We start from the raw sequence: 57,671 nt of genomic DNA, 5'->3' as shown, positions 1-57,671 counted from the left end.
GGTGGCGTCGCCAAAATACTCTTCTGGCGCTGGCTGCGCGCCGAACCAACGGGTCCCGCGCTGATAGCTTACTCCGGCATCTACGCTGGCCTGGCCGATAAAGTGGCGGTGCTGTAGCCCCACGCGCCAGCCAGCGGTTTGCCGACGCTGCACGCCCACTTCGGTATCATCAATATAGTTACGGGTTTCGCGCGCCAGCACGTCCCAGGTCAAGGTGGTTTTTTGCGAGCCGCTGCGATGCAGCACGCGACTGAGCTGCACGTCCAGGTTCTTACTTTTTCCGCTGTAGCGATAATCCTGATTCTGTCCCGCCACCGTCTGGTGATAGTCGTAGTCACTGCCCGTGACGCCCAGCGTCCAGTAGCCAAAGGGAACGGAGTAATGGGCGGTGTAGTTTTTACTCCCTTTATCGCTGTGGTCGTTCAGATCATGGCTGGCGGAAACATAGAGCAAGTCGCTGAGAGAGAAGGGGTTATCCAGCGACAGCGTCACGCCACCCTGATAGCGCCCGGTGGTTTCCGTTCCGGCATCATCCAGTGACAGGCCAAGACGCCACATTTTTGACTGCTTACGGGTGATCACCACATCGCTCTCGCCGGGTTGCTCGCCGGGGAGGATCTCCATGCTGGCTTCAACAGTGGGCAGGCGCTGGAGATTTTCCAGACCTTGCTCAATATCACGCAGATCCAGCAGATTGCCTTCATGCGCCGGGAAGCTGCTGTAAAGCAGAATGTCATCGTCGCTCTCATCCGTAAGCCTGACGTGGCGAACGTAGCCCGGCACAATCGCCAGTTTTAAAGTACCGCTTTTCAGATCCTGTGTGGGTGCCAGCACGCGGGTGGTGATCCAGCCATGATCGACGAGCCTGTTTTGCAGGGTACTCATCAGCAGGTTGATGCCTTTCCCGCCCAGACAACGCCCCTGTGCCTGATCGGCAATACGTTGCAGCGGCAGCCAGTGGGGCAGGGCGTCCTGACCGCTTAATTGCACCTGTTCGATAGGGAAACAGGGCATTTCTGCGGGGAAGGCGATTTTGCCAAAGCTGGATGACGGCTCGGAAAGCCGCACATCGGGCACCGGCGGAGTGAGTTGCTGTTCCAGTGCTTTCTGACGTTGCTGCTGAATAATAAATTGATTATCAGGCTCCGCTGCATGGGCAGAAAGCAGGAGTGACAGCCCTGTGGCTGTTGATATTATTACGGCTAATGGGGAGCGGGCTATCATCGGACATTCCGTGCTGTGTAAGCAAAATGTATGCAATGTGAATTTGTGTAAGATTGTTTAAATATTGCAGAGTGAATAAAAGGGGGATTAATCCTAAAGAGGCTATTATGCAGGGATGCGTTATCCCAAATATTGGTAGGTATAGAAGCGGGGGGGGGGGATTTAACAGAAGTCGTCGGGGCGATATGAGAACGATATATCTTCATCGCCCCTGACAGGTTATCAGGACATTATTTATTTCTGGATGCGATCTACCCGAACGACAGGCGGCGTCATTTTTTTATCAAGGCTGCCATTAATGCTGATCATATGATCGGGTTTAACGGTTCGGCCATCAAAAACGGAATGAGGAATGATCGTCTCAATCTGACCGGTCTTATCGCGAAAGGTATATTTATCACCTTCTGCATTATCAATTAAATTACCGCGCAGTGAGATGGTCGCGCCATCGTGCATGGTTTTTGCCTGTTCCACGGTCATGATACGCGCGTCGTCCGTGCCGCGATACCCCTCGTCAATCTTGTGCGGCGGCGGCGGGGCTTCACCTTTTTGCAGGCCACCGTTATCGTCGGCCCACGCTGTTGGAATAAGCAGACAACAAAATAATGGCGCCCATAATAATTTCATTGTGACCTCCAGAGCATAGCGACTTGACAGCTTAAGTGTGGTTGCTGTTGCTTAATCTGACAAACGAGAAGAGTCCTAAAAGAAAATCATCTGGCTGAGAAAATAAAGCGAGACGGTGAACTGCTGTTCAGGCGGACTGGCCGATCATTCTCCTTACTATTATTGTTCTGGTGTTATCTGGGGATTAATAATATCGAAATTATTTTTCGGCCTGTTGATTAATATTGCCAACGGCTAAGTCGGTCAATTTAAGATCGGTGGCTTTCTCTTCTTCAAGCGTTGCAGCCAAAAGCAGGACGGCTTTTTTATAGCCTAGCTGCTCTGCCAGCGTGGCCAGTGTGCCATAGCTGGCGATTTCATAGTGCTCAACTTTTTGCGCGGCAGCGATCAGCGCCGCATCGCGAACACTGTTTTTCTCTGTGCTTTCAATAACCTCATTCGCTTCCTCAATCAGGCCTTCCATCGCAACGCACTTAATACGCTTAATTTTGAGAGCCGGTTCCTGCTCAACGATCTGATCAATACGCTCAATCTGCCCGTGAGTTTCTTCGAGGTGACTTTTGAATGCGGTACGGAGCGGTTCACTTGAGGCTTCACGGGCCAGTTTTGCCAGTGCGCGGGTCAATTGTTTTTCTGCACTATAAGTATCGGAAAGAAGATGAATGAAGACATCTTCAAGGCTTTTCATATTCATGGGGCTTCCTCACGGAAATAAGAATACTGCGAGTCTGCTGACCCGCAGAGTGTGCTTTAATTTTCGGATAACGATAATCAAAATAGGTGAGCCTATGATTTATCTGATTTTCGGCCTCCACCATGACTATTTTCACCGCCTTTTTTTCCTGCTTCGGATGCGCGTTGCGGATCGTTTTTAAAGTTCCCACCGCTTTGTTGCCCACCTTTTTTACCGGCATCAGACGCTTTATCACGATTCTCAGCGAAATTACCCGTACTACCGCGTTTCTCAGCCATATATTAACCCTCGTGTGACGTTATGGATACGATTCAGAACGTATCCGCTGTTGTTCATGAATTAAGTCTAGCTGCTATCTGGAATTAAAATTTCAGCTGCTTTTGGTTAACAAGGAAAAATAATGGCTGGAAAGGCCAAAATATGACGCTTCGTTTGTCTACGATATACTGAAGCTTATTAGCTAGCTGCGCTTGTTTATCTCCTGTGCCTGCGGCGGGGGTTTTACCGCTAAAAAAAAGAGGGGGTGTTTACGTATCTTTACGAAAAGAGGCATGAACCGGGCTTTTTGCCCTTGATGGTGGCCCTCTTTCCCCAAACAGCACGCGAAAATGATGACCAGAACCGAGACATGTGTTACTAAGTTGTGACTATCAAAAAGAATCCAGGTACCCGTAGCGTGACAACTCAAAAACTCGCCAGCAGCGTGCAAAGCCTGCAATCCTCCGCCATTCGCGAACTATTAAAACACAGCAAAATGCCGGGCGTGATTTCACTCGGCGGCGGCATTCCCAACCCCGACCTTTTCGATCATGAAGGACTGCAAATCGCGGCAGACGCCGTGTTATCGCGCCATTTTGGCGAGGCCTTCCAATATGGTTTGAGCGAAGGATATCCGGCGCTACGCGAAGCCATCGCGCAAATTTGTGCAGACCGGAGCATTTCTTGTCAGGCCGACGAAGTGGTGATCACCTCCGGCTCGCAACAATCTCTGGATATTCTGGCGCGCGCATTAATTAATCCCGGTGATACCGTGGTCGTAGAGCGCCCGACGTATCTGGCTGCGCTGCAGGTGTTTAGCCTTGCCCAGGCCAGTCTTGAATCCGTTGGCACAGACGGCGAAGGCATGAACGTTGATGAGCTTGAAGACTTAGCCGCCAGCAAACCCATTAAAGCTGTTTATATCGTCCCGACCTTCGGCAACCCCGGCGGTGTGACGCTCTCTGAGAATCGACGCAAAAAGCTGGTCGAATTATCGAAGCGCTATGATTTCGTCATTATTGAAGACGATCCCTACAGCGAAATTAATTACACCACTGACGTTTTCCGTCCGTTAATGGCCCACGCTAAAGACATCGGCAACGAACAGAATATTGTTTATACCTCGACTTTCTCGAAAATATTATCGCCGGGCACGCGCGTTGGCTGGCTGGTGGTGCCTGAATGGCTGAAGAGGGCGGTGGTAAATCTTAAGCAGACCACCGATCTGCATACCAGCATGTTGTCGCAATTGATGACGTACGAGTATCTACAAACCGGGCGACTGGCTGGACAAATTGCCCTGATTCGGGATGCGTATCGCCAGAAATATCAGACCTTTGCCAGCGAGCTTGAAAAGGAGCTTGGCGACGTGCTGACGTTCCATAAGCCAAAGGGCGGGATGTTTTTGTGGGCCAAAATGAATAACGGTATCAACACCACGCAGTGGCTGGAGAAGACGCTTAGCAATGGCGTCGTGTTTGTGCCGGGCGAATTCTTCTATTGCAGCGATCCCGATCGCAGCACGTTGCGAATGTCGTTTGTGACGGCAACGGATGAACAGTTGAAAGAAGCGGTAAAACGCCTGAAAATCTCGCTCTGACCCGCTAACGCGCAATGGCCGACCCGTCATTGCGCGTAAAAGTGAAACAGTCCGCCCCGATATCGGGGCGGACTGTTTTCATTAATCGTGCTTACCCGATGTTTGCTATTTCACATATCGAGGAAAAATGACTATCACGAACAGGAAGAATACGGATATAAGCCAGATTGGGCTATCAGGGAATAATAAACCCTGCACCAGCGTGAATATTATGGTGAGCACGGAAGGGCCGTAATACGAAATCATTGATCTGAATATACGCCTAAAAAACATTTTAATAATATTCATCATAATTATCGAATCATCCTTATGATGATATCTGCAATCTCACGGTCCGAGGCGTATTGTGCTTTAAGTGCATTAGCACGGATGAATAACGGCTCTATCAGGAAATACATCATTTCCAGATTTTTAAAGTATGGTTCGGCATCAGGTTCAACCATTCCATGTGATCGCCTCACCATTTCACATAGCAACCAAAAATAATCAGCATAAATACCAGAAAGATGGGTACAGGCCATATAGGACCATCCGGGAAAAAGTGTACTAAAGCGATTGCAAAAAAGAATGTGAGCAATGTAGGCGCATACATTGAAAACAGTGACTTAAATATTCGCTTAAAAAATCTTTTAGTAATATTTATCATGATTATCGAATCACTTGATGATGTCTGTCATATCGCGAACTGATGCCCATTATAACTATCTTATCTGTAGTTGTTACAGATCGGTATATCGCCACATTAGAATTAGCACTACGATAAGAAATACCGGTACAGGCCATAGGGGGGCGTTCGGGAAAATTTGAAACATAACGACGGCGAAAATGAGCGTAAGCCCCCCAGGCAAGTATGAGGATAAAAACGATGTTATCAGCCGCCTTAAAATCCTTTTAAAAATATTCATCATAATTATCGAATCATCCTGGTGATGATATCTGCAATCTCGCTATCCGAGGCGTATTGTGCTTTAAGCGCATTAGCACGGATGAATAACGGCTCTATCAAGAAATACATCATTTCCAAATCTTGTGCATGTAACGCATTCCAAAAGGTTGGATAGCTTAAACGGAGGCGGCTTGAACTGTCTGCAGCATCCTGTACGACACCATAGATGCCAGGCAATGCCACCAGCACGCCAGCTTTACGTCCTAACGTTGCACTCATATTCAGAGTGAAATTCGTACCCATAGCGACCGATGAGGCTATAGCTAGAGCAAATCCGTTATTGGTAATTATGTTAGTGGCAATGTGGACGTTAACAGCCATCAGCATTTCTTTGATGCGCTGTAACTGTTGGTTCGTCTTATATTTGAATATTTCATCAAAATAAATTTTCAGCATGTCGCTGACGACGCTGCGATTCCGGATAAAGCGGCCTACACCCTTAGCGAATCGGATATCCTCAGTCTTTTGTTGCTGACAAACATCCATATACTCATCAGTGAAACAGGAGGTGTAATACAGCGCGCGCGTGGCACCCGCCTGAATCATATCAATCTGATTAGAGACTGCCTTACGTACACCTGTTACCGCTCGATCTAATTTCAGAGCGAGGATATTATTGGCCTGCAAATAACGTATCACTTCATTTCTGTAGTACATCGCTGCTCCTTGCGCGTTTGTATTTAATTCCCTACAGAAAGTGTAAGCATTTCGTGGTCAAAAAAAAGCCTTTTTGATCGCACGCAATAGTTAGTTGCGCTTATTTACATTCCCACTAAAACTGATTGCCAGTTTCTAAGAAAACGCTGATAACCCTAGTGAAGAAATAGTCAGGGCAATGGAGCTGGAAACGTTTAATTCCCGGCCAGGGTGCTTATGCTGCAAATTGCAGGGCATGAGGGAGTCCAGATATCTGCCAGTACCTACATTTTCCCCAAAAAGGGGCCTGAGAAATCAATGCGACGTTGATGACACGATAAAATCAGGGCTTACAGCGGCGTGTCAGTCCGGCGGTGATTGGGCCACCCTGACACGTTCACGGGCAGGGTATTACCAGAGAGGCAAGGAACGTAAAGTGAACGGAATCCCCCTCTGAGCCGCATGTTTCCCCTCACCCTAACCCTCTGCCAAAGGGAGAGGGACTCGCTTGTGCGGCTTGCCCCTTTTGCTGTCACAATGTCGCTATGACAGAGAACAGAGTCGCAAGTTTCCCCTCTCCCCTAATCCTCTGCCAAAGGGAGAGGGGCTCGCTTGTGCGGCTTGCCCCTTTGGCTGTCACAACGTCGCTATGACAGAGAACAGAGCCGTATGTTCCCCTCACCCTAACCCTCTGCCAAAGGGAGAGGGGCTCGACTGTGCGGCTTGCCCCTTTGGTTGTCACAAATTCATCATGACAGAGAACAGAGCCGCAAGTTTCCCCTCTCCCCTAATCCTCTGCCAAAGGGAGAGGGACTCGCTTGTGCGGCTTGCCCCTTTGGCTGTCACAACGTCACTATGAAAGAGAACGGAGCCGCATGTTTCCCCTCACTCTAACCCTCTCCCCAAAAAGGAGAGAGAACCGCCGTGTGCTGAAACCCTGAAACCCTGAAACCCTCACCGCTCCCTCAATGCTTCCTTGGCGCGGTTAAACGGCTTAATCATATAATCCATCACCGATTTCTCTCCGGTCTTGATATCCACCGTTGCAATCATGCCCGGCACAATCGAGAAACGCCTGCCGGCTTTGTTCACCAGATAGTCCTGACTGGTGCGGATAAAGACCCGGTAATAGAACACTTCCGGCTTGGCTTCATCCTGAATGGTGTCCGGCGAAATCGTCTCAACGACCCCTTGCAGCCCGCCATAAATGGCGTAATCGTAAGCGGTGATCTTCACTAGCGCTTTTTGTTCAGGATGAATAAACGCGATATCGCGCGGCGACAGGCGGGTTTCGATCAGCAGGTGATCGTCCACCGGCACGATCTCCATCAGCTCGCCGTTGGGAGGGATCACCCCGCCAATGGTGGTCACTTTGATATTTTTGACGATCCCACGCACCGGCGATCGCACGGTCAGGCGCGTCACCGAATCTTCGCGCCCCTTTAACACCGCCGACACCATATCCACTTCGGCGTTGGCTTTTGACAGCGCCTCGCGCGCCTGCACGTAATATTGAGAGCGCACATCGGTGAGTTTCAGCTCCAGATCGCTTTTTTGCCGCTGCAGACGCAGCTCTTCCACATGGCTGGCGGCTCCGGTTTTGATCAGCCGCTGCGTGATCGCCAGCTCTTTGTTCGCGAGGCTCAGGGCCGCTTTCAGTTCCCTCTGCGTGTCATCCAGCTGCGCGCGGCGGGAGTTATAGAGCCGGGTTTCGGCGGCGATCAGATCCGGCCATTTTTGCAGGGAAGGGGGGAACACCAGCGGCAGATCGTTCACTTCTGCCGTCAGACGCACGCTGGAGGCCAGCGAAGCGCGATAGCGTGCCGCGCTTTCGCCGACGTTGGATTCTGAACGCGTGGGATCGAGCCGCGCCAGGACTTGTCCGGCCTGCACCTGATTGCCTTCGCGCACGTTCAGCTCGGTGAGGATCCCGCCGTCGAGGGATTGCAATACCTGTTCGCGTGAGCTGGGGATCACTTTACCCGTGCCGGTCGAGACCTCATCGAGGATCCCAAACCAGGCCCATACGCCAACCACGATGAACAGCAGCAGGGAGAAGATAACGATGCGCCGCGCGCCGGAGTAACCGCTCTCGGAATCAAGAGCGTTATCCAGATCGTCCATGGCGGCGACTTCACGCTGATTGATTTTCATTTTTCCACTCCCGTCCGTTTGCCTGCTGCTGCATGCGGCTGTTGTTCAGCGCCTGCGCTTTTGGCGCGTCCATCACCAGCATGCCCTCTTTCAGCACCACCACGCGTTCCACCAGCTCCAGCACCGGCACACGGTGGGTGGCGACGATCAACGTTCGGTTGCCCAGCCACTGGCGCAGATGCTGGATAAATTCCCGTTCGGTATGTTCATCCAGCGAGGCGGTCGGTTCATCCAGCAGCACGATATTGGGATCGCGCAGGAACATACGCGCCAGCAGGATCGACTGGCGTTGCCCGCCGGACAGCCCCACGCCGTTCTCCATAATCGGGTAGTCGAGACCTTTCGGCAGTTTCTGCACAAAGCTTGCCGCGCCGCACATCTCCAGCACCGCGAAGATCTCTTCATCGGTGGCGCGCGGCATTCCGAGGGTGATATTTTCGCGCAGCGTGCCGTAGAACAGCCGCGCATTCTGGGTCATAAAGCCCACGTTGCGCCGCAGATCCGCCACGTCCAGATGCGGTAGACTGAGATTATCCAGCCGCAGTTCTCCCCCCGCCAGATCCATTCCGCCCGCTAATGCCTGTAGCAGCGTCGATTTGCCCGCGCCGTTGCGCCCGAGGATCGCCACCGACTCGCCGGGTTTGATCTCCAGCCGGTTAATGCGTAACGCCATGCGCGGATCTTCCGGGTGATAGCGAAACTGCGCCTGATCGAACAGATAATGCCCGCGCAGTACGTCCTGGCGAATCGGGGTATCTTCACGCTGATTTTCGGTAGGCAGCTGCATGATGCTGTCCAGCCCCTCTTTGGCCGCTTTGACCTGCTGCCAGCGGGCCAGCACGCCGCACACGGTCGCCATCGGCGCGATCATCCGCGAGGCCAGCATCGACGCGGCGACCACCGAACCGGTGGTTAACGTGCCGTCGATCACCATCGGCGCGCCGACCACAATCACTCCGGCGTAGACCAGACTTTGAATAGTCATCCCCCAGCTGATCAGGTTTTGCGTCAACTCGCGGGTCCGCAGGCCCGACTCAGCGGTGATCTGGATGTAACTATTCCACTGCTGCAAAAAGCGATTTTCTGCCTGCATCAGCTTGATATCTTCCAGCCCCTGCACGCTCTCAACCAGCACCGCATTGCGCAACGTCGATTCATGCGCCGACTGCTTCGCCAGCGCCGCCAGTTTCTTCTGCAACAGCAGGCCGGGAAGCACCATCAGCACCGCGGCGACGGGGGCGATCCAGGCTAATTGTGGCGCGATGATCGCCAGCACCACCACAAACAGAAAGAAGAACGGTAGATCGACAATGGTCGAAATGGTGGAGGAGGTGACCATCTCGCGGATCTGCTCCAGCTCGCGCAGCTGCGAAATAAAGCTGCCGGTAGAGCGGGGAATCGCGCTGTTACGCAGCCGCAGGGCGTGACCAAACACCCGATCCGATACGCGGAGATCGGCGCGTTTGCCCAGCAGATCCATAATGTGTCCGCGCGCGACGCGCAGCACAAAGCCAAACAGCGTGGCGATCAGCACCCCGATCGTCAGCACGTAGAGCGTCGGATAAGACTGCGCGGGGATCACCCGATCGTAGACCTGCATCGAAAACACAATCCCGGAAAGCGACAGCACGTTGATAAACAACGCCGCCAGCATCACCCAGGTGTAAGGGCGCATATCGCGCATCACCAGCCGGTAGAGCCAGTCCGGACGGTATTTAGAAATATACGCATCCACGCGGCTGTCTTTGAGGGCTGCCAGCGGACGCAGGGCGACGACGTGGCGGATGGCAGGCAGCAGCGCGGTCATGGAGACGCGGTTGTTCTGCGGCGTGGTGTCGATAAAACAGATATCGAGGGTATCTTCGCCGTCAAAATGTTCAATGACGCCAATTTTGCCTTCGTTCAATTCGACGACCACCGGCAGCTTCCAGCTGTTGATGGACTGCTGGGTGGCGGTGAGCAGTTGAAAGGATAAGCCCGCCTCGCGCGCCAGCTGGGTCAGCGCCGGAACCATCGGTTTGCCTTTCAGCCACGGCGCACTGGCGACCAGCGCCCCCGGGGAACAGGCCACCCGATAGCGGCTGGCGACGTAGCCAAACGCCTGCGCCCAGTGCTCCAGCGTCTCTTCGGGGATGCTCTCGCCCTGTGGAATCTCGGTTTGCTTCATGGCTGGATCTCCACGGTCTGAATGGTGCGGTTTTCAAGATCGAACGAATGACGCAACCGTCCCGTGTTGTACAGACAGGACAACTGCAGCTGGTGCAGCTGTCCTGCGGTTTGCTGCTGCGTGAACCGCGCCTGATAGACCTCCTGCTCAGCGTTCAGCACGTCGAGCAGCGGGCGTGAGCCAAGATCCAGATATTGCTGCTGATAGAGTTCGCGCGTGCGGATGCTGAGCGCCTCCTGGCGGGCCTGAATTTGCAGGGTACTCAGCAGGCTCAACACCTGGCTGCGCGACTCCATCAGCTTCTGCCGCACATCGAGGCGCGTGCGCTGAATGGTGGATTGCGCCGCTTCAACCGCGTGTCCGGCGGCGTTGCGACGCGCGGTAAGACCGCCGCCCTGATACAGCGGCATCTGGACCTTTACCCACGCGGAATACTGGGTGCGGTCCAGGCTGTCGTGTCCTGCGTAGCGGTCGTTGAGATAGTGGCGAACTTCCGGCTCCAGCGAGACGGTCGGCGTCATCTGCGCGTTGGCATAGTCGAGATTGGCCTGCGCGACGTTGGCCTGCGCCCAGGCGGAGAGAACCGCCGGCACCAGACGATCGTCCGGCTCGGCGATATCACAACTGCGCTTCAGGTTATCGGGAAAGTCGTTGCTGATGGTGTTGAGGGTGTTCCAGCCGAGAAAGCTCATCAGCGTGGCGCGGGAGCTGTCGAGGCTGGCCTGATACTGCATTAACTGCGCGCGCGCCCCTTCAATGCGGGCGTCGGTCTGGACGACATCGGAGAGTGAGCTGGCGCCTTCTTCATTACGCTGGCGGGCCAGGGACCCGATCGAGGAGAGCGCATCAAGCTGCTCTTTTGCCGTTTCTACCATTTGTTGCCAGGTCTGGACCTGCACCATCGCCAGCGCGGTATCGTGGGCAATGGTATCAATACTCACCAGCACGTTGGCCTGCTGCTGGGCGACGCCTGCGGTTTCGGCCCGCACCTGGCTTGCCACTTTGCCAAAGTCGTACAGCATTTGTGAGAGCGACAACACCAGCGACGGGGTAAAACCACTGTCGCCGCCGTCATGGGTATAGCCGTTATCCATGCCGGCATTGACCTGCGGATAGTATTTCGATTTAGCGACGTCCACCTGTTCGGACTGCTCGTAAAGCTTTCCAACGGCTTCGCTGATGGTGGGATGCCAGCTCACTGCGCGGTTCACGGCATCACCCAGCAGCAGCGTGCCGGGAGCCGCTTTGCTGGCCGTTGGCGCGATACGCCCGTTCAGAGAGGGTAACTCCTGTTCTTCGCTCAGTTGTCCGGTATTGATCACCGCGGCCGGATTGGCGGCGATAACGGGCACAGATATCAGGCAGCACGAGAGCCACCAGCAAGGCATCTTATTTCCCATGTCTTATCCCTAATAAATCAAATAGTCGTGCTTTATTGTTTATGCCCGGGCGCTGTACGCCCGGGTCATTGGTGCTTTGCTATCAGGTAATGATGTTGTGGTTCTGGTTGACCAGCTCGTCGTAGGTGGCCTGCACGTTGTCCAGCGTGACCAGCGTCGTATTAGTGTAGGTGCTCCCTGCACCGTCACGGTCGATGGAGATCACAGTGTTGTTACCGCTGGTGGTGACATGCACGTAGTTGCCAAGCGTTGCGGCCTGTCCGTTCCAGCCCACCAGCAGATCGCCGATATCAATTTTGTCTCCCTGACTGACGGAGAAGTTAGCCCAGTGATCCCCGGTGCCGTTCCCCGCCGTGGCATTGCCGACGGTGTTGTTCAGCACCTGATAAATCAGGGTGTCGCCGTAGGCAGAGCCGACGATCAGATCGTTATGCTCAGAGCTAATGAACTTCGGCGCCATATTGATGGTGAGCGACGCGCTGTCCGTTTTGCCTGCCGCATCGGTCAGGGTGTAGTTAAATACCTCTTTTGATGAGATGGAGGAGAGGGAGACGCCGGTATTGAGCGTATAGGTGTAATGCCCGTCAGCGCCGATGGAGAGCGTGCCGTAGTGACCCTGAATGGTGGCGTTGGCGGCGCTGGTGGTGTACGGATCCAGCGTGGTGGTGACGCCGTTATAACCGGTAATACTCAGGCGCGTATCTACGGAGTGCAGCTGATCCATGGCCCCCTGCGAGTCGCTACCGTCAAAAATATTGCCGTTAACGTTGTGCCCGCTGGTGGCATCGAATTGGTTTAACGAGTAAGAGGTGCCGGTGACGCTCGGGGTAATGGTAATGTTGCCCACACCAAGGCCCGGGACGCTGCCGGTGTAGCTCAGGGTGTAAGTCCCCGCTTCTAAATCGAGGCCGCTCAGATTGATATTGGCTACGCCTCCCAGCAGAATCCCGCCGTTAAACGTTCCGCTGGTAATGGTTGTTCCACCCTGCGACAGCGTCCAGTTTACCGTCAGCCCAAGAAGCGAGAGCAGTGAAGCCACGTTGAAGTGCAACACCACATTGTGCAGAGCGGTGTTCGGGTCCACGACGAACGTACCGCTCCCGCTGCCCGAGGAGGGAAGCAGCAAGGTGTTCCAGCTGGCGCTGCCCACCGTCGTATCTGAATAGCCCGCCGTGTGGTGAACGGATGTCACATCCATCACTGCACTGACGTCGTTTACCGCATCCAGTGCCCGCGGTATTGGGGTGATGTTCAGTGAGGCGGTGTCTTTATCTCCGTTTGGCGCGGTGATGGTGTAGACGAAGGTATCCGGCGTTTTAATGTGATCGGCTCCGACGCCGCTGCGCAGGGTATAGGTATAGTCGCCATCCGCGTTGATGGTCAGCGTGCCGTACTGCCCCTGGATAGTCGTCACGCCGGACGCGTTCACCGCCACACCATTCACTTCGGTGACAACCGTCCCGGCAGGGGCGACATCATCGGCCAGCACATCGCCCGTCGTGGTCGCACCGACGCTGGAGACGCTGTAGACGTGGTCTTCCAGCACGTTGAGGGTATAAGCCGTCAGCGCGGTGATCCCGGCGGCGGTGTTCAGCAGGAACAGATATTCCCCGGCAGGCAGATTCAGCGTCAGCGTGCCCGACGTGCCGCCCAGCAGCGGGGCTCGCAGCCAGCCAGGCTGAATGCGCATCTGCTCGAAGGTCTGGGTCGCCTCGTTGAACTTGTAGATATACAGGTCGAATACCGATGCCACGCTCACGCCAGCAACAGAAGCGCGAATGGTCATGGTGCGGGTCGTGCCTTCCTCCACGTTGTAGATAATCGGATTGCTCAGATCGTCCAGCAGGTTCAGCCCCAGCGTGTTGCCCAGATTGACCCCTACGACGGTAAATCCACCCTGCGATGAGGTGCCGTTATCGACGGCGTGAACGGTGGTGTCAAAGGTGAGTGACCCCGTATCGTCTACCGCGGTCACGCTGTTGGTCACCGTATTCGCGCCGAGCGAAATCACCAGGTTGGCGGAGGCGCTCGCGCCGTTGTGGCCGATGGTATAGGTGAAACTCTCGGTGCGGCCCAGCACCGCAGCGCTGGTGTTGGTGAGCGTGTAGGTGTAACTCCCGTTCAGGTTAATGGTCAGGGTGCCGTATTGTCCCTGGATAATGGTGCCGTCGGCGGTCACGTTGACCGTCTGCCCCAGCGCGTTAGTCACCGCGGTGACCGTAGTGCCCGCCGGTGCGTTGTCGCTGCCGGTGTTCGGGTCAACGTCATAAATCACGTTGCCATTCTGGGTGGTGATGCCGGTGACCGAGCCAACGCTGGTTTCTGTCACGTCAACATCGAGGCTGGTGTAAGAGCCGGTCGCCAGCAGATTGGTGTTATAGCTGAGAACGCGATACTCGCCGCTTTCCAGCCCGGTCATATTGAGCGTGACGCCGTTTGCCCCCAGGGTCAGCAGGTTGGCAAACTGCGGCTGACCGGTATCCACCACGGTGGTCCAGGTGTTGTTAATCGCATCCCAGCGCTGGACGACCAGCTCCAGGGTGTTGAGCAGCGTCAGCACCACGCCCGTGGCATCCGCGTTAATCGAAATATCCGCGCTGCCACCGTCACTGACGGTGAAGCCGACCTGCGCCGTATCGTTGCCCAGCAGCGTCAGCACATTGCCGAGTGCGCCCACCAGCAGGAATCCGTAATCGCTGTATTGCGCGTTGGTGACCGTCGCCGTGGTGCTGATATCCAGCTCCTCGACGTTAGTGCTGGCCGACAGCGGGACGACAGGGGCCAGCGCCGATCCCGGCGTTGAGGTATTCCCGGCGGCGTCCGTGGCGGTGATTTGCAGCGTCTGGCCTTCCGTCTGTTTATTGAGGAAGGTGTAGCTGTAGGTGCCGCCGCTGTTCGCCGTGGTGGTGACCGTCGTCCCGTCTGCCAGGCGGATGTTGACGGTGCTGCCCGCTTCTGCGCTGCCGGTCAATACGCTGCCGTCGGCGTTAAAGGTCCCGTTCGGGGCATTCGGTGCGACGGTATCCACGATGACCGTGATCGGCGTTGAGACGGGACCCGTCCCGCCGACCACGTTGGTGGCGGTGGCGGTAAAGGCGTGTGAGCCTTCGCCCAGCGCCGGCGTGGTGAAGGTCCAGTTGCCGTTGATATCGGTGCTGGCTGTGCCCATCGCCACGCCGTTGTTATACAGGGTGACGGTGGAGTTGGGTTGCGCCGTTCCGCTCAGGGTTGGCGTGGCGTCGTCGGTGCTCTTACCGTTGGTCAGATTGCCGGTGAGGGTTCCGACGTTGTCGTTGAGGGTGGCAATCACCGGCGCATTCGGCAGGTTAGTGAATGGCGCGGTGACGCCCGTCGCCAGGCCTGCGTTGCCGGCCTTATCGGTGGCAAAGGCCAGCAGCGTTTCGCCGTTGGTCTGAGCCGGTGAGATGGTGACGTTGAAGTTACCGTTGCCGTCCGCCGTCGCGGTCCCCAGCACGGTGTTGCCGTCGGCACTGGTGATGGTAACGGTGCTACCCGCCTCCGCGAGACCGGTGACGTGCGTACCGTTGCTGATGACCGCCAGCGTGTCCGGCTGACCCGGCGCGACCGTATCCACCACAATGGACGTGATAGAGGACGGCGCGCTGGTATTGCCCGCCGCGTCGGTGGCGGTGGCGGTAAAGTTATGCTGCCCGTTGGTGAGGACGGTAGTGGTCTGCGGCAATGTCCAGACGCCGTTGCCGTCTGCCGTCACGGTTCCGACCAGCGTTGCGCCATCGTAAATCCGCACTACCGAATTGGCTTCTGCGGTTCCGCTCAGCGCAGGCTGCGTGTCGTTGGTTGGATTGCCGTTGATGACAGGCCCGGTGACGGTACCGACATCATCCACCACCGAGGAGATGACCGGCGGCGTTGGCGCGGTTGCATCAACGTTGACCACAAATGCGGTGGTCGGCCCACTGGCGTTACCTGCGACGTCGGTGGCGGTGATGGTCAACGGATGCTGACCATCGGCCAGCGCCGGGGTCGGCGTAAAGGACCAGTTGCCGCCGGTTGCGACCACGCTGCCGATCTGCACGCCATTATCGAAGATTTTTACCGTTGAGCCCGGCTCGGCGGTACCGGTGAGCGTCGGCTGTGCATCGTTGGTGAGTTGTCCGCTGGCCAGTTGCGTGGTGGTTCCCACGTCATCGACTACGCTCACCAGCACCGGAACGGCTGGCGGGGTGAGATCGACCGTCAGCGCAAAGGTGGCGGACGGAACGCTGTTATTGCCCGCCGCATCGGTGGCCTGGGCGATAAGACTATTTGGCCCCGCGGTCAGCGCGGTGGTGAGCGTGACCGACCAGTTGCCGCTGGCGTCGGCAGTGGTGGTGCCCAGAAGCGTGACGCCTTGATAGATGTTGATCGTCGCATTCGGTTCGCTGGTCCCGACCAGACGCGGCAAAATGTCATCGGTGGTTTGTCCGCTACTGAGCGGCCCGGTAATGGCTCCCGCATCATCAAAGGCTTGCGTGATGACCGGAGCCAGAGGGGCGACGGTATCCACAATCACCGTGAAGCCAGGCGATGCGACGCTGACGTTGCCCGCCGCATCGGTGGCCGTGGCGGTCCAGGTATGGCTGCCATTGCTCAACGCGGGCGGCGTAAAGCTCCAGTCCCCGTTGCCATTGGCCTGCGTCGTACCGACCTGAACGCCGTTTTCATAGATGATGATTGACGCGTTCGCTTCAGCGGTCCCGTTCAGCGTCGGCGTGGTGTCGTCGGTTGTCTGGCCAGACGTCACCGGAGCCAGCACGCTGCCAACGTTATCGGTCGCGTTAACAATTGCAGGCGCTACCGGCGCAAGAGTGTCTACCGTCAGATTGAACGAGGTGGTTGTGGTGCTGGTATTTCCCGCCAAATCCGTGATGCCGATGGTGATGGTGTGCGGGCCATCCGTCAGCGGAGCGGTTGGCGTAAACGTCCAGTTTCCTTGCCCGTCGACCACGGCGATGCCAAACGGCTGTCCGTCGTTGAGCAGGGTAATGGTGGCACCCACTTCGCCGGTGCCGTTAAAGGTTGGCCGGTTATCGTTGGTGGTCCCGCCGCTGGTGACGGTTCCGGTCACCGGACCCACGTCATCCAGAACGACAGGAACGGCTGGCGCAGCAGGCGGGGTGGTATCCACGGTGAAGGAGAATACCGGGGAGTTTGCCGAGACGTTGCCTGCCGCATCGGTGGCGTTGACCCTGATGTTGTACACGCCATCCGTCAGCACGCCTGCCGGCGGGGTAAAGGTCCAGCTGCCATTGACCACTGCTGCGGTACCGATCTCCACGCCGTTACTGAGAATGTGTACCGTGCTGCCGGTGACGCCCGTCCCGGTCAGGGTCGGAGTGGTATCGTTAGTCACCTGACCCGGAGAGAGATTGCCGACAGCGCCGCCCGCCACGTTGTCGCTCACGGAGGTGATAGCCGGTACCGCCGGGGGCGTGAGATCGATAACGACGCTGTAGCTGTTCGAGGTGGTGCTGACGTTACCCAGCGGATCGGTCGCGACCGCGGTAAAGGTGTGCGTACCTTCACCCAGCGCGGTGGTAGGGGTGAAGGTCCAGTTGCCCAGACCATCGGCGGTGGCGGTGCCAATCTGGTTCCCGCCTTCAAAAATCGCCACGGTGCTGTTGGCTTCCGCCGTACCGGCGAGGGTTGGGGTGGTGTCATTGGTGGTACCGCCAGCGGTCACATTACCGGTGACAGTGCCCACGTTATCGTCCGCTCCGCTAATTACCGGGAGGGTGGAGACGGTATCGACGATCACCGTAAATGGCGGCGAGGCCAGACCTTCGCTGCCTGCCGGATCGGTGGCGGTGACCGTGAATACATGGCTGCCGTCCTCGAGCGCGTCAGGCGGAGTGAAGCTCCACGTCCCCGTCGCACCCACGACCACGCTGCCGATAGCAATACCGTTGTTGTAGACGGTGATGGTATCGCCCGCCGTCGCGCTGCCGCTCAGGGTTGGGCGGTTATCGTTGGTGGTTTGGCCATTGGCCAGCGGCCCGGTTCCTGGACCCACGTCGTCGGTCACCGCGCCGATGGCAGGTGCGCCCGGAGGCGTCAGATCAACGGTAACGCTGCCCGCGGCAGAAAGCCCGCTGGTGGCTGCGCCAACCGTGGCCGTGGCGGTGTAACTGTAAGTCCCGCTCGCCAGCGCTCCAGGAATGGTGTAGCTCCAGTTGGTCTCTCCCGGCGCAAGCACGATAGTCGTGATTTCAACGCCGTCCTGATACAGCGTCACGGTGCTGCCTGCCTGCGCGGTGCCGCTGATCGTTGGGTTGGTGTCATCTGAGGTTTTGCCCAGCACGTTACCGGTCACCGTACCTGTGTCATCAATGATGGCGGTGATCACCGGCACATCCGGCAGATCGGGTACATCAATCACGTTTAAGGTGGCCGGATCGCTGGCATTTCCCGCCTCATCGGTGGCCACCACGCTCAGGGTGGTGCTGTCGGTTTGCGCCGGATTCAGCGCGATCGAGAAGTTACCGCCCGCCCCGGCGATACCCGTGCCGATAACGTTGCCGTTTGCATCGCGTACCACCACCGTCGCCCCGACGTCCGTGGTCCCGGTGAGCGGAGTACCCTGGGCTGTAATGGCCAGATTGGTGGGGGCGTCCGGCGCAATCGTATCAACATCGACATTAATGGATGTGCCGGTCGTTTCGTTGCCCGCGGCGTCGGTGGCGATCACGCCGAAGCTTATCTCGCCTTCACCCAGCGGACTCTGCGGGGTCCATGTCCACGAACCGTCCGGCCCAACGGTGGCCGGTGGCGTTTGTAATACCTCATCAATATAGACGTTAACGGTGCTACCCGGCTCAGTCTTACCGGTTAAGACTGGCGTGTTGTCATTGGTGTACAGCACGCCCTGCACCAGCGTACTGCCGGAGATGGCATCGATCTGCGGCGCGCCAGGAGGAACGGTATCCACGGTGATGGTGTAGACCGGGCTGGTTGCGCTGACGTTACCCGCCGCATCGACAGCGGCAACGGTCAGATTGAGCGCGCCGTCAGGCGTCACCGCCGGGCTGGTGTAGCTCCAGGTGCCGTTGGTCACCGGCACGCGGTCAACTTCGACCCCATTGTTATAAATAATCACCGTGTCGCCGGTAACGCCTGTACCGCTAATGGTGGGGGTGGTGTCAGTGGTCGAACCGCCACTGGCGACACTGCCGGCGGTGATCGCTGGCGTGTCCGGGGCATCGGTATCGACGATAATCGTCACCGGTACGGACGGGTCAGAGATGTTCCCGGCCTCGTCGGTTTCGGTGGTGGTGAAGGCGTGTGAGCCTTCGTCGATCGCCGAGTCCGGTCTCCAGCTCCAGTTGCCATCTGCGCCCACGGTGACGCGACCCACTTCTTCTTTTGGCGCACCGTCCACGCTGTCATAAATGATGATCACATCGTTCGCCGTGCCGGTTCCGCTCAGGACAGGGCGCGAATCATTGGTGCTGCCTCCGTCGATAACTTCGCCAGTGATCTGGCTGACGTTATCGGTGACCGTTGGCGCGTCGGGGGCGTCAGGGGCGACGGTATCAATCACGATGGTGATGGGCTGAGAAGGCGCACTCTCGTTGCCAGCACCGTCTTTGTTGGTGACGGTCAGGGAGATATCGTAGCTGCCGTTGGTGAGCGCCGGAACCGGTGACCAGTTCCAGGTCCCGTCGTTGTTGACGGTCACGTCGCCCGGCTGTTTTACGCCATCAATGTAGATCGTGACGGTATCACCCGGCGTGCCGGTACCGCTTAAGGTTGGCGTGGTATCGCGGGTGGTTTCACCCGGATTCAGCGGCGTGCCGGTTGGCGCACCGTCCGGGTTCACGGTGATATCCGGCGAATCCGGTGTGGCCGGGGCAACGGTATCGACCACCAGGTTAAACGGCGGTGAGGTCGTTGAGTTGCCTGCTGAATCGGTAGCCACCACCGTAAGCACATGGGTGCCGTTGGCGAGTGGGTTAATGGGGGTGAAGCTCCATCCGCCGCTACCGTCGAGCGCGGCCGTACCCAAAAGGGTGTTGCCATCGTAAACGGTAATCACCGTATTGGCCGGGGCGCTGCCCTGAAGGAGTGGGCGGGTTTCATCGGTCGGGGTTCCGCTGGTCACCGGGCCGGTAATATCCCCGGCGTTATCGGTGACGGTGCTGATAGCGGGTGCGGCAGGCGGCGCGGTGTCGATACTGATCGTAAACCCGTTCGAGGGATCGCTGCCGTTACCGGCTTTATCCATCGCCACCGCGGTAAAGGTATAAGGCCCGCCCGGCAAAAGGGCCAGCGTCGGGGTAAAGGTCCACGATCCGCCATCGCCGACGACGGCAGTACCAATCGGCAGGCCGTCCAGACGAATGCTGATCGTAGCGCCCGGCTCCCCCGTTCCGTTGAGGGTCGGACGGGTGTCCTTGGTGGTTTCATTGGTATCCAGCGGACCCGTTCTGCCCGGTACATCGTCAACCACCTGAGTGATAACCGGAGCCGCAGGCACGACGCTGTCGACCGTGATGCTCCAGCTGTTCGATGTGCTGCTGGCATTGCCGGCGCTGTCAATGGCGGTGGCGGTGAGAACGTGTCCGCCTTCGCGCAAATGGACACTTGGTGTATAGGCCCAGATGCCGCTTTCCGGAATGATCAGGGTGCCGATTGCATTCGCTCCGCTGAAGATAGTGAGCGTGGTACCTGGCTCACCGGTTCCGCGGATGGTTGGTGTGGGATCGTTGGTCAGACCGCCATTGGCAATATTTCCCAGCACACTGGGGGCATCATCCACCACCGCCGTGATGACCGGAGTCTGCGCCGGCGTCACGTCCGGGGCATTCACCGGTGCGGTAGGCCCGGTATTGCCTGCGCTATCGGTCGCGTCGGCGGTCAGGGCTTCGCCGTTCAGTTTCGCAGGCGAGATAGTCACGCTGAAATCGCCCTGATCGTTGGCCTTGCCGGTTCCTATCTGCACGCCGTCCGGCCCTTTGATACTCACGGTGCTGCCCGGTTCGGCGGTACCGGTGACCGTGGTGCCATCACCCGACACCTGAAGGTTATCCGGAGCCAGCGGATCGGTGGTATCCGGCGCGTTCGCAAGGCCGGGCTGACTGGCGTTACCCGTTGGATCGGAGGCGATGACCTGCAGGACTTCGCCGTTGGTTTGCGGCGGATCGATCGGTGCCGTGAAGTTGCCGGTATTGTCGGTAGTGCCGATCCCGATAACCGATCCGTCCGGACCTTTTACCGTCACCGTGCTGCCCGGCTCGGCGGTCCCGCTTACGCTTGTCCCGTCATCGGCCACGGTGAGGTCATCCGGAGGGGGAGGGGCGATAATATCGACGGCGACGGTGGTGGCAGGAATGCTGGGGTTTCCGGCCGCGTCAGAAGCAATGACTGAGATCGTCTGGCCATTGTTCTGGGCGGGAGTCAGGTTAATCGTAAAGTTGCCGCTGCCATCCGCGACGCCCGAACCAATCTGCGTGCCAGCGCCACTGGTGATGACGATGGTGCTGTTGGGCTCCGCGGAACCGGTTATCTGAGTACCGGCAGGGTTGAGCGTAATCACCGGTTGGCCCGGGGCAATGGTGTCGACGATAAAGTTGATGGGCTGCGATAACCCGCTCTCATTCCCGGCAGCGTCGATTTCACGCACGGTAACCGAGTGCGCGCCTTCAGACAGCGGACTGTTCGGCGATACGCTCCAGATGCCGTTAGGGGCAACGGTCACCTGACCGACTTCCACGCCTTTATCGTAGATAATAATGGTGCTGCCCGGATCGCCGCGACCCGACAGCCTCGGCTGGCTGGCATCGGTGGTTTGCCCTGCGGAGACCACACCGCGCAGGGTGCCGACTTCGTCATTCACCACAAAGGCCGATGGCGTCGCCGGAGTAGTCAAATCCACCACCACGGTAAAGACCGGAGAGGCCGGGCTGATATTGCCTGCCACATCTGTCGCGCGCACCGTAAACTGGTGGCTCCCTTCACTCAGATTGACCGACGGGGTGAAGCTCCAGCTGCCATCGCTGGCGGCAGTGACGTTACCAATTGCAATGCCGTTATCGTAAAGGGTGACGCTTGAGCCGGCTTCTGCTGTGCCGGTAAATTGCGGACGCTGATCGTTGGTGCTGCCACCGCTGCTAACCGACCCGGTAGCCGGGGCGATGTCATCAATGACGCTGGAGATGACCGGAGCCGTGGGGGCCGCGGTATCTACCACAATGGTGATACCCGCAGAAGGAGGGCTGGTGTGGCCCGCCGCATCGGTGGCCGTCGTCGTCAGGGTGTGGCTACCGTTGGTCAACGCATTGCCAGGGGTAAAACTCCAGTTGCCGTTGGCGTCCACTTTGGTGATGCCGATCTTTGTCCCGTTATCGTAAACGGTGATCGTGGTGCCTGCCTCGCCAATGCCGCTCAGGGTAGGGCGAGCATCATCGGTGCGCTGACCGTTCTCCAGCGGCCCCGTCTCGCTGCCGACATCGTCGTTGACGATGATAATATCCGGCGCGTCCGGAGTGATTAAATCAGGCGCCGTGACATGACCGTCCTGACTGATATTTCCCGCGGAGTCGGTTGCGGTGGCGCTCAGTTGTTCGCCATTGGTCAGCGGCGTGCCGAGCTCGATCGTAAAGGTTCCGTCGCTGCCGGTTTTCCCGGTCCCCACCAGATTACCGTTGGCATCTTTCAGTGTGATAGTGCTGCCAGGCTCGGCTCTGCCGGTGACGGTGGTGCCGTCTGGCGAGAAGGTGAGATTTGTGGGCGCGTTCGGCGCAGTCGTATCGGGGGTATTGGGGTTGCCCGGATTCCCTGGATTCGAATTATTGTCGTCATCGCCACCACCGCCGCCACCACCACCACCGGCGGCAAGCGCTATCCCACCCGCCACGGCCACGCCACCCAGCACCCAGGGCCAGAGGGCTGCCCCCCCTGCGCCATCGCCGGAACCGGCCATCAGGACATCAATGGAGGAGATCGCCTCGTAGTGTTCTGCGGCGGTTGGGTCTTCTATCCACCACAGTGTGCCGTTGCCTTCTTCCAGCACCAGCTGGCTGACGCCCTGCGTATCGGCCGCGTAAAAATTCTTGAGCGTAATGGTTTCGCCAGAATGCAGGCTGACGATCAGATCGTTGCCGCTGCGGGTGTAATGGGAAATGTCGGCGCGGCCGACATGGAGCTTAACAATTGAGGAGTGATCCAGAGTAACTTGAGTGCCTTCCGTGGTGGTTTCCACGCCAGTGAGTTTCGAGATGACAGAGATTTGGCTCATATTCTGATTACTCCCAACAGATTTTTTATTGAAATGGCGTGCAAGACGGAGCCATGACTTTTCTGCGGGTAAAGATCGCCCCCGGCGGAGTCGCTATATTTGAAATAGCCCTCACCGTTGTTTTCTTCAGAGCGGCCGATGCCCGCCAGCATTTAGAGTGGCAACATCAGATAACGCTAAATATTTGCTTTGGATAAACTTGTATTTGACGTTTTTTGTGTTATATAAAACCCTGTGATTTATAGAGATATTATAAAAATGGTCTAAAAATGATATAGCTATAAATAAGAAAACATGCAAATTAAGCAGCCGTTAGTAATTATTAACCCCCTCTTAATCTATTACTTAAATGTATCAATCAGCACTTGTTTAAATGCGTAAAATTCTTGTGTAACAGGGGGTTGGGCGTTTTTATGAGAAAGGCGATAAGGCGCGGTTATCGTTTGGTTAGTGAATATGTCGGGAATATATAAATGAAAAAATATAATCAATTTAGAAGTGCTTAATGATTATGTAAGTAGGGGTTACTTATTTCTCATATGATATATTATGTTTATGCCCATAATAAAAATAAAGCTGGCGCATGTGGAATAATATGCTAGTGGAATTATTGCTTAATACAGCGTCTGTTATTTCAGAAGTTTAACGTTATCCGCAATTCAGTTGGCCAGGTCATTAGTATGATTTTCGATATCATTTCACCCGACATTTTCTACGAACAGAACGGGATGCTCAGACGTTGATACCACGACAAACTGACGCGGCAGGATGAGGATTATCGCGATTTCCCGCTGGTCATTGGCGAAAGCGTTAACGCAGGAGTTGGGCTGATGTTTGGACAAACAGCGGAGAGGCAATAAAAAAAGGCCGCGATAGCGACCTTTTCGGTGAAGTGAATGGCTTATTCAGTGACTTTCTTTTCCAGCGACGCTGCGCCTTCTTTGGTCTTATTCCAGCCTTTCTCAGTGCCTTCTTTGGTGGCATCCCAACCTTTCTCGGTGCCTTCTTTGGTTTTATGCCAGGCTTTCTGCGAATTTTCACTCACTTTACTGCCCACACTGTCGCTTTTGCCTTCAGCGGCGTGTTCGGATTTCAGCTTCAGCTCTTCGCCTTTGTTCTGCTCCTGGTGCAGTTTTTGCTTAGCGTCGTTGGCGTTCGCTTTCGCGGCGGCAACGGTATCGTCGGTTGCGTGTGTGGTTGCGGCAAAAACAGGAGAAGCCAGCAGAAGTGCAGATGCAGATAATGCAATCATTGTCTTTTTCATAATATCCTCAATTCACTTTATTCATGTTATGAGCGTGATTAAGGATGGCACGAGCGAAGCGGCATGGCTCTAGGAAAAAACTGTAAGTGGATCAAAGGGGTCTGCTTTGGCCTTTTCTGAAGGCTCAACCGGTTGGTGAACAATATGAGCTATTAAGCATTCGCAGATGCTCCAGTATGCGTCGATAGATTAATATGATTCGCTCATTTTCAAGGCTGATTTTATTTTAATCTGGAACGGATGACTGATATTAATGTGTGGCATTTTATGCGTTATTTTAATCAGATAATGATAAATCACCTGTCAGCCCTTCAATTATAATACAAGAGAAAATCACCCGTTTTAAGGGCTGCCTATGGTGTCACGTCAATACGCAATCGCTGGACTCTCTTTTGCACTAACCGCATCTGTTTTTTTAACCTCATGTGCCGTACCGGCGTATGATGAAAAAATGGATAACCAGCTGACTGAATTACAACAGTCGATGGATGCAGGTCTTGGTGCGATCCAGGGATATTCGCTTTTTTATGAGCGCTTGAGTAAAAACACGGCGGCGGGAAAACTTGCTCTGGAAAAAGCCAGAGAGAAATGCGGGTTTGCGTCCAGCTATTCATTTTATAACGATACGGAAGCGCGCATTAATACGCTATTAGTCAGGTTATCTGTTACGCCTGATGTACCGCAAGGGCCGGTTAATGCCCTGACATCGCTGCAGAAAAACTTTATCAGTCTGAAAGACATGCATGCTTCTCATCAGCCGTGCTTAAATTCAGTCAACTTTATCGTGAAAAGAAAACAGCTCAGGGGCGATTTTTATCCTCTTTATAGTTATTTGCTTCAGACAAAAGTGGGTGTTTCTGACAGTCAATCTGCACAGCGTTTTTATGCACCATAAGAGGATAATGTCATGCCGGATTTTAAAGTTGATAAAGTAGGGCAAGATGTTTTAAAAGTCGTCTTAGCAACTCTTGGACAAACTGCAGAAATTCATACGAAAGCCATAGCGTGTCAAACACATCAATACGTTGATGCTTATGCATTTCTCATCGCGCACTGGGACGAATTCGAACCGGACACCCGAAGAGTGCATCAGCAGGAGATCCAGGATTCACTGGCAAACATATTAAAGGGGTATGCTGGTGTGAGTGAAATGGCCGGAAGGCAAGCCGTTAATGCCGCATTTAATGTTATTGTCCAGGCAGCAGGTGAATTTATCAGGTTATTATAATTTGAGTATTTTAAAATAGAGTTATGCCAGAACATTCACAGTGTCTTCTGGAAAATATTGTCGCTTTGCCGGGCATGAAAAACGTTAACGATGGCTGACTGTATCAGTTGCGTGATTAATTGTGTAACGCTGTGTTATTGCTGATATTATAATTTTTATACTGAAATGATGCTCTTTTTATATTTTTATTGTGTATTTTTGGATGATGTTATTTTTGCTCTCCCCTCTTAATCTTCCTAAAGTTGATTTTTATATCACTAAATACTGATTTTCAGGTTTTTATATTGCGGCTGTTTGAATGGGTGTTCGGCTAAATTATATAAACAGTGAGGTTGCTCTGAGTATTTATTGTTATTGGGGAAAAACAGCCAAAGGTCATGAGTCTGGCGCGCCCTATCATTTATTACCTTACCATTGCCTGGATGTGGCAGCCTGCGGTTGGCAAATGGTGATCGATAATCGCTTTCACGCGGCAGATATCTTTGCCGGGTTGGGGTTCTCGCGGGAAGAGGGGGCGCGCTGGTTCGCCTGGATGCTCGCCCTGCACGATATCGGAAAATTTGCGACCGGTTTTCAGCAGCTCAACAAGACGTTTTATCCTGAGCTGGTGCAAGCTGTTAGCGGTATCCATTGTTCAGGGAAACACGATTCGCTGGGTTACGGGTTATGGAAAAAATGGCGAGAGGCGTGGCCCAATGTGCTGCCCGCTATATCGAGTGAGTGCGGCAGGACGCTGGATCTCTGGCTCAATATTGCCACCGGGCACCACGGTCATCCTCCCCTCAAGGAGGTGAAAATCAGCACTGCGTTTACCCCGCAAGATAAAATGGCCGCGCAAGAGTGGGCGGTAGCCATTTCAGCTCTTTTCGGAATCGCCGACTTCCCGGAGCGTTTTAGCGATAAGCTATGGCGTGAAAAACTTTGCCATCAAAGCTGGCTGCTGGCGGGACTGACCACTCTGGCAGACTGGATCGGCTCTGATCAACGTTATTTTCCCCTGGTCAGCGCCGTGATGCCCATCAGCGACTACTGGCAGACGGCGTTAGCGCAGGCCAGGCATGCGCATTCTCAGCTTCCCGCTCCTTCTCACGTAAACCCTCAGCCTTGCCACACGGCTCTCTTTCCGTTTATTCAGCATTTAACGCCATTACAGCAGAGCGCAGCAGAGATGGATATCTCAGCTGATGGCCCACAGTTGGTGGTGATGGAGGATGTGACCGGAGCGGGTAAAACCGAAGCCGCGCTGATCCTCGCCCAGCGGCTAATGGCGCAGGGCAAAGGTGACGGCCTGTATGTAGGACTGCCAACGATGGCGACCTCGAATGCCATGTTTCAGCGTCTGTCCACGGTTTATCGCGCGTTATTTGTTGAGGAACACCATCCGTCCCTCGTGCTGGCTCACGGCTCCAGCCGCATGTCGGAGGCTTTCACCCACTCTCTGTGGGAGACGAATAATGAAGGCGAATCTGACTATCAGCCCGACGAACAGAGCGCCGGTAGCGCCTGCAATATCTGGTTTGCCGATTCGCGCAAGAAGTCACTGCTGGCGGAGGTGGGCGTCGGTACTCTCGATCAGGCGCTAATGGCGGCAATGCCCTTTCGCCACCAGTCGCTGCGGCTGCTCGGGCTGTATCGCAAAATTCTGCTTCTTGACGAAGTACATGCTTATGACAGCTATATGGTGCGCCTGCTGGAAGGGCTGCTGACTTTCCACGCTTCTCTGGGCGGGAGTGCCATTATCCTGAGCGCGACCCTTCCTTCGTCTTTACGCCACAACTTACTCAGTGCTTTTCAGCGTGGAGTGGACGGCGCTCCCGTCATCCCAGACCCGGCGGCTGGCTATCCCTGGCTTTCACATTATTGTCCGCAAGGGTTGTCTGAATATTTCATTCCGACCCGGACGGAAGTTGCTCGTCGCGTCACGGTGCAGTGGCTAACCGAGCTGGATAGCGCCCGGGAGCTTATTCATCGCGCTGTTGAAAACGGACAATGCGTCTGCTGGATACGTAACACCGTTGATGAGGCGACCGACGTTTACCGTCAGTTGCGCGACAGCGGCCTCATCCCCCCGCAAAACCTGTTGCTGTTCCACAGCCGCTTTGCCTTTGTTGACCGTATGGAAGCCGAAAACCAGGCGCTTGCCTGGTTCGGCAAGCACAGTACGCCGGAATTGCGGCGCGGCAAGGTGCTGATTGCCACCCAGGTGGTGGAGCAAAGCCTTGATCTTGATATGGACGTGATGATCAGTGACCTTGCGCCCGTCGATTTACTTATTCAGCGCGCCGGGCGTTTACAGCGCCATGTTCGCGACTGGCAAGGCGCTTTAAAAGCACAGATGCCGGATGAGCGCCCAGCGCCAACGCTACATATTCTGGCCCCGGAGTGGCAGCCCGAAGCCGCAGCCGGCTGGCTGGGCGAACATCTGAAAGGGACGGGATATGTCTACGACGATCATGCCTGTCTGTGGCGGACTCAGGCCGTTCTCCGCGAAAAGGGCGAAATCCGCATGCCGGAAGACGCACGTGAACTGATAGAGAGTGTTTATGGGGCGTGGAGGGCCACTCCCGCTGGCCTGCAGGCGCAGGAAGACAAAGTTTATGGCAAAGATATCAGTGTAAAAGCCGCCGCAAAACAACACATTCTGGATCAATCAACAGGATATGACCGTGCAGCAAGCGAAACGGGCTGGAGTGATGACGTTGCGCTTTCTACCCGGCTGAGCGATATCACCGTCGACCTCTTCCTTGCCTGGCAAGGCGAGGGGGGCGAGTTGCAACCTTACGCCCGTCTGGAGACGTTTGCCTGGCAGCAGAGCAGGCTCTCGGTGCGGCAAACGCTGTGGCAGAAAATGGCCGCTACCGCACCGCATTTACAGGGGGAAGCGCTCGACGATTTTCGTCACGAAATCCACAACCCCAATGCACAGGTGCTGCTTTTGAAAGAGGGGAAGACATCGGCGTTTTATAGCAAGGAGTGGGGGTTGTTGAGTCATTGGATGGCGTAATTTCTTTCAGGAGGAAACATGTTTTCACTTATCACAGAGCCATGGTTGCCGGTTATCGACATCCAGGGGCAGCGGCGTAAGGTATCGCCCGCCGAACTGGCTGATCATGCCATTATCGACCTGGCCTGGCCGAGGGCCGATTTTCAGGGCGCAGCCTATCAGCTATTGATTGGTCTGCTGCAAACGGCGTTCGCGCCGAAGGATGAAGGGCAGTGGGAGGATATCTGGAACAAGGGGATCGATCCGGACAGCTGGCGAAAAGCGCTGGATCGCGTAGCGGTTGCCATGCGCTTCGGTCCTCAGAAGCCCGCATTTTTGCAGGATTATTCCACCCTTGACGTTGAAAATAGCCCCATTGCCGGGTTGCTGATCGATGCCCCCGGGGGCAATACCGTCAAGCTGAATAAAGATCACTTCGTCAAACGCAGTCACTACCAGCATTTTTGCCCGCACTGTACAGCGATGGCGCTATACACGGTTCAGACCAACTCTCCTGCGGGTGGGGCCGGATTTCGTACCAGCATGCGCGGCGGCGGCCCGCTCACCACACTGTTGATGCCAGTGCAAGCCGGTGAGCCGCTATGGCGAAAGCTCTGGCTGAACGTCATGCCAGCGAAACACCGCTGGGCGGATGAACACCTGCACTTGATCTTCCCGTGGTTGACGGAGACCCGCAGCAGCGAAACGGCAAAGAATATCGTCACCCCCGAAAATTCTCATCCACTCCAGGCTTACTGGGGCATGCCGCGACGGCTGGAGATCGATTTCAGCCATACGCAACGTGGTGAGTGCGATCTTTGTGGCGAGCATCATGACGCGCTGCTCAGCCAGATTCGAAGCAAAAACTACGGCGTACAGTACGACGGCTGGGTGCATCCGCTGTCGCCTTACAGGCAAGGGAGAAAAGACACTGCCGCGCCAGTGTTATGCCTCAAGGGACAGCCCGGTGGACTGGCCTATAAAGACTGGCTGGGTCTGGTGATGACGACGGAAGATAAACTTAACCGCACGCTACCCGCGCGGATTGCGCTGCGCAATCCGAGGCCAGGCGCTACCGGATTATGGTGTTTTGGTTTTGATATGGATAACGCCAAGGCGCGCTGCTGGTATGAACACCATCTGCCCATGATCAGATTAGGATCTGACGAATCCGAAAGCTTTAGCGACCTGATTTCAATGGCCGTTGAGCTGGCGACTTCCACACGGCCTTTACTCGTTCAGGCGTTAAAAGAGGCTAACAGCGACTCCAGCATGGCGGAGATGACCTTCTGGCAGCAGACAGAGTCCGGATTTCGCCAGCTGTGGCAGGCGCTCAGCCAGCATCCTTCTGCGCTTCAACCTCAGGCACGCGCCGCGCTGCGGGAATGGGGGGAGACCCTTCAACGTTGGTTGTTGCAGATTTTCGACCAGCGCGCGTTTACTCACCCGGATCACACGGCTGACCTGCAGCGGATCCTCTCCGCCCGGTTCAACCTCCTTAAGAATTTCAGAAAACTCAACAGCCTGAAAAAACTCAAGGGGATCGCTATGGAGCACAGGGAGCAGGCCAATGTTTGAAACTCATACCGGTAAAGAGCTGATTATTGTGGATGCCGCGCCTGGCCTTATCCGTCGCTGGTTTCGTAGTTTGCAGGAGCGCAATTGCGTGGATCCGGTCTTCACGGGTAATGGCCGCGCCTGGCGGGCCGAACTTCGCCATGTTCAACCGCCCTATGGGGCACTTACCAGCATGGCTTTTCATCATCTGAGCGGTGCGCTAACGGAGGAAAAAATGCAGGTCAGTGACAGGCTGGCGCTGGCGATCTTCGCAGGCGTCGCTGCCCATGCGCATCACGATAACACCACCGAATCCTTTGCCCGTCAGTTGAGCGAGGAGATTAAAGGTCGCCCGTGTCTGTCGCGGTTGCGTTTTGAGCGCCTGCTGGCGGCCAGAACCCCGACAGAGCTCGCTGCTCAGCTGGTGCGCGCGGTAAAACTGCGTGGGGCTCAGGGCGTCAACCTCGTTTCGCTGGCCGACGGAATTTGCCTGTGGATGCGTGAATGGCAGGCGAAAGAGGAACATCTGGCCGCGGAGCGTCATCCGTTCAACCGCATCGCCGTGCGCTGGGCCAGTGAATATTTGCATGGGATGGAAAAATCCCCCTGGAATAAATAACAAGGACTTTACTCATGACGACTTTTATTCAGCTCCATATCCTGACTGCATACGCCCCTGCCAACCTGAACCGTGATGATACGGGGCGCCCGAAAACGGCGATTATGGGTGGGGTGGAACGACTGCGGATTTCCTCACAAAGTCTTAAGCGTGCCTGGCGTACTTCAGAGGTTTTTGAAAGCGCCCTCAGTGGGCACATTGGTATCCGCACCCGCCGTTTAGGCAGTGAAGTGTATAAACAATTGCGGGCGGGCGGAGTGGATGAAAAGAACGCATTGTCGATCGCCGGAATGATTGCCGGGAAGTTTGGCAAACTGAAAGCGGATAAAAACGCAAAAGCGCCAGAGAACCTGAACATTGAGCAGCTGGTACATATCAGCCCGAGTGAATATCAGCTGATTAACCAGCTGGTTGAACGCTTAATTGCAGAAAAGCGTGAGCCGGAAGAGCACGAGCTGAAACTGCTGCGTGAAACCGCAAGTGGGGTGGATATTGCTTTGTTTGGTCGCATGCTGGCGTCCAGTCCGGAGTTCAATGTTGAAGCGGCCTGCCAGGTGGCCCACGCCCTTGGCGTCAGCGCCGTCACGGTCGAAGACGATTTCTTCACCGCTGTCGATGATTTGAACCGAAAAGAAGATGACGCTGGTTCAGCGCACATGGGCGAGAAGGGCTTCGCATCGGCGCTGTTTTACTCCTACATCTGCATTAGCCGCGATCTGTTGCTGGAAAACCTTAATCATGATGAAGCGCTGGTGGCCCGTACCCTGAAAGCGTTGACCGAAACGGCGATCACCGTTTCCCCCACCGGTAATCAGAATAGCTTTGCTTCTCGTGCTTACGCCTCTTATGTGCTGGCCGAAAAGGGTTGTCAGCAGCCGCGCGCGCTCTCTGTCGCCTTCTTCAATCCTGTTCGCGGAGAGGATCAACAGGATCAGGCTATCCAGCGCCTGCAACAACAGCGGCAGAAGTTTGAACGCGCCTATGGGCAACGCGAGGGCGAACGTCACTACGAAATGAACGTGGAATCGGGCGACGGTTCGCTTCAGGAACTGCTGGAATTTGTCAGCCAGTAAGGAGTCGCGATGTCCCGCTATCTTGTTTTTCAGCTTTATGCACCGCTCGTGTCCTGGGGCGAAGCGGCCGTGGGCGAGGTAAGGCACAGTAACGCTGTACCCAGTCGTTCGGCGTTGCTGGGTCTGCTGGCCGCAGCGTGCGGCATCCGGCGCGATGCACCTCTGATGGAGGCGTTTATTCGGCACTACCACTTTGCCGTACGCCCGCTTTCCTCCTGCGAGCAGTGGCTGCGTGACTATCACACAGTAGAAGTGCCCAGGCAGAGCCGCAAGCGAGTGTACTCCACCCGGCGTGATGAATTGACACAGGCGCCGGAAGAGCTCGGCACTCTGATCACCACTCGTGAATATCGCTGTGATGCCTACTACCACATTGCTGTTCAGGAAACAGAAGGGGCCCCGTTGGCATTGCAAAAACTGGCAGCGGCATTGGTGGAGCCGGTATTGCCTCTCTATCTGGGGAGAAAATCCTGCCCACCCGCGCTGCCGCTATCGCCAGTGATCCTGGAGGGGACGCTCGCAGAGGTATTCCGCCAGGCGGAACAAACGCTGGTTTGCCCTGAGCTAACAGGGATGCTTCCGGCTGCCGATTTTTGCTATTGGGAAGGGGAGCAGCAGGGGGTATCGCCGGTTATCTCCGTTCTGAGAAGCGACCAGCCGCTGAGCAAAGTGCGCTGGCAGTTCACCACTCGCAGGCAGTTTTCAGGCACGTTCAGGGAGGAAAAATAATGTTTCTGTCACGCGTCACGCTCGACCTGAGCCAGCTAACGCCTGAAATGATGGTGAAGTGGCAGAGTGCCTCTCCTTATGCCAGCCACCAGTGGCTCTGGCAGCTTTTTAGCGATCAGCAGGAGCGGCGATTTTTGTTTCGCCATGAACCTTCACAGAGAGGCGAGCGTTTTTATCTGCTTTCCGAAACGGCTCCGTTCACACCGCATAATCTCTTCTGCGTTGAGAGTAAACCTTTTCAACCCCAGCTGACGGAAGGGATGCTGCTGCATTTTTCGCTGCGGGCTAACCCGGTCATCACCCGTGCAGGCAAGCGCAGCGACGTGATGATGGATGCTAAATATCATGCGAAGCAGGAGGAGCAGTCATCCGGGCAGATCTGGTCGCTGCAAGTGGCTGCGGCAAACGACTGGTTACAACGTCAGGGGGAACAGCATGGTTTCTCGCTCATCGACGATGAAAGCAGGGTATTGAGTTACCGTCAGCAACGTTTCAGCCGGCGGACAGGGGAGCGACCAGTCACTTTTGGTAGCGTTGATTTCGAGGGGCATTTGCGGATCACGGATGTGGCGCGTTTTACCCATGTGCTGCATCAGGGGCTGGGTAAAAGCAAGGCGCTGGGCTGCGGCCTGATGCTGATTCGACGGGGGGAGCGATGAGCTGGCTACCCTTAAGCCCGATCCCGATGAAAGATCGTACCTCGATGATCTTTTTGCAATACGGGCAGATTGATGTTGTTGACGGAGCCTTTGTGCTGATAGACAAAACCGGGATACGAACGCATATCCCGGTGGGCTCGATAGCCTGCATTATGCTGGAACCCGGCACGCGGGTTTCGCACGCTGCGGTACGTCTTGCCGCGACCACCGGGACATTGCTGGTCTGGGTGGGTGAAGCGGGTGTCCGTCTTTATGCCTGTGGACAGCCGGGAGGGGCGCGTTCCGACAGGCTGCTTTATCAGGCAAAGCTGGCGTTGGACGAAGATCTCCGCCTGAAAGTGGTGCGTAAAATGTTCGAGCTGCGCTTCGGGGAGGCCGCTCCCAGCCGCCGGTCCGTTGAACAGTTGCGTGGGATAGAAGGGGCACGCGTGCGCCAGACCTATAAGCTGCTGGCGAAACGCTATGGCGTGAAGTGGCATGGACGACGCTACGATCCGAAAGACTGGGAAAAGGGAGATGTGGTGAATCAGTGCATTAGCGCCGCCACCTCCTGCCTTTATGGAATTACCGAGGCTGCGATCCTGGCCGCCGGGTATGCCCCCGCTATCGGTTTTGTGCATTCCGGTAAGCCACTCTCTTTCGTTTATGATATTGCCGATATCGTCAAATTTGAGGGCGTCGTCCCGGTGGCCTTCGACATTGCCTCCCGCCATCCCGCTCATCCTGATAAAGAGGTTCGGCTGGCGTGTCGGGATATTTTCCGCAGCCAGAAAACACTGGCACACCTTATCCCTTTGATAGAAAAAGTGCTGGCGGCTGGGGAGATTGAACTACCGCAACCCTTTGAGGATGCCCAGCCTCCGGCTATTCCCGAACCAGTATCACTGAGTGATGCTGGTCACAGGGGGTAACGTAATGGGCATGCTGGTAGTGGTCACTGAAAATGTTCCACCTCGTCTGCGAGGGAGACTCGCTGTCTGGTTGCTGGAGGTTCGCGCCGGAGTTTACATCGGCGACACCTCACGCAAGGTGCGGGAAATGATCTGGCATCAGATCACCACATTAGCGGATGAGGGCAATGTTGTGATGGCCTGGGCGGTGAATAATGAATCAGGTTTTGACTTCCAGACATGGGGTGAGAACAGACGCATGGCGGTGGAACTGGATGGACTGAGATTGGTCTCTTTCCATCCTGTTGAAAATCAATAGGTTACTGTTCCTTAAAAATCCGGAAAAGTTGGTGGAATTTTTATCAAAGGATAAAACCTTTTAGATCAATGATATAGTTTTAGAGTGTTCCCCGCGCCAGCGGGGATAAACCGTTGCATTGGGTAGCTCTATAGCCTCAATTCTGGTGTTCCCCGCGCCAGCGGGGATAAACCGTCGGACATTGCATCAGGGAATGCCTCTCCAGTGTGTTCCCCGCGCCAGCGGGGATAAACCGGCCGGGCGCGGGGTTAAATCTTTGATGAATGGGTGTTCCCCGCGCCAGCGGGGATAAACCGCGATTCTGGAAATGAACACCGCAGCAATGTTGGTGTTCCCCGCGCCAGCGGGGATAAACCGACCGGGCGCGTGCTGGCTCTGCGTCGTCTGGAGTGTTCCCCGCGCCAGCGGGGATAAACCGGGTTCCCCGTCCGAGGAAAAGGGAAAAAATCAGTGTTCCCCGCGCCAGCGGGGATAAACCGTCCTGCAGTTCTTTGCGAGCCTCAAACGGTAGGTGTTCCCCGCGCCAGCGGGGATAAACCGGTTGTGAGCCTTGATGTTGGCTACCCCGATCTGTGTTCCCCGCGCCCCGCTGTTATCAGGGCGTAATAAAACACGTGTTCCCCGCGCCAGCGGGGATAAACCGTTGCCGTAATCGCTCGGAACAATTTTTCCATTGTGTTCCCCGCGCCAGCGGGGATAAACCGAGCAATACCCATATCTCTGGCCGTTTGCTCAAGTGTTCCCCGCGCCAGCGGGGATAAACCGACGGTATACGGGGCCATGAACATCACGCGCAGGTGTTCCCCGCGCCAGCGGGGATAAACCGGCTATCAAATCCACAAAATTTTCGGATCAGGAGTGTTCCCCGCGCCAGCGGGGATAAACCGCGTGACGAAACCCGCTGGAAGTGATCGACTAAGTGTTCCCCGCGCCAGCGGGGATAAACCGTCTACCGTGGGCCTATCAGCGCTCTCATGTTAGTGTTCCCCGCGCCAGCGGGGATAAACCGCTCGGTTGGTGGGGTAAACAAACCGTTGTGGAGTGTTCCCCGCGCCAGCGGGGATAAACCGGGCTACACGGTTAGCTGGAACTGGTACGAAACGTGTTCCCCGCGCCAGCGGGGATAAACCGCGGCTTGATCGAGTTTGGCACCAAACTGCCGGGTGTTCCCCGCGCCAGCGGGGATAAACCGATTGATGCACTCTTTTTGCTGTTGCGATGTTAGTGTTCCCCGCGCCAGCGGGGATAAACCGCAGACGATCAAATTTTTGCAGGCCGTCTCTAAGTGTTCCCCGCGCCAGCGGGGATAAACCGCAGCAATGGGCGGCTATTCAAAAGACGCTTGAGTGTTCCCCGCGCCAGCGGGGATAAACCGGGATCGAACTGGTGGAGGGCATGGAAAATGCAGTGTTCCCCGCGCCAGCGGGGATAAACCGGTGCTGTTGATTTGTCTGCGCCCGATGTTGATGTGTTCCCCGCGCCAGCGGGGATAAACCGGAGGTCGTATTGCTCATCACCTTGCAGCTTGCGTGTTCCCCGCGCCAGCGGGGATAAACCGGGTCGCGCAATTCTCTTCGGCATTCTGGATTCGTGTTCCCCGCGCCAGCGGGGATAAACCGTTGTGCGCCATAAAAACGGTGATGACCGTCGAGTGTTCCCCGCGCCAGCGGGGATAAACCGTGTATTGCTCATTACTTAATCCTCTGTGATGAGTGTTCCCCGCGCCAGCGGGGATAAACCGACCAAAGACCGCAATCAGCGCATTGTGTTTGCGTGTTCCCCGCGCCAGCGGGGATAAACCGGCCCCTTTTCTCATCCCCACGCGGAAAGGTTAGTGTTCCCCGCGCCAGCGGGGATAAACCGACTGTGAACGCATGGAACGTTTGTTCAACAGTGTGTTCCCCGCGCCAGCGGGGATAAACCGACTTCGCCAGGGGTGGCATGACTTTAGTTAATGTGTTCCCCGCGCCAGCGGGGATAAACCGCCAACAAAAGTGCCTTACAGCCCTGTGCATGGGTGTTCCCCGCGCCAGCGGGGATAAACCGAATACCATTCTGACAAACGATGAAGTGTGAAAGTGTTCCCCGCGCCAGCGGGGATAAACCGTTCATCAGACGTTGGCAACCGTCCCCCGAGAGGTGTTCCCCGCGCCAGCGGGGATAAACCGCGCAATCGGGTGATCGCGTATAGCGTTTATAAGTGTTCCCCGCGCCAGCGGGGATAAACCGTCGGTGTGAGCTGCTTTATGAATTGTTCCTCGGTGTTCCCCGCGCCAGCGGGGATAAACCGGTTTATAAACTGATGAACAACGGCTGGCAGTTGTGTTCCCCGCGCCAGCGGGGATAAACCGGCTCAGCATTGTGTCTTTTGCGTTTTGCTTCGGTGTTCCCCGCGCCAGCGGGGATAAACCGCCACCTGATGCCGTAGACGCTGACCATGTATTGTGTTCCCCGCGCCAGCGGGGATAAACCGGAAAAACATGCACGGTAAATGGAAAAATTGTTGTGTTCCCCGCGCCAGCGGGGATAAACCGAATGTCTACGTTACCTTTTGCATTAATGCGTCGTGTTCCCCGCGCCAGCGGGGATAAACCGCCCAGCGCGGCGGCTGTGCTGTTGGTGCAGCGGTGTTCCCCGCGCCAGCGGGGATAAACCGTTTTACGATCTTCCCGTTGTCGTCGCGGTGATGTGTTCCCCGCGCCAGCGGGGATAAACCGCGCATTACGGAGAACATTCCTAAAGAAGCCGCGTGTTCCCCGCGCCAGCGGGGATAAACCGAGGTGGCTGTAAACGTTCATAGTTATGCTGGGGTGTTCCCCGCGCCAGCGGGGATAAACCGGCGATCACGACGAATCAGCTTATTGTCCAGGAGTGTTCCCCGCGCCAGCGGGGATAAACCGCCGCCGTCAGTGCATTGAATGCCCGGTCTGGTGTGTTCCCCGCGCCAGCGGGGATAAACCGCCGGTATTAAACGACGCTATAGAGGCGCTATTGTGTTCCCCGCGCCAGCGGGGATAAACCGATTCGGGTTGCTGTACACATCGAGACGATCTGGTGTTCCCCGCGCCAGCGGGGATAAACCGTGGTATTGCGCAGCTCAACGCGGAATAGCTCGGTGTTCCCCGCGCCAGCGGGGATAAACCGCGGCTCCAGTTCATCACGGCCGGCAAACAGATGTGTTCCCCGCGCCAGCGGGGATAAACCGACGAGTCTCATCAGGCATCCACGGAGCTTTAAGTGTTCCCCGCGCCAGCGGGGATAAACCGTTTATGCTCAAAATTCTATGCTGCAAAATAATGTGTTCCCCGCGCCAGCGGGGATAAACCGCGCGCAACGCTGATGCCATCAGCAACAAACAGGTGTTCCCCGCGCCAGCGGGGATAAACCGGCATTGGCAGTTTCACGGTGACGGTTCGCGCCGTGTTCCCCGCGCCAGCGGGGATAAACCGCTACATCAGGGTATTATTGATGGTGACGTAAGGTGTTCCCCGCGCCAGCGGGGATAAACCGTGGCTGTATTTACTGCCTCTGTCCGGGTGCAGGTGTTCCCCGCGCCAGCGGGGATAAACCGGTAGTGACGGGATAATCATAACAGCATGATTTGTGTTCCCCGCGCCAGCGGGGATAAACCGTTTCGACTCATTCGAACGCGAAAAATCTTGTCGTGTTCCCCGCGCCAGCGGGGATAAACCGCATCTCCAGAATAACGAACAGCAACCGGAGCAGTGTTCCCCGCGCCAGCGGGGATAAACCGGGGGTCGAGTTCCTCTGTATCGGTGCTATCAGGTGTTCCCCGCGCCAGCGGGGATAAACCGAAAACGCCGCGCTGGTGACGAACCTTGCGCAGGTGTTCCCCGCGCCAGCGGGGATAAACCGTAAACCAAGCCCCATGCAGATGGTTGTTGCAGGTGTTCCCCGCGCCAGCGGGGATAAACCGTATGCTACGGCGTCGTTCATGTTGTGATGCTGGTGTTCCCCGCGCCAGCGGGGATAAACCGCAATCTACATTTGCCTACCCTGTGCCGACAACGTGTTCCCCGCGCCAGCGGGGATAAACCGCGCTCCGCTCCGGCTGGCGCTGCTTCATCAACGTGTTCCCCGCGCCAGCGGGGATAAACCGCGCGGTAACTGGTTGAAAGCTCGCCGAGAAGAGTGTTCCCCGCGCCAGCGGGGATAAACCGCAAAAGCAGTATTACATGCAGATGGCAGAAAAGTGTTCCCCGCGCCAGCGGGGATAAACCGCTGGGGGGCTATGTCTCTCTGATTTCCTCAATGTGTTCCCCGCGCCAGCGGGGATAAACCGAGCTACAGTTTCGTTAACGCCCGACTCACTTTGTGTTCCCCGCGCCAGCGGGGATAAACCGTGTTTTCGCGCTAACCGGTTCCGCTGGTGCGCGTGTTCCCCGCGCCAGCGGGGATAAACCGCTCGATGCTCTGAGCTGGGCTGTGTACAACAAGTGTTCCCCGCGCCAGCGGGGATAAACCGCTATCAAGCACAAAGACCTTGCGCTACTTACTGTGTTCCCCGCGCCAGCGGGGATAAACCGGGAAAAATCATTATGGCCGACACCGAAGAAAAGTGTTCCCCGCGCCAGCGGGGATAAACCGCTCTCGGATGTAGCGTAATGCGGGGCAGGGTGGTGTTCCCCGCGCCAGCGGGGATAAACCGTCACCGAGGCCGCCCACGCCGAACGCGCGTTCGTGTTCCCCGCGCCAGCGGGGATAAACCGATCACTTAGTGGTTGAGGTACACCATTCCATAGTGTTCCCCGCGCCAGCGGGGATAAACCGCCTCTAAAACACATTGCGCATTGCTCAGACCGGTGTTCCCCGCGCCAGCGGGGATAAACCGTATTAATATCTTCTTCAACATGACCATCAACAGTGTTCCCCGCGCCAGCGGGGATAAACCGGCACTTTTGTTGGCTTAGGGCGACCTTCGACTGTGTTCCCCGCGCCAGCGGGGATAAACCGTATGAATCTTAAAACGACTATTCCCATAAAAAGTGTTCCCCGCGCCAGCGGGGATAAACCGTTTTGGTGAGTAACGTCAAAACAACAGTCCAGGTGTTCCCCGCGCCAGCGGGGATAAACCGATGGTTCGTCGCCAGTTGAATCTTATCGGCGGGTGTTCCCCGCGCCAGCGGGGATAAACCAATGGCTACTGGAGCGACGCTCGCGGCGTGCTGGTGTTCCCCGCGCCAGCGGGGATAAACCGCTGATCGCCTATCTCGGCGCGGAACAGTTCTAGTGTTCCCCGCGCCAGCGGGGATAAACCGCGTTCTACAGCGTTTTAAGTCGTAGACCAGCTAGAAGGGTACCTGATCGCGTAGAATCTGTTAAAACCTGATAGAGACGTGCGTGAGATGCCTCTGCTGACAATACGCAAGCCAGCGGGTACCCAGTTCACACGAAATAAGTAGGTATCTACAGCGAATCGTGTAGAAATAGCCGATATTAGACTCAATCAGGCTGCATAATTACCAATAACAACCCGCCAAAGCTCCCCCTTTAACTACCAGTCACCCCTTACTCGAATTCAACCAACAACACATAACATTCTCACCGATAGACAAGAAAAACTAACAGGTATCAATCAACCGCAAACGGTATCGAACAACAACATCTTCTCCAGAGAGCCTGTAATCCTCCTGTAAGAATTGAAAGTAAAGCTAACCCTTCTGTCCAGGCAAGGTGGTACGTCTGAGGGAGTTGCACTGCTTAATGCCACAGCTATGCGCTTATGAGAAAGAAAGGCAAAGTTGATACAACCATTGGCTGGTACGAGCGAAAAGTCAGGCAGGTCGATAGCGCTATTGCTACAGGGAACACGCAGACAGCCGCTTTGCGTGCACGCGACCTGAATGCAACTGGAGTCTCTGGCTGGCGGATGGTCTGCGTAGCATAAGCACACACAACGAGCCCTGATGACGAGCAGTGCGCACGCCAGCAGGTCACGCAGGTGCTACCCGAGCGCGATAACGGGCTCACGCATAAAGATAGCCAGTGTGCTTACAGGTGATCGGCAGCCTGAGTAAAAGGGGCTGCCTCACACGCTGGTGAGCTGAAGCCAGTGCTATCGCGAACTGAGCATAGTTGGCTGGCGCAGTCAGACGTCGATCACACTTTTACAGTGGAGAGTCTGGCCTGTTGGGCCACTCCCACTGACTCGTGATGCGCTATGCCGACGACGAGCTTTGGGCTCGTCTCTGGCTCCTGTTGAGCTGTCGCAGGGAAAGATTTTGACCAAAAATGACGGTCAAAATCTTATAGCAAATCTAAGGGATCTCCGGGTTTTTAGACTCCAGAATACGGGGCAACTATTCTTCTTTTATTTACATATTCACTACTTTGTATGTTACCTGCATGCGGATGATAATCCAGTCGTGGTCGTCACTTTTTCCAGGTAACGGATGTCGGGTGGCCGCTCGTTGACTTCAGGCGGTCATGTGTCCAGTGGGCTCCCCCAGGCAGAGCAAAGACAGAGGGAGAAACTAAAAAGTCGTAGCGTTTCCATCGCAGGTGAGGGGGGTTATGGCACTGGTTCGGGGTTCAACGTAGGGATAAATTTTCAGAGAGGATCGCATGTTGTTTTGTGACAAATATATGAGTTTTGTAATAAGGAAAAATAAGAGAGGTATGAGAGGTGCCCGGCGAATAGCAGTGAAATGCCTGGTTGAATATACAGCATTCTCAACGATGTGAAAGTGTCACGTTCTGGTAGTTTGTGGCAATGATTGCAGATCAGTCGTCAGTTCTGATTGTTGTTGAATTGTAAAACAAACATTTTTTACCCCGGTGGGGAGGTTTGTGTTGCCGTACGGGAAGTACGCATTTTTCACGTATTTCCTGGTTGATGTCGAACAAACAACTGTCGCAATACTCTTTGTCCAGCGCGAGGTGAAGTCTGGTCACTGCCGCAGGTACAACGCGACAAACAGTATGCTGCCGATAAATAAAATGGCGATGCCCATCATCAGCATCCACAGAACAATAAAACGCTTCGGGTGCCTGACCAGTAGCCAGAGCACACCGAAGATGATGAATAATGCAGGGATTACAGGCATAACGTTCCGGTCAGTGACGTAGCGTGACGGTAAGAAAGGGCGACAATGGTCGCCCGTGGTGATGACTACAGGCCTTGTTGTTTCAGTTGCGACACGTCCTTACCGCTGGCTTCAAGCTGGTCGCAAATCCAGACGAAGATGTCATGTGCACCCAGTGGCTGCTGCCCCAGGCGTGGGTCAGGGTCGAAGGCTGTTTTCAGCATGGGATGGGCCCCCAGGCGTTTTTTCGCCACCCGCTCCAGCTCAGCGATATCGGCATCCGGTCGGAGCAGGTCGACTTTATTGAGGCAAATCAGCAGCGGTTTATCTGGCGCGGTGCGGGTGATGTGTTTCACCACCTGGATATCGACATCGCTGATACCCCGGTTGAGGTCAACCACCACCAGGAAAGCATCGGCAACGTGCAGGAAGTCATCCGTGCATTGGTTGACGGCTGCGCGGGGGTCATTGAAACCTGGCAGGTTATGAACCCAGGCCATCGGGCAGTTTTTCAGCTGATGGCTTTCAATCGACGAGGTGGCACCGGCGACAGGACTGACGTTACCCGGGATGGCAAACACCTGACGCATCAGGGAGTCCTTGCCAGTGGATCCGTCGCCGGTCACACAGATATTGATTTGCCGGTTAACCAGCTGGCGTAGTGCGGCAAAGTGAATGACAAAAGGCACGGTCTTGCGGTACGCCGGTCCGGCAAGGTCATTTGCAAGCCAGGCACCTGTTGCGAACCAGCCCACCGGTCCGAGCAATACCCCGGCGGCATTGGCAACCACACCGTCCACTGCCACTAATGCACCTAAAGCGGCAACGCGACCCAGCAGGGCCACTGACAGCATATCCGTCAGCAGAAAGGCGATGTAACACAGGCCGTTGACCCCGAGTTGTGCGAGCAGCATCTGTACAACAATGGCACCCGCAGGGCCAACGGGAATATCCCGGTTCTCCAGCCCGATACGGGCAAGAAACTTCTCGCGTTCCTCAGGTGACATTTTATCCACCGCATCACTGAGCGCCTTTTTAAGTATCAGCGTTTCATTACCTTCCACGGTGTTGATTTTACTGATGTCGGGGACTTTCATCTTTTTACCCACGTCGTACACCAGCTCGTTGTACGAAATACCTTCGCCTCTGCGGCACAGGTTGGCGAGTTCGTGGCCGCCCATTTTTCTTGCATGGCTGATGAGTAATTCTGCGGCGCGGCGTTTATCCGGTGCTTTCAGGTCGACCTCTTTTTCGATTTTCAGGTATTTCACCAGGGGCTCTGCGCTGGCAGGGTGAAAGGTCAGAATGCGGTGGAGCAGGTCGGTTTCAGTCAGGGTGTTTTTGAAAAACATAAGAGACTCCGTCAGGGTTGTTAAATAAAGAGGGAAGCAGGGAAATATCCTGCCACCACGGTATTTGCCGTCAGTCGTAAGGGCATTCGTCGTAGTGGTGGTTCATCGGGATGAAAGCGATCCCAGTTAAAGTCGATGGGAAGCCACAGCGTCAGAACCACGAGGATAATCAGCGTTATTTTCATTGCTTCTGCTCCGTGAGTTCGTTCCAGTCATACACTCGTCCAGTGGTGTCCATGACGCTGGCCTGGCCGCTCATTCGCCCCTGGTAGCCAGAAAGGGTTTCCGGCGCTGCGTTCTGGCGATGGATCCCCAGCCACAACTCTGCGAGCCGGTTATTGTTGACCGTGGACCAGAGGGTATTCACGTCGCCGACCGTCGTGTTTTGCGCCGCGACCTGTGGGCTGAACCAAAGAAACATCGGTACCTGTAATGCCTCGTGAGGCGGGCGTGTTCCGGCATGGTGATACACGACAGCCTTACCAGGTTCGCGCATCAGGGCGTGGTCAGAAAAATACAGCAGCGAGGAACGGGAACCCTGTAACTCACTGAACAACTGGCCCATTAATGAATCGGTGAAGCGTATCGAGTTGTCATAGCAGTCGTCAGCCGGGTTGCCACCGGTAAAAACGGCAGCGTTTACCGGATAGCGGTCACAGGCATTTTCGTGACTACCGTAGAGGTGCAGAACGATGAGTTTTTTACCGGGTTGTTGCAGGGCGTGGCGGAACAGTGGCAGCAGGGCATCGTCGTAGCCCGAATTCACCCACTGGCTGTGATGTGCGCCAGAAGCGATAGCCGTAATGACGTTGTTGTGCGCACCGCCGCTGCCCTGGCGGCTGAGCCAGTACGTAGTGAAACCGGCCTGATTTGCCACATTGATAATGTTGTCGCTGTAGTGACTGATGTCGTGGTTTTCCGGTGTGTCAGCGGTGAGCGCCAGCGGCACGGCGGTAATAGTGACCGGCGCACCACTGATGGCCTGAGTAAACAGCAGCAGGTTCTTACGCTGTGCTTCCAGCTCTGGTGTGGTTTCACGCCCATAGCCGTAAATGCTCATATTGGTCGTACGTTCAGACTCACCGATAACCAGCACATAGTTATCGATCCCGGTATCTCTCGTCGCAAGCTGATAATGCGGGGTGCTCTCAGCAATTGAGGCGATAAGGTGTCTGTCCTGAATCGCCTGCAAAAACACATTTGCATTGCTAAGTGGCGTGGAGTCCAGCACCCGCTGCACCGGGCTTTGCAGGTTATTACGACGCAACTGGTGGAGGATTGCCTGCACGCTGTAGCCTGCCAGCAAAGCAATCAGGGCAATGACGGGCCAGCGGCAGAAACGGCGGGGTAGAGCAGGCGTGCATGACACGCTAAACAAGAACAGTGCCAGCATTCCGGCAAACAGTACCGCATATCGCCAGTACAACCCCAGCATTGAAAGTGCTTCATCCTCGCTGGTTTCCAGCACGCTTTGCGCGAAACCGTAACTGAACGCCGAGTGGAAACTGAACCAGGCCCAGAGAGTAAGCGTTAAATCCAGCGCAATAAAAGGCAGTACGATTAATGAAAACCAGCCACGCCAGCCTGTATAGCGTATCTGCGCGAGGCTCAGCATCAGCATCATGAATACCAGTACACGATGAAAGGCCTGATGAACGGGAGCAATCAGAATGTTGATTGCTGCTACCAGTGCGGCAGCAATAATAAAAGCCAGCCAGGGATAAAGGCGGGGATCGGTAATCGTATCGGCACGGATTTGAGACATAGTTCACCCTGCCCGTATTGCAGGGCATCTATTAAAATGACGTGTTATTAACGTTTCAGATAACGGTTGCCGTTACCGTAAGGGGGCCAGTGGTGGAAATACCGGTGCAACATAGCGTCGGTGAAAGAGCCGCCCTGCCTGACAGGTTCGCCAGCCATCTCCCACGAATAACACTCGCCGATGATTCCAGCGTGAGATCAGCTCGTTTGCAGCGGTACCATACAGCTCTTCCAGAGCCTGTTGCTATGTTGCCTGCCCGCCGGTAGACGTCGCCGCCCTTATCCATCCAGCGTTCTGCAATCTTACGGGCGGACTCAGTGTGCCGGGCATCACCGGTGGCGACAGACCAGGCTAGTTCACTGACATCCCGGTCGTTCTGCGGTGACAACTCCACCGGCAACGCAATAGCCGTGTCCATTTATTCCCTTTTTAGGTGTGGGTTATTTCAGGCAGATGCTGGCAGAGGTGTTTTTAAAAGTCAGATCGTTTTCGCAGATCAATTTTTTAAATTCGATCTGTTTCGCCGATCAATCAATAAATCGAGGTTATGTATTTATTCGGTGAATGAATTTGCGGAGATAATAACGCCAGTTTTGTGGCTATTTTTCGTTGATAAATAAGTTGAGGAAGGAAGTGGCAGTGTTGAATCTAAAAAGGTCAGTGATTGTAAGCAGAAGAAAATTATTCGCATCAGGACGCGCGTTCAGAATGTTTTTCATTTTAAATGATCATTGTGGTGAACATATATGCCTGTATATATTCGTGATAATTAATAAAAGATCATATATGCAGCGTGCATGGCGTGATGTGTTATTTAATTTTCAGTCCCGGAACCAACATTAAGTGTTACTGAACTGAAATAATTCCCCTCCTGAAATAAGTCGTGATATTTATGGATGAATGTTGGACAGTCGCGACGTATCTGCTTTAGCCGACCTTTTACAAATTGCAAAAGACCTTCCTGGTTGCTGACATTTCCCTACATTCAGATCATGAGTATTTACATTTCAGGCCTGCCACCCCCTTGTTAGTGCGTGTAATCGGCGTAGCCTTTTCTTCGTAACTGTCTGTTTTATCCATTTTATTCATCGCTGCAGATGCGGTGAGGTGCTGTCCGGAAGGTAGGTCCGACGTTTCCGGTTATCAGCCGTCTGAAGCACGCCCTATGAAGGAACATTGCATGTCCGGTTCATTCCAGGAAGAAATTCCGAAAGCCCGTATTAACCTCAAATTAAACCTGCATACCGGGGGCGCTCAGAAGAAAACCGAGCTGCCGCTGAAATTGCTGGTGGCCGGTGACTTCAGTAACGGACAGGAAGACCGTCCTTTGTCTGAGCGTGCCAAAATCAACGTGAATAAAAATAACCTGGGCAGCGTTTTAGCCGAACTGTCCCCGTCGGTGAATCTCAGCGTTGAAAATACCCTTGCCGGTGATGGCAGCGAAGAAAATATCCGTCTCAGCTTTAAAGATATGAAAGATTTTGAGCCGGAGCAGGTAGCCCGGCAGATACCCCAGCTGAAAGCGATGCTCGCCATGCGCAGTCTGTTGCGCGACCTCAAATCCAATCTTCTCGATAACGCCACGTTCCGCCGTGAACTGGAAATTATCTTACGTGACCCGGCGCTGAGCAATGAACTGCGCAGTGAAATTGCGGCCCTTGCCCCGAAAGCCTGACGGAAAAATTTAAGGAAAATGCTGATGTCTGTACAGAATGAAACCGCTGTACCCGCTGGTGAAACGCTGGTCCGGGAACGTTCCACATCTGAAGGGGTTTATGCCTCTCTGTTTGAAAAAATTAACCTCAAACCCGCATCCAGTCTGAGTGACCTGTCGAGCTGGCAGGATGAAGCCGCGATGGCGGAAGCCGATACCAATGAGCGTATTACTGCGGGTGTGCAGGTGTTCCTGGAGCGTCTGCGCCAGTCCGGCCAGAAGGTGGAAAAGCTCGACAAAACGTTAATCGACCACCATATCGCCGAGCTGGACCATCAGATTAGCCGCCAGCTGGACGCGGTCATGCATCACGTTGAATTTCAAAAGGTAGAGTCGCTGTGGCGTGGCCTGAAGCATCTGGTGGATAACACTGACTATCGCCAGAATGTGAAAACCGAAATCCTCGATGTGTCAAAAGATGCGTTGCGTCAGGATTTTGAGGATGCACCGGAAGTTATCCAGAGCGGATTATACTGGCATTCTTACACGAGTGAGTACGATACCCCGGGCGGTGAGCCGCTCGCGGCGGTGATTTCAGCCTATGAGTTTGATGCCAGCCCGCAGGATGTAGCGCTGATGCGTAACATCTCTAAAGTGTCGGCGGCGGCCCATATGCCGTTTATCGGCTCTGCTGGCCCGGCGTTCTTTTTGAAAAACTCGATGGAAGACGTGGCGGCCATCAAAGATATCGGCAACTACTTTGACCGCGCCGAATACATCAAATGGAAATCGTTCCGCGATACCGATGATTCACGTTATCTCGGTCTGGTCATGCCGCGTGTGCTGGGCCGCCTGCCATATGGCCCGGACACTGTGCCGGTGCGCAGTTTCAACTACGTTGAAGAAGTGAAAGGCCCGGACCACGAAAAATATTTGTGGACCAGCGCATCTTTTGCCTTTGCCGCCAATATGGTGAAGAGCTTCATCAACAACGGCTGGTGCGTGCAAATCCGTGGCCCACAGGCCGGTGGTGCCGTGAAAGACTTGCCAATCCACCTCTACGACCTCGGCACCGGTAATCAGGTGAAAATTCCGTCTGAGGTGATGATCCCGGAAACCCGTGAGTTTGAGTTCTCTAACCTCGGTTTCATCCCGCTGTCGTACTACAAGAATCGCGACTACTCCTGTTTCTTCTCGGCGAACTCCACCCAGAAGCCGGCGCTGTATGATACCGCCGATGCGACCGCTAACAGCCGTATCAACGCGCGTCTGCCGTATATCTTCCTGCTGTCACGTATCGCACATTATCTGAAAATCATTCAGCGCGAAAACATCGGCACCACCAAAGACCGCCGTCTGCTCGAGCTGGAGCTGAACACCTGGGTACGTGGTCTGGTCACCGAGATGACCGATCCGGGCGACGAACTGCAGGCATCACACCCACTGCGCGATGCGAAAGTAGTGGTGGAAGATATCGAAGACAACCCGGGCTTCTTCCGCGTGAAACTGTTTGCCGTGCCGCATTTCCAGGTCGAAGGCATGGACGTGAACCTGTCTCTGGTTTCCCAGATGCCAAAAGCAAAAGCCTAAGGTGGTCGCAGGGATGAAAATTTATCGTCCACTGTGGAACGAGGGGGCATTGCTGTCCCCTCAGCAGTTCCAGCAGCAGGCAGAATGGGAATCGTTTCGCAGTGCCGGGGTATCGGCTCTGGCGTCTCCCTTCCCGTGGGGAGTGGAAAAGGTCGAGTTTGATGACAACCTGCTTTCATCGGGACTGATCCAGATTTCACAACTGCGGTTGTGGCTGGAAGATGGTTCTCTTATCGACACTCAATGCAGTGAGTTACCCCCCGTTCCTCGTGAACTCGACCCCGCGCAACTTGCGGGTCTTGATATGGTCACGGTCGTCATCGCGCTGCCGTTAATGCAGTCTGGTGCTACCAATGTTCAGCAGGAAAGTGTTATTTCAGACAGACCGCTTCGCTATCGTGAAGAATGGGTGACGGTTCAGGATGCCTTTGGTGCTGAAGAAGAGTCCATGGCTGTCGCCCGATTTAATATTTCCATCCGGTTTGCCCATGAGAGTAATGAATCCTGGAAAACCAGTCCGGTCGCCCGACTTATCCGGGACGGGCAGGGCGGATGGCGTCAGGACCCGTCGTTTATTCCGCCGCTGGCGTTGTTCTCCGCCAGCCCGACACTTCGTGAACGACTGGTATTGCTCAATCGCCAGCTTCGCTCCCGCCGCCAGCGTCTGATGTCAATGCGCCGTGAGAGCAACGAGCGACTGGCTGATTTTGCGGTCGCTGACGTTTCGTTGTTCTGGTTGCTGAACGCGCTTAACTCCCACGCCCGGGTGCTGACAGAGTATGAACGCTTCTCGGCCCGTCATCCCGAACAGGTCTGGGCAGAACTCGCACGTCTGGCTGGCAGCATGCTGACGTTTTCTCTGGATCACGACCTGGATGCCATTCCCGGTTATGACCACGCAGAGCCGGTTAACGCATTCCCGCCCTTGTTTGAGCTGATTACGGGTTTGCTGGAAGCCAGTCTGCCTTCAAGAGTTATCGCGCTTGAAATGTCCCGACCTGATGACCAGACCTGGAAAGCCAGTCTGCACGATATTCGTCTGCGTGAAGAAGCTGACCTGTATCTGTCTGTCCGCTCCGATATTCCGGCGTGGCAGATTGCTGACCGCTTCCCGGCACTTTGCCAGGCAGGGTCACCCGATGACGTGAATGAAATTTACAGCGCCGCTCTGAAAGGGATCCCGCTTATCCCGGTCAGCCGGGTGCCTGCGGCATTACCAGTGCGGATGGAAAACCAGTATTTCGCCCTCGACATGGAAAGTGCTGCGGCCCGTGAGATGCAGGAGCAGGGTGTATGCATGTTCTATGTGCCTGCGTTGCTCGGAAAACTGGAGCTTGAACTCTTTGCGGTGCTGCGCTCATGAGACAGGACATTGATATTGACCAGCTGATGGCGGAAACCTGGCTGACCGTCACCATGCTGAAGAAAGGTGCTGTTACGGCAGATGGCACAGCGCTGTATGAAAAGTGTATCCGGCAGGTGGAAAGCGTCCGTGAAGCCCTGGAACGAGCGGGGTATGACGAGGCGAGCATTGACCATATCTCTTATGCACAGTGTGCTCTGCTGGATGAAGCTGTTATGGCGCGAAAACCAGTAAAGCCCGAAGAGGGAGAAGACATCGCCCTTGATGCCGGTCAGATAGCCTGGCGCAAAGCGCCGCTTCAGGCCCGGTTCTTTGGCTCCCTGCATGCCGGGGAAGCGTTATGGGATCGCATTGCCGAAGTTCTGCGCCAGCCTGCACCCATTAACGCCGTCCTGATTTGCTACCACCGGGTTATTGCCCTGGGGTTCCAGGGGCTGTACAGCCTGAAGGCCGTGAGTCAGACACAGCGTGATGAAGTGATTAAAGCCCTTTCTGAACGTGTTCCTCAGCCTGATGCGGGACTGTCTCTGGTGGTTCACCGGACCGGTAAACATCGTTACAGTCTGATGCGCTCAGTCTGGTTCTGGATTGTGCTGGCGGTCGTATTGACCGGCGTTGTCTGGTGGAGTGGGCATCTGTGGCTTCAGGCGCTGTTGTCGGCGCACATTCCGGAGCTGCCACGTTAATGCGTAAATCAGTCATCGTCTCAGTTGTCTTACATACCCTGGCAGGGGCTGCGGCGTTGCTGTGGCTGCTCTGGTATTTCATCCCAGTCAGTAACGTCTCTAAAAGCCTGGCTACGGTGATACTTATCATTGTTGCTGGCTGGACTGTCTGGAAAAACTGCCGCTATCGCGCACCGCAGGCTGATGGTTCAGAAGCATCAGTCGAATTGCCGTTACTTGATACGCAGGGGCCGGTTGTTCTGGTATGCGGTGATGGACTTGACGCGATATTCCAGGGGCAACAACTCCGGAAAACCGCTCAGGGCTGGTGGTATCGGGCAGGAGATGTCAGTCGGTTAACGGATATTGTGCGCAGCATTCTGGTCCAGCAACCCCGTCAGGCCGGACAGCTTTCCGTGATGTATGCCTGTCTGCCGGACCAGCATCAGGATGAGGCCGTCTTACGCTCGGCACTGAAAACGCTCCGTCAGCAGGTCAGGCAGATGAAAGCGCTGACCGGATTTGTGCTGCCGGTGGTGGTGTGTTGTGAATTTTCAGGACCTGCCACACCCTGGGTGATCGTGCGCGGAGACAGTCCGGTCGTGTGTCCGCCTGATGCATCCCCTCAGGCACTGGTTGACTGGCAGCAGACGGAAAATAATCTGGTGGCACTACCGGTTCTCAGCCAGGCATTCGCGTTTATCCGGGCAACATTGCTGGATGAGCTGGAGAAAGCGGACAGGCTGACGCCAGCCGTCCGACCATTTGCCGTGACGCTTCGGCTCGGCAAATGGTCGGACGCTCAGTCTGTCTGGTCGCAGTGGCTGTATCTGCGTTCCTGTTTGCAGTTCCCCGCGTCGACGGGGATCGTTGATCCTGCCAGCCGCTTTCCTGATGCGGTTCTGCCGTTACTGGCTCCTTTTGCTTCCCCGATTCAGGGAGGCCAGCGTACCCGCCGTGTTGTTCTGGTGATGTGGCTGTGTTCACTTGCCGCTCTGGGCTTTTCTGCGACGAATAACCGGGACCTGATCCGTCAGGTGAGTACCGATTTACAGCGCTGGTCCGCCATTCCGATGAATCATTCCGTCCCAAAAGCACAGTCACTGGTGGCGCTGAAACAGGATGCACTCCTGCTCGAACGCTGGCAGCGCCAGGGTGAACCGCTGCGTTACAGTCTGGGTTATTACCCGGGGCAACGCCTGTGGCTGGCACTGCAACAGGCGATTGATACGTATGCTCCGCCTCCGGCTCCGAAAGCTGAGTCTGTTCCAAAAATTGTCCGTCTCGACAGCATGTCGCTGTTTGATTCCGGAAAAGCACTTCTGAAAGACGGCTCAACCAAAATTCTCGTCAACGCACTGGTGGGCATCAAAGCCAAACCTGGCTGGCTGATTGTCGTCAGTGGACATACGGACAATACCGGCAGCGTGTCGCTTAACCAGAGCCTGTCACTGCAACGAGCCGAATCCGTTCGCAACTGGATGCGGGACACCGGTGATGTACCGGAAAGTTGTTTTGCGGTGCAGGGCTACGGCGACAACCGTCCGATTGCTTCAAACGATACGCCTGATGGCCGTGCGCATAACCGGCGTGTCGAGATCAGTCTGGTGCCACAGGCCGATGCCTGTCGCATTCCGGGCGAAAAACCAGCGTCACCGGATGTACGTGGCGTTTCAACTCAAGAAATGGAGAAGTAAATCATGGCAATTCCAGTCTATCTGTGGCTGAAAGACGACGGCGGTGCGGACATTAAAGGCTCCGTAGATGTTAAAGACCGTGAAGGCAGCATCGAAGTGGTTGCGCAGGAACACAACCTGTACATCCCGACCGACAACAATACCGGCAAACTGACAGGCACCCGCATTCACACCCCGTTCCTGTTTACCAAAGAGATCGACTCTTCAAGCCCGTATCTCTACAAGGCCGTGACCACCGGTCAGACCCTGAAATCTGCGGAATTCAAGTGGTACAAAATCAACGACGCAGGCCAGGAAGTTGAATATTTCAACACCAAGCTTGAGAACGTTAAATTGGTGAAAGTCGCACCAAAAATGCACGACATCAAAGACCCGTCTTACGAGAAGCACAACCATCTCGAAGCGATTGAACTGCGCTACGAGAAAATCACCTGGACTTACAAAGACGGCAACATCATTCATTCCGATTCGTGGAACGAACGTACCACCGCGTAATTACCCGTCATTCTTCGCGCCGCAGGTGCGTTGGCTACGTTCGCTCACCCCAGTCGCATAGTTATCTATGCTCCCGGGGATTCCCGAACTTGCCGCCTTCCTGCAGCACGAATTATTTAGGGTAATGTCCGATGCGGATGGGGCTACCTGTCCGCAGTTTTTGCTAAGCGCCTGCGAGCCGGGTGCTCAGCAAAGCCACAATCTGCCTGCCAGCCTGACCTCGTGCGCTTTGGTCTCCTTATCAAAAGGAACAGCGATGGGCGGTAGCGTGTCCTGAACGATCAGAAAAGAGAGATACAGATATGGAAAGTCAGTCCGCCGTTTTGCTCCGCCGCCTTAACCCGTACTGTGCGAAAGCGCTCGAGGGTGCGGCCTCACTGTGCCAGACACGAGCCCATGCAGAAATCACCCCTGAGCACTGGCTGTTAAAGCTGCTGGAGCAGGGAGAAGGGGATCTGACCGTACTCGCTCGTCGCTATGAGTGGGATATGGATGCTGTCTGGCAAAGCCTGCTGACGCACCTTGACGCACAACCCCGCTCGGTACGCAGCCGTCCGGAGCTGTCAGCCTCCCTTCAGTCATTGCTGAAGCAATCATGGCTTGCCGCGACGCTTGCCGGTGATGAACAGATCCGCAGTGTGCATCTGCTGACCGCCATGATTGAAACGCCTGGGCTTGCTCGTTGCGACGGTCTGTGGCCGTTAATGACCCTGACCACCAGCCAGCTGGAGAGGTTGCGTCCCATTCTGGAATCGCAGTCGGATGAACGCCCGGAGGCGCTCATCCAGGAGCCTGTCGGTAATGTGAAATTCATCGGCAGGGCAATAAATATGGTCGAGGGAGCACAAGGTCAGGCGTCAGGGAATCAACAAGATTTAAGCCAGGAAGAAGCGGTGCTTAACCGGTTTACGGTGGATGTCACGGCCCGGGCGCGTGAAGGCAAAATTGATCCGGTTTTTGGCCGCGATAACGAAATTCGCCAGATGGTGGATATTCTCTCCCGCCGCCGTAAGAACAACCCGATTCTGGTCGGTGAACCAGGTGTCGGTAAAACTGCCCTGGTTGAAGGGCTGGCGCTGCGTATTGCTGAGGGGAATGTGCCGGAAAGTCTGAAGCCGGTCATTGTCAGAACCCTCGACCTGGGCTTATTACAGGCGGGTGCTGGTGTTAAGGGGGAATTTGAGCAACGGCTGAAAAACATTATCGACGCGGTTCAGCACTCTCCGGTGCCGGTGCTGGTCTTTATCGATGAGGCCCATACAATCATCGGAGCCGGGAATCAGGCGGGGGGCGCGGATGCCGCTAACCTGCTGAAGCCTGCACTGGCCCGGGGCGAACTGCGCACCATCGCCGCCACCACCTGGAGTGAGTACAAGCAATATTTTGAGCGTGACGCGGCATTAGAGCGCCGTTTCCAGATGGTCAAGGTCGATGAGCCTGATGATGATACCGCCTGCCTGATGCTGCGTGGACTCAAATCCCGCTACGCCGAACACCATAATGTGCATATTACCGGCGAGGCAGTTCGTGCGGCCGTGACACTGTCCCGCCGTTATCTGACGGGGCGGCAGTTGCCCGATAAAGCGGTGGATTTGCTGGATACAGCAGCAGCCCGTGTGCGGATGAGCCTGGACACGCTACCGGAACAGCTTACCCGTTTGCAGGCTGAACTCACCTCGCTTGCAATGGAACAACAGGAGCTGCTGGAAGATATTGCGCTGGGCAACACCGTTGATCCCACTCGTCTGCCGCAGATTGAACAGCTTACGTCTGAGCTGAATCTACAACAGGTGTCCCTTCTGGCTCAGTTCGAAACCGAAAAGCGGCTGACTGAACAACTGAAGGAATGTCGCGGTGATATCAGCCGTCAGGAAGAACTCGCCGCAATCCAGTCTGAACTGTCTCAGGCGCAAAACAACAACCCGTTGCTGGGATTAGATGTGGATGTCCGCACTGTAGCTACAGTGATTGCTGACTGGACGGGTGTCCCGCTTTCATCGCTGATGAAAGATGAGCAGACCGAACTGCTGACGCTGGAAGAGCAACTGGCAACACGCGTGGTCGGCCAGGGCGCGGCACTCAATGCCATTGCTCAACGTCTTCGTGCCTCAAAAACCGGACTCACGCCTGAGAACGGGCCGCAGGGTGTCTTCCTGCTGGTCGGCCCAAGCGGGATAGGGAAAACCGAAACCGCGCTGGCACTGGCGGACTTGATGTATGGCGGCGAAAAATCGCTGATCACCATTAACCTCTCTGAATACCAGGAACCACACACCGTCAGCCAGTTAAAAGGCTCGCCTCCGGGCTACGTGGGTTATGGTCAGGGTGGCATTCTTACCGAGGCGGTACGTAAGCGCCCATACAGTGTGGTCCTGCTCGATGAGGTGGAAAAGGCCCACCGGGATGTGATGAACCTGTTTTACCAGGTGTTTGACCGTGGCTTTATGCGGGACGGGGAAGGGCGTGAAATTGATTTTCGCAATACCGTCATTCTGATGACCTCCAATCTCGGCAGTGACCCGCTGATGCAGCTGGTTGACGAACAACCGGACGTAACGGAAAGCGACCTGCAAGAACTTCTGCGCCCGATACTGCGTGACCATTTCCAGCCTGCACTGCTGGCCCGTTTCCAGACGGTGATTTTCCGTCCGCTGGCTCAGGATGCAATGCGTATCATCGTCGGTATGAAACTCAATCAGGTCAGCCGCCGTCTGCAACGGCACTACGGCATTACCACGCATATTGATGACAGCCTCAGCGATATGCTGACGTCTGCCTGCCTGTTGCCGGATACGGGGGCTCGTAACGTTGACAGCCTCCTGAATCAACAAATTCTGCCGGTGCTGAGCCAGCAGTTACTGAGCTATATGGCCGCAAAACGCAAGCCGTCTTCCCTGTCGCTCAACTGGGACGAAGAAGAAGGTATTGTGCTGGAGTTTGATGTACAAGCGTAATAAAAATTTTTGATGATTAAATGAAATTAAGGAGTAGTAAGTATGTATAAGAGGATTTTGGCGGTTTCAATTATTTCACTATGCTCCCATGGTGCTATTGCAGGGCTATTTGATTCGAATGACTTTAAATGTGGTAGGGACGATGCGAATGCTGCCGTTCAAAAATACATAAAAGATGAAGCGTCAGGCGTATTACAGAGCAACTATCTTGCAGCAGGGAAGGATAAGTATAGCAAACCGTTAAGTGCTTATCAGGGGGAGTTGAATTTAATAAATATCAGCACCTCTAATATTTCAACTAAAAGCAATAATGATGATGAGTTGACTTGTAACGCAACGATTTCAATTAAAGTCTCACCAGAAACACTGGCTGTCATTGGTGATGATCCATCACGGCTTTACCGTATTACCCAGGGCAGTGGCAAGTTTAATAATGGAAGTGTGGTCTGGAAGAATGTTAGTTACAATTTGAATCTAGCTGATAATGGCAAAGATATTCAAGTGGATAACTTTAGTAATTATAATGATATTACCGTTTCCCTCTACCAATCATCATTGATGGGTATTGATAAAGAAACCATTATTCAGGGGAATGGTCAAAGTCGGATATTAAGTGCCAAAAGTAGTTATGATCAATCAGATGCAGTATTAAACCAGATTTGGAAAGATCTTCCTGAATCAGCCAGAAATTCAATGCGTAAAGCTCAGGGGGTATGGGCGAATGATAAAGCGGCTAAGTGTGGGAAACTATCCGATGCAGAGCTTTCAACAACGGCTATTGAACAGAGAATTAAAATATATCAGTGTCAAACAAAGCTTACACAAGATCGCATTACTTACTTAGGTGGTAATGAGTCAGAATGATCGTAAGGTTATAAATTTGTAAACCTGTAAATATGTTTTCTCGGTTGTTTATTATCTAATTACTCCCCATCAAATAATAAATAACCGAGGTCATTATTAATAAATGTTGGAGTGGCTTATCCTCTCCAAAGGATATGAACAGCTAAAGGAGTTTCAGGATGGATAGCTCTCTGACAAACACAATTACCAGTCTGGCGAAACAGCTGCTGGGTCAGTCCCGTTACCGGATGGACGTGCATGGCTGTAGTGAATTTCTTGATGTGCTGAACTTCAGTTCGGTCGAGTCACTGAGCCAGCCCTGGCGTTATGATATATCCGTGACCTGCGCAACACCGGATATCGGCAGTGATGCGGTACTGTTAAAACTAGCATCTTTCACCCTTCAGACGCCGATGTTTACCGGTGCTCCCGCCATCCCGGTGCGTACCATTTATGGTGTGGTGGAGTCGTTTGAACGGATCTCCACCTCAAAAGAGGATACCGTTTACGCGCTGGCACTGGTCCCGCGAATTGCCCAGTTAGCGCATACGAAGGGCTGCGAAATTTTCCTTAACCAGTCTGTTACCGAAGTCGTTGAGCAGGTATTGCGTAAGCACGGGCTGGAGGGTGCGGACTTTGAATTCCGCCTGTCCCGTGAGTACCTGGCCCGGGAGCTGATTACCCAGTGGCGGGAGACTGACCTGGAATTTATTCAGCGGCTGCTGGCTGAAGTGGGTATCTTCTGGCGCTTTGAAATGGATGCCCGTCTTGAACAGGATGTGGTGATTTTCCAGGACACCCAGGAGCAGTATCAGTTTGGCGTGACTCTGCCGTTACGAAACCAGGCTGGCATGAGCGACAGTGGGCAGGAAAGCATCTGGGATATTCACACTGCTTATCATGTTGTCAGTGGCGGCGTGGCGACACGGGATTACAACTACCGTGATGCACTGACACCTAAAGACAGCACAGAGAGCATCAGTGGCAAAGAAGGCATCACGACTGGGGAAACCTACCACTACGCAGAACCGTTCCTGACTGAGGGTGATACAGAAAGCACCGAGACCGGCGCTTACTTTGCCCGTCTGCGGCATGAACGCATCCTGAACGCGCAGTACACCGTCAGTGGACATACCTCCAGCCCTCATCTGGCTCCCGGCCAGGTACTGGAAACCGATGCCAGCCTGCCGGATGTGGTGAAAGAGGGCATTGTTATCACCACGGTACGTGCCAGCGGCTCCCGCCAGGACAGTTTCCGGATGACGTTTGAGGGTATCCCGTACAGTGAAACCGTCTGCTATCGACCGGCATTGCTTAAACGGCCGGTAATTTCCGGCTCGCTGCCTGCTCGCGTTGAGAGCACCCAGAAAGGTGACACGTACGCCTGGCTGGATGAGCAGGGGCGCTACCGGGTAAAACTGGACTTTGACCGCAATAGCGCAGAACAGGGCTATGCCTATCTGTGGCTGCGGATGGCAAAGCCTTATGCCGGTGATACCTATGGCTGGCATGCGCCTTTGCTCGATGGCACCGAAGTGTCGGTGGTGTTTGACAGTGGCGACCCGGACAGGCCGTATATTTCACACGCGATGCATGATTCTGAACACCCTGACCATGTCACCAGCGACAACCACACACGCAATATCTGGCGCACTCCAGCGAACAACAAGCTGCGGATGGAAGATAAGCGCGGCGAGGAGCATATCAAGCTCGGAACTGAATACGGCAAAACCCAGCTCAATATGGGGCATCTGGTCAACGGCCAGCGTGAACAACGCGGCACCGGCTTTGAGCTGCGAACGGATGAATTCGGCGCGGTCCGTGCCGCCAAAGGCATTTACCTGACGGCAGACGGGCAGTCAAAAGCCCAGGGCCCGGTGCTGGAAATGACACCTGCGGTTAACCAGATAAACCAGGCCAACAGCCAGATGCAGTCGCTGAACAGTGCCGCTGATGCGGCTGG

The 57,671-nt window shown here is 55.2% G+C and carries 35 protein-coding genes and 2 CRISPR repeat arrays (2 of these 37 cut by a window edge); of the genes, 20 read left to right on the top strand and 15 right to left on the bottom strand.

Features of this window, described 5'->3' with window-relative positions; translation table 11 throughout:
• The 4 genes from SOM82_RS15590 to SOM82_RS15575 all read right to left on the bottom strand — a co-directional run.
• Positions 1–1,224, bottom strand: the 5' portion of a protein-coding gene (locus SOM82_RS15590; protein WP_320461298.1) for a ShlB/FhaC/HecB family hemolysin secretion/activation protein. 456 nt of this gene lie to the left of the window's left edge; only the first 1,224 of its 1,680 coding nucleotides appear in the window; it begins with the start codon at positions 1,222–1,224; the stop codon falls past the left edge of the window.
• Between the two features lie 234 nt (positions 1,225–1,458).
• Positions 1,459–1,851 (bottom strand): YdeI family stress tolerance OB fold protein, encoded by a 393-nt coding sequence (locus SOM82_RS15585; RefSeq protein ID WP_154128838.1) that lies wholly within the window; start codon positions 1,849–1,851, stop codon positions 1,459–1,461.
• A gap of 199 nt (positions 1,852–2,050) precedes the next feature.
• Entirely contained in the window at positions 2,051–2,545 is a 495-nt protein-coding gene (locus tag SOM82_RS15580) for a YciE/YciF ferroxidase family protein (RefSeq protein WP_320461299.1), read from the bottom strand.
• A 92-nt stretch (positions 2,546–2,637) separates the two neighbouring features.
• On the bottom strand, positions 2,638–2,823 hold the full coding sequence (locus SOM82_RS15575) for a con-10 family general stress protein (protein ID WP_154128840.1): 186 nt from the start codon (positions 2,821–2,823) through the stop codon (positions 2,638–2,640).
• 398 nt (positions 2,824–3,221) lie between these two features.
• Here SOM82_RS15575 and SOM82_RS15570 point away from each other — a divergent pair, with 398 nt between their 5' ends.
• The gene (locus SOM82_RS15570) at positions 3,222–4,403 is read left to right on the top strand and encodes an aminotransferase-like domain-containing protein (protein WP_320461300.1); all 1,182 of its coding nucleotides are present in this window, start codon (positions 3,222–3,224) and stop codon (positions 4,401–4,403) included.
• A 293-nt stretch (positions 4,404–4,696) separates the two neighbouring features.
• Here the strand turns inward: SOM82_RS15570 and SOM82_RS15565 are convergent, their stop codons facing one another.
• From SOM82_RS15565 to SOM82_RS15535, 7 genes are all read right to left on the bottom strand, one after another.
• The gene (locus SOM82_RS15565) at positions 4,697–4,924 is read right to left on the bottom strand and encodes a hypothetical protein (protein ID WP_320461346.1); all 228 of its coding nucleotides are present in this window, start codon (positions 4,922–4,924) and stop codon (positions 4,697–4,699) included.
• A 389-nt stretch (positions 4,925–5,313) separates the two neighbouring features.
• Positions 5,314–6,006, bottom strand: coding sequence for a hypothetical protein (locus SOM82_RS15560; RefSeq protein WP_320461301.1), 693 nt, complete (start codon positions 6,004–6,006; stop codon positions 5,314–5,316).
• 933 nt (positions 6,007–6,939) lie between these two features.
• Complete coding sequence (locus SOM82_RS15555) at positions 6,940–8,109, bottom strand: beta-barrel domain-containing protein (protein ID WP_320461344.1); 1,170 nt, start codon at positions 8,107–8,109, stop codon at positions 6,940–6,942.
• A gap of 10 nt (positions 8,110–8,119) precedes the next feature.
• Positions 8,120–10,306: a type I secretion system permease/ATPase gene (locus SOM82_RS15550; protein ID WP_320461302.1), complete on the bottom strand. Its 2,187-nt coding sequence runs from the start codon at positions 10,304–10,306 to the stop codon at positions 8,120–8,122.
• Positions 10,303–11,706 (bottom strand): TolC family outer membrane protein, encoded by a 1,404-nt coding sequence (locus SOM82_RS15545; protein ID WP_320461303.1) that lies wholly within the window; start codon positions 11,704–11,706, stop codon positions 10,303–10,305. Before SOM82_RS15545 ends, SOM82_RS15550 begins: the two co-directional genes overlap by 4 nt.
• Positions 11,707–11,788: 82 nt before the next feature.
• On the bottom strand, positions 11,789–22,963 hold the full coding sequence (locus SOM82_RS15540) for a BapA/Bap/LapF family large adhesin (RefSeq protein WP_320461304.1): 11,175 nt from the start codon (positions 22,961–22,963) through the stop codon (positions 11,789–11,791).
• A 901-nt stretch (positions 22,964–23,864) separates the two neighbouring features.
• Positions 23,865–24,227, bottom strand: a complete 363-nt coding sequence (locus SOM82_RS15535) for a KPN_00521 family repetitive protein (RefSeq protein ID WP_154128846.1) — start codon at positions 24,225–24,227, stop codon at positions 23,865–23,867.
• Between the two features lie 355 nt (positions 24,228–24,582).
• Between SOM82_RS15535 and SOM82_RS15530 the strand changes: the two genes are divergently transcribed.
• The 10 genes from SOM82_RS15530 (at position 24,583) to cas2e (ending at position 34,284) form a co-directional block, all read left to right on the top strand.
• Positions 24,583–25,122 (top strand): hypothetical protein, encoded by a 540-nt coding sequence (locus SOM82_RS15530; RefSeq protein WP_320461305.1) that lies wholly within the window; start codon positions 24,583–24,585, stop codon positions 25,120–25,122.
• Between the two features lie 12 nt (positions 25,123–25,134).
• Positions 25,135–25,455, top strand: a complete 321-nt coding sequence (locus SOM82_RS15525) for a hypothetical protein (RefSeq protein WP_320461306.1) — start codon at positions 25,135–25,137, stop codon at positions 25,453–25,455.
• Between the two features lie 298 nt (positions 25,456–25,753).
• Positions 25,754–28,459, top strand: coding sequence for a CRISPR-associated helicase Cas3' (cas3, locus tag SOM82_RS15520; RefSeq protein ID WP_320461307.1), 2,706 nt, complete (start codon positions 25,754–25,756; stop codon positions 28,457–28,459).
• A gap of 18 nt (positions 28,460–28,477) precedes the next feature.
• Positions 28,478–30,016: a type I-E CRISPR-associated protein Cse1/CasA gene (gene casA, locus SOM82_RS15515; RefSeq protein WP_320461308.1), complete on the top strand. Its 1,539-nt coding sequence runs from the start codon at positions 28,478–28,480 to the stop codon at positions 30,014–30,016.
• The gene (gene casB, locus SOM82_RS15510; RefSeq protein ID WP_320461309.1) at positions 30,009–30,614 is read left to right on the top strand and encodes a type I-E CRISPR-associated protein Cse2/CasB; all 606 of its coding nucleotides are present in this window, start codon (positions 30,009–30,011) and stop codon (positions 30,612–30,614) included. The genes casA and casB overlap by 8 nt, the downstream gene beginning before the upstream one ends.
• Positions 30,615–30,628: 14 nt before the next feature.
• A complete protein-coding gene (cas7e, locus tag SOM82_RS15505) occupies positions 30,629–31,687 on the top strand; it encodes a type I-E CRISPR-associated protein Cas7/Cse4/CasC (protein ID WP_320461310.1) in 1,059 nt (352 codons plus the stop codon).
• A 9-nt stretch (positions 31,688–31,696) separates the two neighbouring features.
• A complete protein-coding gene (gene cas5e / locus SOM82_RS15500; RefSeq protein ID WP_320461311.1) occupies positions 31,697–32,416 on the top strand; it encodes a type I-E CRISPR-associated protein Cas5/CasD in 720 nt (239 codons plus the stop codon).
• A complete protein-coding gene (gene cas6e, locus SOM82_RS15495) occupies positions 32,416–33,075 on the top strand; it encodes a type I-E CRISPR-associated protein Cas6/Cse3/CasE (RefSeq protein WP_320461312.1) in 660 nt (219 codons plus the stop codon). The genes cas5e and cas6e overlap by 1 nt, the downstream gene beginning before the upstream one ends.
• Positions 33,072–33,986, top strand: coding sequence for a type I-E CRISPR-associated endonuclease Cas1e (cas1e, locus tag SOM82_RS15490; protein ID WP_320461313.1), 915 nt, complete (start codon positions 33,072–33,074; stop codon positions 33,984–33,986). Before cas6e ends, cas1e begins: the two co-directional genes overlap by 4 nt.
• 4 nt (positions 33,987–33,990) lie before the next feature.
• Positions 33,991–34,284 carry a type I-E CRISPR-associated endoribonuclease Cas2e gene (gene cas2e / locus SOM82_RS15485; RefSeq protein WP_320461314.1) on the top strand — a complete coding sequence of 98 codons (294 nt, stop codon included), beginning with the start codon at positions 33,991–33,993 and terminating at the stop codon, positions 34,282–34,284.
• 84 nt (positions 34,285–34,368) lie between these two features.
• Positions 34,369–34,824: direct repeats of the CRISPR family, unit length 29 nt; unit sequence GTGTTCCCCGCGCCAGCGGGGATAAACCG.
• Between the two features lie 73 nt (positions 34,825–34,897).
• Positions 34,898–39,563: direct repeats of the CRISPR family, unit length 29 nt; unit sequence GTGTTCCCCGCGCCAGCGGGGATAAACCG.
• Between the two features lie 1,632 nt (positions 39,564–41,195).
• Here cas2e and SOM82_RS15480 read toward each other — a convergent pair.
• The 4 genes from SOM82_RS15480 to SOM82_RS15465 form a co-directional block, all read right to left on the bottom strand.
• Entirely contained in the window at positions 41,196–41,351 is a 156-nt protein-coding gene (locus tag SOM82_RS15480; RefSeq protein WP_320461315.1) for a hypothetical protein, read from the bottom strand.
• A 65-nt stretch (positions 41,352–41,416) separates the two neighbouring features.
• On the bottom strand, positions 41,417–42,682 hold the full coding sequence (locus SOM82_RS15475) for a GTPase (RefSeq protein WP_320461316.1): 1,266 nt from the start codon (positions 42,680–42,682) through the stop codon (positions 41,417–41,419).
• Positions 42,683–42,702: 20 nt separating this feature from the next.
• Positions 42,703–42,867 (bottom strand): hypothetical protein, encoded by a 165-nt coding sequence (locus SOM82_RS15470; protein ID WP_320461317.1) that lies wholly within the window; start codon positions 42,865–42,867, stop codon positions 42,703–42,705.
• Positions 42,864–44,447 carry a phosphoethanolamine transferase family protein gene (locus SOM82_RS15465; protein ID WP_320461318.1) on the bottom strand — a complete coding sequence of 528 codons (1,584 nt, stop codon included), beginning with the start codon at positions 44,445–44,447 and terminating at the stop codon, positions 42,864–42,866. Before SOM82_RS15465 ends, SOM82_RS15470 begins: the two co-directional genes overlap by 4 nt.
• Before the next feature lie 1,180 nt (positions 44,448–45,627).
• Between SOM82_RS15465 and tssB the strand changes: the two genes are divergently transcribed.
• From tssB to SOM82_RS15420, 9 genes are all read left to right on the top strand, one after another.
• Positions 45,628–46,122: a type VI secretion system contractile sheath small subunit gene (tssB, locus tag SOM82_RS15460; RefSeq protein ID WP_320461319.1), complete on the top strand. Its 495-nt coding sequence runs from the start codon at positions 45,628–45,630 to the stop codon at positions 46,120–46,122.
• Positions 46,123–46,146: 24 nt separating this feature from the next.
• A complete protein-coding gene (gene tssC, locus SOM82_RS15455) occupies positions 46,147–47,691 on the top strand; it encodes a type VI secretion system contractile sheath large subunit (protein WP_320461320.1) in 1,545 nt (514 codons plus the stop codon).
• A gap of 13 nt (positions 47,692–47,704) precedes the next feature.
• On the top strand, positions 47,705–49,054 hold the full coding sequence (gene tssK, locus SOM82_RS15450; protein ID WP_320461321.1) for a type VI secretion system baseplate subunit TssK: 1,350 nt from the start codon (positions 47,705–47,707) through the stop codon (positions 49,052–49,054).
• Positions 49,051–49,740 (top strand): type VI secretion system protein TssL, short form, encoded by a 690-nt coding sequence (gene tssL / locus SOM82_RS15445; RefSeq protein WP_320461322.1) that lies wholly within the window; start codon positions 49,051–49,053, stop codon positions 49,738–49,740. Before tssK ends, tssL begins: the two co-directional genes overlap by 4 nt.
• Positions 49,740–51,416 carry an OmpA family protein gene (locus SOM82_RS15440; protein WP_320461323.1) on the top strand — a complete coding sequence of 559 codons (1,677 nt, stop codon included), beginning with the start codon at positions 49,740–49,742 and terminating at the stop codon, positions 51,414–51,416. The genes tssL and SOM82_RS15440 overlap by 1 nt, the downstream gene beginning before the upstream one ends.
• Positions 51,417–51,419: 3 nt before the next feature.
• Complete coding sequence (gene hcp / locus SOM82_RS15435) at positions 51,420–51,911, top strand: type VI secretion system effector Hcp (RefSeq protein WP_115631982.1); 492 nt, start codon at positions 51,420–51,422, stop codon at positions 51,909–51,911.
• A gap of 302 nt (positions 51,912–52,213) precedes the next feature.
• Positions 52,214–54,865 (top strand): type VI secretion system ATPase TssH, encoded by a 2,652-nt coding sequence (gene tssH, locus SOM82_RS15430; RefSeq protein ID WP_320461324.1) that lies wholly within the window; start codon positions 52,214–52,216, stop codon positions 54,863–54,865.
• A gap of 42 nt (positions 54,866–54,907) precedes the next feature.
• Positions 54,908–55,729: a lysozyme inhibitor LprI family protein gene (locus SOM82_RS15425; protein ID WP_320461325.1), complete on the top strand. Its 822-nt coding sequence runs from the start codon at positions 54,908–54,910 to the stop codon at positions 55,727–55,729.
• Between the two features lie 158 nt (positions 55,730–55,887).
• Positions 55,888–57,671 carry the 5' portion of a type VI secretion system Vgr family protein gene (locus tag SOM82_RS15420; RefSeq protein ID WP_320461326.1) on the top strand. 574 nt of this gene lie beyond the right edge of the window, so the window shows 1,784 of its 2,358 coding nt (coding positions 1–1,784); it begins with the start codon at positions 55,888–55,890; its stop codon lies off the right edge, out of view.

The organism is Lelliottia sp. CFBP8978, assembly GCF_034046055.2.
Classification (GTDB): domain Bacteria; phylum Pseudomonadota; class Gammaproteobacteria; order Enterobacterales; family Enterobacteriaceae; genus Enterobacter.
Note: the sequence above shows the minus strand (reverse complement) of the source record. Positions and strands in the feature narration are given on the sequence as shown.

Excerpts from the sequence above, each read along its gene's own strand:
- SOM82_RS15585 (WP_154128838.1), bottom strand. The coding sequence starts at position 1,851 with ATGAAATTATTATGGGCGCCATTATTTTGTTGTCTGCTTATTCCAACA.
- SOM82_RS15580 (WP_320461299.1), bottom strand. The coding sequence starts at position 2,545 with ATGAATATGAAAAGCCTTGAAGATGTCTTCATTCATCTTCTTTCCGAT.
- SOM82_RS15575 (WP_154128840.1), bottom strand. The coding sequence starts at position 2,823 with ATGGCTGAGAAACGCGGTAGTACGGGTAATTTCGCTGAGAATCGTGAT.
- SOM82_RS15565 (WP_320461346.1), bottom strand. The coding sequence starts at position 4,924 with ATGGCCTGTACCCATCTTTCTGGTATTTATGCTGATTATTTTTGGTTG.
- SOM82_RS15560 (WP_320461301.1), bottom strand. The coding sequence starts at position 6,006 with ATGTACTACAGAAATGAAGTGATACGTTATTTGCAGGCCAATAATATC.
- SOM82_RS15555 (WP_320461344.1), bottom strand. The coding sequence starts at position 8,109 with ATGGACGATCTGGATAACGCTCTTGATTCCGAGAGCGGTTACTCCGGC.
- SOM82_RS15550 (WP_320461302.1), bottom strand. The coding sequence starts at position 10,306 with ATGAAGCAAACCGAGATTCCACAGGGCGAGAGCATCCCCGAAGAGACG.
- SOM82_RS15545 (WP_320461303.1), bottom strand. The coding sequence starts at position 11,706 with ATGGGAAATAAGATGCCTTGCTGGTGGCTCTCGTGCTGCCTGATATCT.
- SOM82_RS15540 (WP_320461304.1), bottom strand. The coding sequence starts at position 22,963 with ATGAGCCAAATCTCTGTCATCTCGAAACTCACTGGCGTGGAAACCACC.
- SOM82_RS15535 (WP_154128846.1), bottom strand. The coding sequence starts at position 24,227 with ATGAAAAAGACAATGATTGCATTATCTGCATCTGCACTTCTGCTGGCT.
- SOM82_RS15530 (WP_320461305.1), top strand. The coding sequence starts at position 24,583 with ATGGTGTCACGTCAATACGCAATCGCTGGACTCTCTTTTGCACTAACC.
- SOM82_RS15525 (WP_320461306.1), top strand. The coding sequence starts at position 25,135 with ATGCCGGATTTTAAAGTTGATAAAGTAGGGCAAGATGTTTTAAAAGTC.
- cas3 (WP_320461307.1), top strand. The coding sequence starts at position 25,754 with ATGGGTGTTCGGCTAAATTATATAAACAGTGAGGTTGCTCTGAGTATT.
- casA (WP_320461308.1), top strand. The coding sequence starts at position 28,478 with ATGTTTTCACTTATCACAGAGCCATGGTTGCCGGTTATCGACATCCAG.
- casB (WP_320461309.1), top strand. The coding sequence starts at position 30,009 with ATGTTTGAAACTCATACCGGTAAAGAGCTGATTATTGTGGATGCCGCG.
- cas7e (WP_320461310.1), top strand. The coding sequence starts at position 30,629 with ATGACGACTTTTATTCAGCTCCATATCCTGACTGCATACGCCCCTGCC.
- cas5e (WP_320461311.1), top strand. The coding sequence starts at position 31,697 with ATGTCCCGCTATCTTGTTTTTCAGCTTTATGCACCGCTCGTGTCCTGG.
- cas6e (WP_320461312.1), top strand. The coding sequence starts at position 32,416 with ATGTTTCTGTCACGCGTCACGCTCGACCTGAGCCAGCTAACGCCTGAA.
- cas1e (WP_320461313.1), top strand. The coding sequence starts at position 33,072 with ATGAGCTGGCTACCCTTAAGCCCGATCCCGATGAAAGATCGTACCTCG.
- cas2e (WP_320461314.1), top strand. The coding sequence starts at position 33,991 with ATGGGCATGCTGGTAGTGGTCACTGAAAATGTTCCACCTCGTCTGCGA.
- SOM82_RS15480 (WP_320461315.1), bottom strand. The coding sequence starts at position 41,351 with ATGCCTGTAATCCCTGCATTATTCATCATCTTCGGTGTGCTCTGGCTA.
- SOM82_RS15475 (WP_320461316.1), bottom strand. The coding sequence starts at position 42,682 with ATGTTTTTCAAAAACACCCTGACTGAAACCGACCTGCTCCACCGCATT.
- SOM82_RS15470 (WP_320461317.1), bottom strand. The coding sequence starts at position 42,867 with ATGAAAATAACGCTGATTATCCTCGTGGTTCTGACGCTGTGGCTTCCC.
- SOM82_RS15465 (WP_320461318.1), bottom strand. The coding sequence starts at position 44,447 with ATGTCTCAAATCCGTGCCGATACGATTACCGATCCCCGCCTTTATCCC.
- tssB (WP_320461319.1), top strand. The coding sequence starts at position 45,628 with ATGTCCGGTTCATTCCAGGAAGAAATTCCGAAAGCCCGTATTAACCTC.
- tssC (WP_320461320.1), top strand. The coding sequence starts at position 46,147 with ATGTCTGTACAGAATGAAACCGCTGTACCCGCTGGTGAAACGCTGGTC.
- tssK (WP_320461321.1), top strand. The coding sequence starts at position 47,705 with ATGAAAATTTATCGTCCACTGTGGAACGAGGGGGCATTGCTGTCCCCT.
- tssL (WP_320461322.1), top strand. The coding sequence starts at position 49,051 with ATGAGACAGGACATTGATATTGACCAGCTGATGGCGGAAACCTGGCTG.
- SOM82_RS15440 (WP_320461323.1), top strand. The coding sequence starts at position 49,740 with ATGCGTAAATCAGTCATCGTCTCAGTTGTCTTACATACCCTGGCAGGG.
- hcp (WP_115631982.1), top strand. The coding sequence starts at position 51,420 with ATGGCAATTCCAGTCTATCTGTGGCTGAAAGACGACGGCGGTGCGGAC.
- tssH (WP_320461324.1), top strand. The coding sequence starts at position 52,214 with ATGGAAAGTCAGTCCGCCGTTTTGCTCCGCCGCCTTAACCCGTACTGT.
- SOM82_RS15425 (WP_320461325.1), top strand. The coding sequence starts at position 54,908 with ATGTATAAGAGGATTTTGGCGGTTTCAATTATTTCACTATGCTCCCAT.